The 57,222-nt window shown below is 71.9% G+C and carries 51 protein-coding genes and 1 pseudogene (1 of these 52 running past the window's edge); 29 read left to right on the top strand and 23 right to left on the bottom strand.

Going from position 1 to position 57,222, the window contains the following annotated elements:
• Nucleotides 1–161 precede the first annotated feature (161 nt).
• On the top strand, nt 162–2,306 hold the full coding sequence (locus tag ACIRQ9_RS09025; protein WP_404168765.1) for an MMPL family transporter: 2,145 nt from the start codon (nt 162–164) through the stop codon (nt 2,304–2,306).
• 120 nt (nt 2,307–2,426) lie between these two features.
• Here ACIRQ9_RS09025 and ACIRQ9_RS09020 read toward each other — a convergent pair whose 3' ends face one another.
• Nucleotides 2,427–2,963 carry a TetR/AcrR family transcriptional regulator gene (locus tag ACIRQ9_RS09020; protein WP_404168762.1) on the bottom strand — a complete coding sequence of 179 codons (537 nt, stop codon included), beginning with the start codon at nt 2,961–2,963 and terminating at the stop codon, nt 2,427–2,429.
• Between the two features lie 74 nt (nt 2,964–3,037).
• Here ACIRQ9_RS09020 and ACIRQ9_RS09015 point away from each other — a divergent pair, with 74 nt between their 5' ends.
• Entirely contained in the window at nt 3,038–4,087 is a 1,050-nt protein-coding gene (locus tag ACIRQ9_RS09015) for an aldo/keto reductase (RefSeq protein ID WP_404168759.1), read from the top strand.
• A 105-nt stretch (nt 4,088–4,192) separates the two neighbouring features.
• Nucleotides 4,193–5,215: an SDR family oxidoreductase gene (locus ACIRQ9_RS09010; protein ID WP_404168756.1), complete on the top strand. Its 1,023-nt coding sequence runs from the start codon at nt 4,193–4,195 to the stop codon at nt 5,213–5,215.
• Between the two features lie 182 nt (nt 5,216–5,397).
• Here the strand turns inward: ACIRQ9_RS09010 and ACIRQ9_RS09005 are convergent, their stop codons facing one another.
• Together ACIRQ9_RS09005 and ACIRQ9_RS09000 are read right to left on the bottom strand one after the other, a co-directional pair.
• A complete protein-coding gene (locus ACIRQ9_RS09005; RefSeq protein ID WP_404168753.1) occupies nt 5,398–5,553 on the bottom strand; it encodes a DUF6131 family protein in 156 nt (51 codons plus the stop codon).
• Nucleotides 5,554–5,658: 105 nt separating this feature from the next.
• Nucleotides 5,659–6,579, bottom strand: coding sequence for a LysR family transcriptional regulator (locus ACIRQ9_RS09000; RefSeq protein WP_404168750.1), 921 nt, complete (start codon nt 6,577–6,579; stop codon nt 5,659–5,661).
• Between the two features lie 120 nt (nt 6,580–6,699).
• Between ACIRQ9_RS09000 and ACIRQ9_RS08995 the strand changes: the two genes are divergently transcribed.
• From ACIRQ9_RS08995 to ACIRQ9_RS08975, 5 genes are all read left to right on the top strand, one after another.
• Nucleotides 6,700–7,536: an inositol monophosphatase family protein gene (locus tag ACIRQ9_RS08995; protein WP_404168747.1), complete on the top strand. Its 837-nt coding sequence runs from the start codon at nt 6,700–6,702 to the stop codon at nt 7,534–7,536.
• Nucleotides 7,537–7,589: 53 nt separating this feature from the next.
• Nucleotides 7,590–8,207 (top strand): NAD(P)-dependent oxidoreductase, encoded by a 618-nt coding sequence (locus tag ACIRQ9_RS08990; protein ID WP_404168744.1) that lies wholly within the window; start codon nt 7,590–7,592, stop codon nt 8,205–8,207.
• Between the two features lie 208 nt (nt 8,208–8,415).
• On the top strand, nt 8,416–8,760 hold the full coding sequence (locus ACIRQ9_RS08985; protein ID WP_404168741.1) for an ANTAR domain-containing protein: 345 nt from the start codon (nt 8,416–8,418) through the stop codon (nt 8,758–8,760).
• Nucleotides 8,761–8,981: 221 nt separating this feature from the next.
• On the top strand, nt 8,982–9,467 hold the full coding sequence (locus ACIRQ9_RS08980) for an HIT family protein (protein WP_404168738.1): 486 nt from the start codon (nt 8,982–8,984) through the stop codon (nt 9,465–9,467).
• Between the two features lie 208 nt (nt 9,468–9,675).
• Nucleotides 9,676–12,342, top strand: coding sequence for an ABC transporter substrate-binding protein (locus tag ACIRQ9_RS08975; RefSeq protein WP_404168736.1), 2,667 nt, complete (start codon nt 9,676–9,678; stop codon nt 12,340–12,342).
• A gap of 163 nt (nt 12,343–12,505) precedes the next feature.
• Here ACIRQ9_RS08975 and ACIRQ9_RS08970 read toward each other — a convergent pair whose 3' ends face one another.
• Entirely contained in the window at nt 12,506–13,453 is a 948-nt protein-coding gene (locus ACIRQ9_RS08970) for a LysR family transcriptional regulator (RefSeq protein WP_404168733.1), read from the bottom strand.
• 358 nt (nt 13,454–13,811) lie between these two features.
• Between ACIRQ9_RS08970 and ACIRQ9_RS08965 the strand changes: the two genes are divergently transcribed.
• Nucleotides 13,812–14,789, top strand: a complete 978-nt coding sequence (locus tag ACIRQ9_RS08965; RefSeq protein ID WP_404168730.1) for a helix-turn-helix domain-containing protein — start codon at nt 13,812–13,814, stop codon at nt 14,787–14,789.
• A 240-nt stretch (nt 14,790–15,029) separates the two neighbouring features.
• Here the strand turns inward: ACIRQ9_RS08965 and ACIRQ9_RS08960 are convergent, their stop codons facing one another.
• Both ACIRQ9_RS08960 and ACIRQ9_RS08955 read right to left on the bottom strand, forming a co-directional pair.
• The gene (locus ACIRQ9_RS08960; RefSeq protein ID WP_404168727.1) at nt 15,030–15,950 is read right to left on the bottom strand and encodes a CAP domain-containing protein; all 921 of its coding nucleotides are present in this window, start codon (nt 15,948–15,950) and stop codon (nt 15,030–15,032) included.
• A gap of 239 nt (nt 15,951–16,189) precedes the next feature.
• Entirely contained in the window at nt 16,190–17,011 is an 822-nt protein-coding gene (locus ACIRQ9_RS08955) for a hypothetical protein (protein ID WP_404168724.1), read from the bottom strand.
• A gap of 296 nt (nt 17,012–17,307) precedes the next feature.
• Between ACIRQ9_RS08955 and ACIRQ9_RS08950 the strand changes: the two genes are divergently transcribed.
• Nucleotides 17,308–18,159, top strand: coding sequence for a methyltransferase domain-containing protein (locus tag ACIRQ9_RS08950; protein ID WP_404168721.1), 852 nt, complete (start codon nt 17,308–17,310; stop codon nt 18,157–18,159).
• Between the two features lie 124 nt (nt 18,160–18,283).
• On the opposite strand, the gene ACIRQ9_RS08945 is transcribed toward ACIRQ9_RS08950, so the two are convergent.
• A complete protein-coding gene (locus ACIRQ9_RS08945; RefSeq protein ID WP_404168718.1) occupies nt 18,284–18,802 on the bottom strand; it encodes a CGNR zinc finger domain-containing protein in 519 nt (172 codons plus the stop codon).
• Between the two features lie 154 nt (nt 18,803–18,956).
• Between ACIRQ9_RS08945 and ACIRQ9_RS08940 the strand changes: the two genes are divergently transcribed.
• The 3 genes from ACIRQ9_RS08940 (at nt 18,957) to ACIRQ9_RS08930 (ending at nt 22,325) form a co-directional block, all read left to right on the top strand.
• Entirely contained in the window at nt 18,957–19,826 is an 870-nt protein-coding gene (locus ACIRQ9_RS08940; RefSeq protein WP_404168715.1) for an alpha/beta fold hydrolase, read from the top strand.
• 41 nt (nt 19,827–19,867) lie between these two features.
• Entirely contained in the window at nt 19,868–20,728 is an 861-nt protein-coding gene (locus ACIRQ9_RS08935; protein WP_404168712.1) for a DUF427 domain-containing protein, read from the top strand.
• A gap of 514 nt (nt 20,729–21,242) precedes the next feature.
• Complete coding sequence (locus ACIRQ9_RS08930) at nt 21,243–22,325, top strand: glycoside hydrolase family 25 protein (RefSeq protein ID WP_404168709.1); 1,083 nt, start codon at nt 21,243–21,245, stop codon at nt 22,323–22,325.
• 34 nt (nt 22,326–22,359) lie between these two features.
• Here the strand turns inward: ACIRQ9_RS08930 and ACIRQ9_RS08925 are convergent, their stop codons facing one another.
• From ACIRQ9_RS08925 to ACIRQ9_RS08915, 3 genes are all read right to left on the bottom strand, one after another.
• On the bottom strand, nt 22,360–23,175 hold the full coding sequence (locus ACIRQ9_RS08925) for an SAM-dependent methyltransferase (protein WP_404169003.1): 816 nt from the start codon (nt 23,173–23,175) through the stop codon (nt 22,360–22,362).
• Nucleotides 23,176–23,491: 316 nt separating this feature from the next.
• Complete coding sequence (locus tag ACIRQ9_RS08920) at nt 23,492–24,580, bottom strand: phosphatidylinositol-specific phospholipase C domain-containing protein (protein ID WP_404168707.1); 1,089 nt, start codon at nt 24,578–24,580, stop codon at nt 23,492–23,494.
• Between the two features lie 535 nt (nt 24,581–25,115).
• Entirely contained in the window at nt 25,116–25,574 is a 459-nt protein-coding gene (locus tag ACIRQ9_RS08915) for a MaoC family dehydratase (protein ID WP_404168704.1), read from the bottom strand.
• Between the two features lie 385 nt (nt 25,575–25,959).
• Here ACIRQ9_RS08915 and ACIRQ9_RS08910 point away from each other — a divergent pair.
• Nucleotides 25,960–26,058 (top strand): annotated as a pseudogene (locus ACIRQ9_RS08910) (sheath polysaccharide-degrading enzyme); the annotation flags it as partial.
• Between the two features lie 85 nt (nt 26,059–26,143).
• On the opposite strand, the gene murQ reads toward ACIRQ9_RS08910, so the two are convergent.
• Nucleotides 26,144–26,983, bottom strand: a complete 840-nt coding sequence (gene murQ / locus ACIRQ9_RS08905; RefSeq protein WP_404169000.1) for an N-acetylmuramic acid 6-phosphate etherase — start codon at nt 26,981–26,983, stop codon at nt 26,144–26,146.
• A 141-nt stretch (nt 26,984–27,124) separates the two neighbouring features.
• Complete coding sequence (locus ACIRQ9_RS08900) at nt 27,125–28,069, bottom strand: MurR/RpiR family transcriptional regulator (RefSeq protein ID WP_404168701.1); 945 nt, start codon at nt 28,067–28,069, stop codon at nt 27,125–27,127.
• 211 nt (nt 28,070–28,280) lie between these two features.
• Here ACIRQ9_RS08900 and ACIRQ9_RS08895 point away from each other — a divergent pair, with 211 nt between their 5' ends.
• From ACIRQ9_RS08895 to ACIRQ9_RS08880, 4 genes are all read left to right on the top strand, one after another.
• A complete protein-coding gene (locus ACIRQ9_RS08895; protein WP_404168698.1) occupies nt 28,281–29,282 on the top strand; it encodes an N-acetylglucosamine kinase in 1,002 nt (333 codons plus the stop codon).
• 8 nt (nt 29,283–29,290) lie between these two features.
• Nucleotides 29,291–30,856, top strand: a complete 1,566-nt coding sequence (locus ACIRQ9_RS08890) for a sodium:solute symporter (protein ID WP_404168695.1) — start codon at nt 29,291–29,293, stop codon at nt 30,854–30,856.
• 136 nt (nt 30,857–30,992) lie between these two features.
• Nucleotides 30,993–32,213 carry an anhydro-N-acetylmuramic acid kinase gene (locus tag ACIRQ9_RS08885; RefSeq protein WP_404168692.1) on the top strand — a complete coding sequence of 407 codons (1,221 nt, stop codon included), beginning with the start codon at nt 30,993–30,995 and terminating at the stop codon, nt 32,211–32,213.
• A 20-nt stretch (nt 32,214–32,233) separates the two neighbouring features.
• On the top strand, nt 32,234–35,086 hold the full coding sequence (locus ACIRQ9_RS08880) for an FAD-binding and (Fe-S)-binding domain-containing protein (RefSeq protein ID WP_404168689.1): 2,853 nt from the start codon (nt 32,234–32,236) through the stop codon (nt 35,084–35,086).
• A gap of 80 nt (nt 35,087–35,166) precedes the next feature.
• Here the strand turns inward: ACIRQ9_RS08880 and ACIRQ9_RS08875 are convergent, their stop codons facing one another.
• Nucleotides 35,167–35,307: a hypothetical protein gene (locus tag ACIRQ9_RS08875; RefSeq protein ID WP_404168686.1), complete on the bottom strand. Its 141-nt coding sequence runs from the start codon at nt 35,305–35,307 to the stop codon at nt 35,167–35,169.
• A 232-nt stretch (nt 35,308–35,539) separates the two neighbouring features.
• Between ACIRQ9_RS08875 and ACIRQ9_RS08870 the strand changes: the two genes are divergently transcribed.
• Complete coding sequence (locus ACIRQ9_RS08870; protein WP_404168683.1) at nt 35,540–36,139, top strand: dihydrofolate reductase family protein; 600 nt, start codon at nt 35,540–35,542, stop codon at nt 36,137–36,139.
• A 442-nt stretch (nt 36,140–36,581) separates the two neighbouring features.
• Here the strand turns inward: ACIRQ9_RS08870 and ACIRQ9_RS08865 are convergent, their stop codons facing one another.
• Both ACIRQ9_RS08865 and ACIRQ9_RS08860 read right to left on the bottom strand, forming a co-directional pair.
• Nucleotides 36,582–37,187, bottom strand: a complete 606-nt coding sequence (locus tag ACIRQ9_RS08865; protein WP_404168680.1) for a GNAT family N-acetyltransferase — start codon at nt 37,185–37,187, stop codon at nt 36,582–36,584.
• A complete protein-coding gene (locus ACIRQ9_RS08860; protein ID WP_404168677.1) occupies nt 37,184–38,350 on the bottom strand; it encodes a ThiF family adenylyltransferase in 1,167 nt (388 codons plus the stop codon). The genes ACIRQ9_RS08865 and ACIRQ9_RS08860 overlap by 4 nt, the downstream gene beginning before the upstream one ends.
• Before the next feature lie 397 nt (nt 38,351–38,747).
• On the opposite strand from ACIRQ9_RS08860, the gene ACIRQ9_RS08855 reads away from it, so the two are divergent.
• On the top strand, nt 38,748–38,969 hold the full coding sequence (locus tag ACIRQ9_RS08855; RefSeq protein ID WP_404168674.1) for a hypothetical protein: 222 nt from the start codon (nt 38,748–38,750) through the stop codon (nt 38,967–38,969).
• A gap of 55 nt (nt 38,970–39,024) precedes the next feature.
• Nucleotides 39,025–39,324, top strand: coding sequence for a hypothetical protein (locus tag ACIRQ9_RS08850; protein WP_404168671.1), 300 nt, complete (start codon nt 39,025–39,027; stop codon nt 39,322–39,324).
• A 186-nt stretch (nt 39,325–39,510) separates the two neighbouring features.
• On the opposite strand, the gene ACIRQ9_RS08845 is transcribed toward ACIRQ9_RS08850, so the two are convergent.
• Both ACIRQ9_RS08845 and ACIRQ9_RS08840 read right to left on the bottom strand, forming a co-directional pair.
• Nucleotides 39,511–39,864: a PRC-barrel domain-containing protein gene (locus ACIRQ9_RS08845; protein WP_404168668.1), complete on the bottom strand. Its 354-nt coding sequence runs from the start codon at nt 39,862–39,864 to the stop codon at nt 39,511–39,513.
• Nucleotides 39,865–40,109: 245 nt separating this feature from the next.
• Nucleotides 40,110–40,496: a hypothetical protein gene (locus ACIRQ9_RS08840; protein ID WP_404168665.1), complete on the bottom strand. Its 387-nt coding sequence runs from the start codon at nt 40,494–40,496 to the stop codon at nt 40,110–40,112.
• 428 nt (nt 40,497–40,924) lie between these two features.
• Here ACIRQ9_RS08840 and fdh point away from each other — a divergent pair, with 428 nt between their 5' ends.
• From fdh to ACIRQ9_RS08805, 7 genes are all read left to right on the top strand, one after another.
• Nucleotides 40,925–44,170 carry a formate dehydrogenase gene (fdh, locus tag ACIRQ9_RS08835; protein ID WP_404168662.1) on the top strand — a complete coding sequence of 1,082 codons (3,246 nt, stop codon included), beginning with the start codon at nt 40,925–40,927 and terminating at the stop codon, nt 44,168–44,170.
• The gene (locus ACIRQ9_RS08830; RefSeq protein ID WP_404168659.1) at nt 44,167–45,084 is read left to right on the top strand and encodes a 4Fe-4S dicluster domain-containing protein; all 918 of its coding nucleotides are present in this window, start codon (nt 44,167–44,169) and stop codon (nt 45,082–45,084) included. The genes fdh and ACIRQ9_RS08830 overlap by 4 nt, the downstream gene beginning before the upstream one ends.
• A gap of 68 nt (nt 45,085–45,152) precedes the next feature.
• Nucleotides 45,153–46,061, top strand: coding sequence for an NrfD/PsrC family molybdoenzyme membrane anchor subunit (gene nrfD, locus ACIRQ9_RS08825; RefSeq protein WP_404168997.1), 909 nt, complete (start codon nt 45,153–45,155; stop codon nt 46,059–46,061).
• Between the two features lie 416 nt (nt 46,062–46,477).
• Nucleotides 46,478–47,488, top strand: coding sequence for an AI-2E family transporter (locus tag ACIRQ9_RS08820; protein WP_404168657.1), 1,011 nt, complete (start codon nt 46,478–46,480; stop codon nt 47,486–47,488).
• Between the two features lie 254 nt (nt 47,489–47,742).
• Nucleotides 47,743–48,087, top strand: coding sequence for a hypothetical protein (locus ACIRQ9_RS08815; RefSeq protein WP_404168654.1), 345 nt, complete (start codon nt 47,743–47,745; stop codon nt 48,085–48,087).
• A 51-nt stretch (nt 48,088–48,138) separates the two neighbouring features.
• On the top strand, nt 48,139–49,104 hold the full coding sequence (locus ACIRQ9_RS08810; RefSeq protein ID WP_404168651.1) for an LLM class F420-dependent oxidoreductase: 966 nt from the start codon (nt 48,139–48,141) through the stop codon (nt 49,102–49,104).
• Between the two features lie 17 nt (nt 49,105–49,121).
• Entirely contained in the window at nt 49,122–49,793 is a 672-nt protein-coding gene (locus tag ACIRQ9_RS08805) for an HAD family hydrolase (RefSeq protein ID WP_404168648.1), read from the top strand.
• A 156-nt stretch (nt 49,794–49,949) separates the two neighbouring features.
• On the opposite strand, the gene ACIRQ9_RS08800 is transcribed toward ACIRQ9_RS08805, so the two are convergent.
• From ACIRQ9_RS08800 to ACIRQ9_RS08785, 4 genes are all read right to left on the bottom strand, one after another.
• Nucleotides 49,950–51,575, bottom strand: a complete 1,626-nt coding sequence (locus tag ACIRQ9_RS08800) for a CehA/McbA family metallohydrolase (RefSeq protein WP_404168645.1) — start codon at nt 51,573–51,575, stop codon at nt 49,950–49,952.
• 511 nt (nt 51,576–52,086) lie between these two features.
• Nucleotides 52,087–52,494 carry an XRE family transcriptional regulator gene (locus ACIRQ9_RS08795; protein ID WP_404168642.1) on the bottom strand — a complete coding sequence of 136 codons (408 nt, stop codon included), beginning with the start codon at nt 52,492–52,494 and terminating at the stop codon, nt 52,087–52,089.
• 362 nt (nt 52,495–52,856) lie between these two features.
• Nucleotides 52,857–53,525, bottom strand: coding sequence for a peptidase E (locus ACIRQ9_RS08790; RefSeq protein WP_404168639.1), 669 nt, complete (start codon nt 53,523–53,525; stop codon nt 52,857–52,859).
• A gap of 135 nt (nt 53,526–53,660) precedes the next feature.
• Entirely contained in the window at nt 53,661–54,872 is a 1,212-nt protein-coding gene (locus ACIRQ9_RS08785; protein ID WP_404168636.1) for a phosphatidylserine/phosphatidylglycerophosphate/cardiolipin synthase family protein, read from the bottom strand.
• A 650-nt stretch (nt 54,873–55,522) separates the two neighbouring features.
• Here ACIRQ9_RS08785 and ACIRQ9_RS08780 point away from each other — a divergent pair.
• On the top strand, nt 55,523–55,948 hold the full coding sequence (locus tag ACIRQ9_RS08780) for an ATP-binding protein (protein WP_404168633.1): 426 nt from the start codon (nt 55,523–55,525) through the stop codon (nt 55,946–55,948).
• Nucleotides 55,949–55,977: 29 nt separating this feature from the next.
• Here ACIRQ9_RS08780 and ACIRQ9_RS08775 read toward each other — a convergent pair whose 3' ends face one another.
• Together ACIRQ9_RS08775 and ACIRQ9_RS08770 are read right to left on the bottom strand one after the other, a co-directional pair.
• The gene (locus tag ACIRQ9_RS08775) at nt 55,978–56,628 is read right to left on the bottom strand and encodes a class I SAM-dependent methyltransferase (protein ID WP_404168630.1); all 651 of its coding nucleotides are present in this window, start codon (nt 56,626–56,628) and stop codon (nt 55,978–55,980) included.
• Nucleotides 56,629–56,774: 146 nt separating this feature from the next.
• On the bottom strand, nt 56,775–57,222 hold the 3' portion of the coding sequence (locus ACIRQ9_RS08770) for a DUF6233 domain-containing protein (RefSeq protein WP_404168627.1). It continues 50 nt past the right edge of the window; 448 of the gene's 498 nt are visible here — the last part of the coding sequence; its start codon lies beyond the right edge, outside the window — the gene reads right to left on this strand; the stop codon is at nt 56,775–56,777.

The raw sequence follows: 57,222 nt of genomic DNA, 5'->3' as shown, positions 1-57,222 counted from the left end.
CTTCGGCCGCATCCGGTTGCATCCGGCGGGCCCTCGTGGGCAGAAGGAGCGGCGTCACCTATGATCTACCGGCATCCATATATCTTGATGATTGAGATTGTTTCTTGTTGAGATATCTGCGATGTCCGCTGTCCGTTCTCGTCCGCGCCGCCAGGAGAGTCATGTCCCGCACCTCGCGCCGAGCCCGTTTCCTCGTGCCGCTGCTGTTGCTGATCGTCTGGCTGGGCGTCGGCGGAACCCTCGGCCCCTACGCCGGCCGGCTCGGCGAGGTCGCCACCAACGACCAGGCCGCCTTCCTGCCGCGCAGCGCCGAATCCACCCAGGTCGTCGCCGCTCAGAAGGAGTTGCGGCAGGACGAGACGCTGCCCGTCATCGTCGTCTGGACCGCCGACGCGGGCGGTTCCGTGCGGGACCGGCAGTCCGCCGCCACCCGCGCGCTCGCCTCCCTCGCCGGCACCTCCGGTGTCGTCGGCCGGGTGTCGCCGGCCCTGCCGTCCGAGGACGGCGCCGCCCTCGAAGGCGTGGTGCAACTGCGGCCGGACCTCGGCGACCGGCTGCCCGACACCCTCGACCGGGTCCGCTCGACCGCGCAGCGGGTCCCCGGCGCCACGGTCCGACTGGCCGGACCGGCCGCCGCCCAGGCCGACCTGTCCGACGCGTTCGCCGGCATCGACGGACTGCTGCTCGTCGTCGCCTTGGTGACCGTGCTGGTCATCCTGCTGCTCGTCTACCGCAGCGTCCTGCTCCCGCTCGTCATCATCCTCGGCGCCGTGTTCGCCCTGGGCCTCGCCTGCGCCATCGTGTACGTCCTCGCCGACCACGACCTGGTCCGGGTGGACGGGCAGGTGCAGGGCATCCTCTCGATCCTCGTCATCGGCGCCGCCACCGACTACGCCCTGCTGATCACCGCCCGGTTCCGGGAGGAACTCGTCGGCCACGCCGACCGGTTCGCCGCCGCGCGGGCCGCGCTGAGCCGGTCGTGGGGAGCGGTCGTCGCCAGTGCCGCGACCGTCGCGCTCGGTCTGCTGGCGCTGCTGCTCAGCGACCTCACCAACAACCGGGCGCTCGGACCCGTCGGCGCGATCGGCATCGTCTGCGCGGTCCTCTCCTCGCTCACGTTCCTGCCCGCCGTGCTCGTCCTGCTGGGCCGGGCCGCGTACTGGCCCGCCGCGCCCCGGCCCGCCGACGACGCGTCCGAGGCGCGCGGAACGGGGCGGCGCGGCGGGCACGGCGTGTGGCGGCGCGTCGCCGCGCTCGTCGACCGGGCGCCCCGCAAGGTCTGGGCGGTGTCGCTGGCCGGACTGCTGCTGTGCGCCGCGTTCGCCCCGACCCTCGCCTCCAAGGGCATCGCCCTCGACGAGACCTTCGTCGACGACGCTCCGTCGGTGGCCGCCCAGCAGACCCTGGCCCGGCACTTCCCCGGCGGCTCGGGCAACCCGGCCGTGGTCATCGCCAGGGCGGACCGGCTCGACCGGGTGCTCTCGGCCGCCCGTGCCACCGACGGCGTCGCCTCGGCGTCCGCGGTCACCGCGTCGGGACGGCCCGGCGGAGACCCGCAGGTCGTCGACGGGCGCGCGCGGGTGGACGTCACCCTCGACTCCGCCGCCGACAGCGACGCCGCCGAGAAGACCGTCGCCCGGCTGCGCACCGCCCTGCACGCACTGCCGGGCGCGGACGCGAAGGTCGGCGGCTACACCGCCCAGCGCTACGACACCCAGCGCACCGCCGTGCACGACCGCACCCTGATCGTGCCGGTCGTCCTCGCGATCATCTTCGTGATCCTCACCGTGCTGCTGCGCTCACTGCTCACCCCGGCGCTGCTGGTGGCCACCGTGGGCCTCAACTTCCTGGCCACGCTGGGGGTGTCGTCGCTCGTCTTCCGTCACGTCTTCGGGTTCACCGGCACCGATCCCTCGGTTCCGCTGTACGGGTTCGTGTTCCTGGTGGCGCTCGGCGTCGACTACAACATCTTCCTGATGTCGCGGGTCCGCGAGGAATCGTTGCGGCACGGGGCGCGCGAAGGCGTGCTGCGCGGGCTGGTGGGCACCGGCGGCGTGATCACGTCGGCGGGCGTGGTGCTGGCGGCCACCTTCGCCGCGCTCGCGGTGATCCCGCTGACCTTCCTCGTGCAGATCGCGTTCATCGTGGCCTTCGGTGTCCTGCTCGACACCCTGGTGGTGCGGTCCCTGCTGGTGCCCGCGCTGGTCCGGGACCTCGGAGAGTCGGCGTGGTGGCCGGGCCGGCTCGGCACCGGCCGCACGCAGCGGTCGCGCACCCCTGAACCGGAGGGGTCGCAGGTCGCCTGACGGTTCCACGAACCGGCCCGCTCGCCATGTCGCTCCCGTGTCGCGACGCGGCCGTGGGCCGGTTCCGTGCTGCCGGTCCTCCGCGGGCCCCGCGGACCGGCGCACGCCGACGGTCGCCGCCTACCGGTGTGTGCGCAGTCCGTCGAGGATCAGCGCGAGCATGTGGGGTGCCCGGTCCACCGGGCTGGACGCGGCGCGCCACAGCGCTCCCGTGAGCTGGAGGAAGTCGCCCGGGTCCGCGTCCGCGCGGATGCTCCCGTCCTTCTTGCCGGCGTCGAGGAGTTCGGTGATCGCGGTGACGACCGGGCCGTAGCTCTGCTCGGTGATGGTCTGGTGCGCGCCCGGGCTGAGGGCGTCACCGAGGCCGTGCTTCCGGCGCATGGCCTCGACGAGGTCGGTCGTCCAGAGGCGGAGCGCCTCCAGCGGCGGTACGCGATCCAGCAGGTCGGCCACGGTGCCGACGATCCGCGTCACCTCGTCCTGGTAGACGGCCAGGACCAGCGCCTCGCGGGTGGGGAAGTTGCGGTACAGCGTGCCCGCGCCGACCCCGGCGCGCTGGGCGACCTGATTCATCGAGGCGCCGCCGTCCTCGGCGAACGCCTCGCGGGCGGCGGCGAGGATGCGTGCCCGGTTCTCTCGGGCGTCTGAACGGACCACAGGACCTCACTTGCTAAGCGGAGAACTCTCCACTACGTTATCCGGAGAGTTCTCCGCTTACTTTAAGGGGCATCGTGCGGTTCATCAAGCTCGGCACCACCGGCATGGACGTGTCACCCATCGCGATCGGCGCCATGACCTACGGCGAACCCGACCGCGGCCACCCCGTCTGGTCGATGGGCGAGGCCGATGCGCGTCCGCTCGTCAAGCACGCGCTGGACGCGGGGATCAACTTCTTCGACACCGCGAACATGTACTCCAACGGCTCCAGCGAGGAGATCCTGGGCCGCGCGCTCAAGGACTTCGCCGACCGCGACGCCGTGGTCGTCGCCACGAAGCTGCGCCACCCGATGCGCCTCGGACCGAACGGCCGCGGCCTGTCGCGCAAGGCGGTCATGACCGAGGTCGACCACTCCCTGCGCCGCCTCGGCACCGACTACATCGACCTGTACCAGATCCACCGCAACGACCACGGCACCCCGTGGGAGGAGACGCTCGAGGCGCTCAGTGACCTCGTGAAGGCGGGCAAGGTCCGCTACCTCGGCGCCTCGTCCATGCACGCCTGGGAGTTCGCGAAGGCGCTGCACCTGCAGAAGCAGAACGGCTGGGCGCGGTTCGTGACGATGCAGGACCACTACAACCTGCTCGCCCGCGAGGAGGAACGGGAGATGATCCCGCTCTGCCTGGACGAGGGCGTCGGCACGGTCGTCTGGTCGCCGCTGGCCCGCGGCCGCCTCGCCCGCGCCTGGGACGACGCCCGCTCGACGGCACGCTCCCAGAGCGACGGAGCCTACGCGGACATCCTCTACTCACCCGAGCAGGAGGCGTCCAACCGCGCGATCATCGACGCCGTCGGGCAGGTCGCCGACGCCCACCGGGTCAGCCGCGCGCAGGTCGCGCTGGCCTGGCTGCGCCACCAGCCGGTCGTCACCGCACCGCTGGTCGGCGCCGGTTCCGTCCGGCAGATCGACGAGGCCGTGGCCTCCCTCGACCTCGAACTCACCGAGGACGAAGTGCGCGCCCTCCAGGCCCCGTACACCCCGCGTCACGACTGGCAGGGCGTCTCGGACGAGGCGGAGATGGAAGCCGTCCGCAACCGCGTCCCGGGCATGGCACTCGCCTGACCGTCCCACCGGACGCGGAGGCCCGCCGAGGTCTCCGGAGCCTTCCGACGCGCCACCCGAGAGCCGAAGAGACGCCGACGAGGCGCCGAAGAGAAAGAGATGACGATGACACGAGTACTGATCACCGGAGGGACGGGCTTCCTGGGAAGCTGGGGCGTCCTGACCCTCCTGGAGGCCGGGTACACGGTACGCACCACCGTCCGCGACCCGCGGCGGGAGCCGGCACTGCGCTCCTGGCTGCACGCCGCCGCCCCGTTCGACGACGGCCGTCTGACGGTCGTACGGGCGGACCTGGAAGACCCCGACGGCTGGGACGACGCGGTCGCCGGCTGCGACTACGTCCTCCACGTCGCCTCGCCGACCCTGCGTCACACGCCCGCGCACGACGACGAACTGGTGACGCCCGCACGGGAGGGGGTCCTGCGGGTGCTGCGCGCGGCGCGTACCGCCGGAGTGCGCCGGGTCGTCCTCACGAGTGCCTTCGGCGCCGTCGGGATGGGGCACCCGCCGCGCTCGACCCCGTTCACCGAGGAGGACTGGACCGACGTCGACGGAGATGTCCCGCCCTACCAGCGTTCCAAGACGCTCGCCGAGCGGGCCGCCTGGCGGTTCGTCGAGGCCGAGGGTGCCGGAACGGAGCTGACGGCCATCCATCCCGTGGGAGTCCTCGGACCTCTCCTCGGCCCCGACGACCCGCCGTCCCTGCGGGTGGTGCGCAGGATGCTCGAAGGACGGGTGCCGGCCTGCCCGCCTTTCGGCATGGGCTTCGTGGACGTCCGCGACGTCGCGGACCTGCATCTGCGCGCCATGACCGACCCGGCGGCGGCCGGCGAGCGGTTCCTCGCGACCGCCGTGCCGAGCATGCGGGTCGTCGAGATCGCGCGCGTCCTGCGGGAGCGCCTCGGCGAGCGCGCGGCCAAGGTCCCGAGCCGTGAACTGCCCCTGTGGCTCGCCCGCGCACTGGGGGTCGTGAACCCGGAGATGCGCCTGCTCAGGCATCAGCTCGGCCGGGATCTCCGCGCCACGAGCGCCAAGGCCGAACGGCTCCTCGGCTGGCGGCCGCGGCCCATCGAGGACACCGTCGCGGAGACCGCGGAGAGCCTGCTGGCTCTCGGCGTCGGAGGATGACCTCGGCACGATCCACCGTTCCGGGACAACGGTGCCGTGACAGACGACGGGCCGAACCCGTGGGGGTTCGGCCCTGTGCGACCTCGTCGGCTCTGGCGTTCGGTGCGCCGGGGGACGGGTCCCGGGAGCGCGGGTCCTACGGCGCGGGGCCGTCGTGGCGAGCGCTGAAGGAAGTGCGAGCGTCACCAGTAGTGGCGGCGACCACCCACCGCGTGGCCCACGGATCCCAGGACCCACAGGATCAGGCCTATGACCAGCAGGACGATGCCGATCGTCCAGAGGATACCGATTCCAGTGAGGAATCCGACGATTAGCAGGATGACACCGAGTGCGATCATGATTCCTCCAGCGGGCAATCTTCCGGAACCTCCGAGTACCCGCCTTCCCGGGGACTACGCCGACGATTTCGGCGGGACTGCGCCGACGATCTCGGCGGGCCCGGTTCAGGTGTCGTACGGCGGTGACGCGGGCTCGGTGAGGATGGTGCGGAGCGCGGTGCCGAGTTCGGCGCGGAGCCACGTGTGGGCGGGGTCGGTGTCGTACCGGTGATGCCAGGCGACGATCACCGGTACGGGCGGCAGGTCGAAGGGCAGGGCGCGGGCGCGCAGCCCCAGCCTGGTCCAGGCCGGCCTGCACACCTGTTCGGCGACCGCGGTCACCAGGGTGCTGCGGGCGGCGAGTTCGAGGGCCGCGCCGCTGGTGGGCAGGGCGGCGCGGACACGCCTGCGGAGGCCGAGTCCGGCCAGCGCGTCGTCGACCGGGCCGGTGAGCCGGCCGCGGCGGGAGACGGTGACGTGCTCGGCCTCGGCGAAGCGCTCGGGGGTGAGCGGGCCCGTGGCCAGCGGATGGTCCGCGCGCATCACCGCCACCATCCGGTCCGTGCCGACGGCCCTGCTGGCGATCTCGGGCCGCTCCGGCGCGGCGGCCCCCACCTCCAGATCGGTCTGTCCGCGCGCCAGGTCCGCGACGTCGCCGGAGGGTTCGGCGAGGAATCTGATCGACACGTGCGGCGCGCTGTCGGCGACGGCCGCGGTCAGCAGCGGGGCGAGGGCGGAGACGAGCGCGTCGTGGCAGCGCAGCGTGAAGTCACGTTCCAGCGTCGCCAGGTCGAGCGCGGTCACCGGGGTGAGCACCGCGGTGGCCCGCATGACCAGGAGCCGGGTCTCCTCGCGCAGCGCGAGCGCCCGCGGGGTCGGGGTCATGGTGCGCCCGGTGCGGACGAGGATGTCGTCGCCGGTGGCCTTGCGGATGCGGGCGAGCGTGCGGCTCATGGCGGGCGGCGACAGGTGCAGTCGTTCGGCCGCCGCCGCGACGCTGTTCTCCTCCAGCAGGGCGTCCAGGGCGACCAGCAGATTCAGATCCACATGCACCACGGTAACTGATGGCCTTACAAGAGTGCACTGGCAATCATGTCACCGCGCTCGTAGCGTTTGAGGCGTCCGGGGCCGACAGGGTCCGGGCTCCTTCTCCGAAAGGGCCGCATCATGACCGTTCCCGCCGCCACCGGCACCCCCGCGCTCCCGGCCGCCTCCGCCGAGGACCGGGCGCTGCTCGCCGCCGTGGTCGAGATCGCCGCCGAGGCGGGCCGCGCTCTGAAGGCGAGGTACTCGACCGCTTCCCGCCCGGCCGGCCGCCAGGACATGGTCCGGACCAGTACGGCCGACGGACAGGTGTCGCTCGACATCCTCCGGCCGGCCCTCACCGCGCTGCGGCCCGAGGCGCGCTGGCTGACCGACGCCTACGAGACCACCGAACTGCCCCCGGGCGAATGGTGGGTGGTCGACGAGGTCGAGGGGAACGTCAACCACATGCACGGACTGCCCGAGTGGGCGGTGACCGTGGCACTGGTCCGCGACGGGCAGACGGTGCTCGCGGTGGTACGCCGGCCCGTCGACGACCTGACCTACACCGCGCTGCGTGGCGGGGGCGCCCGCCTCAACGGCGAGGTGCTGAAGGTCTCGGCGAAGACCGACCTGGACGCCGCGATCGTGGTGACGGGACAGGCCGAGGCCGGCCAGGAGGCCACCTACCGCCGCATCGGCCAGTCGATCACGGCGATGCTCGGCAGCGCCCTGCTGGTCCGCGCCAGCGTGCCCTCCACCTTCCCGATGCTCCTGGTGGCCGCCGGTCATCACGACGTGTTCTGGCAGTACGAACCGGTCCTGCCCGGCGTCGCGGCCGGGGCCCTCATGGTCACCGAGGCCGGCGGCGTGGTCACCCGGATCGACGGCACGCCGTGGACGCCGGGCGCGGACACCGTCCTGGCCGCCGCTCCGGCACTGCACGACCCGGCCGTACGGGTCCTGACGACGATCGCCTGACCGGACACGCGGTCACCGGACACCCACCCTCTCGGGAAAGAGCGGAACCTGCCATGAACGTCACCATCCTGGCCGCCTCCGGCGCCGTCGGCCTCGCGCTGACCCGCCAGGCCGTCGAGCGCGGACACACCGTCACCGCGGTCGCCCGTGACCCGGCGCGCATCACCGTGCCGGACTCGCCGCGGCTGATCCGCGTGGCCGCGGACGTCCGCGACCCCGCCGGGATGGCGCGGGCCCTGGACGGCAGCGAGGTCGTCCTGTCGGGGCTGGGCGTGGCCAAGGGGGACAGGCCCGGCGCGCTCACGGCCGGCTCCCGCGCGGCGCTGGACGCGCGGCCGGGCCGGATCATCTGGCTCGGCGCTTACGGCACGGGTCCGTCCGCACGGGCCGCGGGCCTCGCCACCCGCACCCTGCTGAAGGCGATGGGCGCGGAACTGACCGACAAGGTCACCGCCGACGCGGCCGTGCTGGAGGCCGGTGGCACCGTCTTCCACTCGGGTCCCTTCATGAACGGCCCGGCGAGCCCGGAGCGTCGCACCGTGGGGCTGGACGAGACCCCCAAGCGGTTCTTCCCCGCGCGCGTCAGCAGGGAGACGGTCGCCGCCGCCATGCTCGACGAGGCCCGGTCCCCGCGCTTCACCGGCCGGGTCGCCGTACCTCTGGAACGCTGACATACCTCCGACGCTCCAGCCTTTCGGGGGACCAGGTGGGGGCGAGAACGCCCTCCGGAGCGGCCGGCGGAGTGGCGAGGGTCACTAAATGCCTCCGGGTCGGCCTTGATGACCTCCGCGTCGGCGGGTAAATGCTTGTCGTCCTGCAAGCATTTGCCCGGCGGCGACGGCCGTTCGGGCAGGGGAGAACCGCGGAGTTGTGATCACGATGGAGTACTCGGGAAACGGGCGTCCCGTGCCCAGGGAGATGCCGGGCCTGGTCCGGCAGGCGGAAGTCGCCAGGCAGATCGCTCAGCTGAAGCAGGAGATCGACCAGCTGCAGGAAGCGATCGCCTCGCACGCCGTCATCGACCAGGCCATCGGCGTGGTCGTCTCCCTGGGCAAACTCTCCCCGGAACAGGGGTTCGAGGTACTGCGGACGGTCTCCCAGCACACCAACACCAAGCTGCGGAAGGTGGCCGCGCTGATCGTGGACTGGCCGGGTGGCGGGGCGTTGCCCGACGCCGTCCACCAGGCCCTGAAGCAGGCCCTGACGGAGGTGGACCCCTCCTGACGGGCCCCGGCCCCGCACCCCGCCGGGTCCCGGGATCACAGCCTCGGCGGTCCCGCCTCGACGCGCCGCAGCCCGCGTGCGAGGAGAACGGCGGCCGGCCGAGGCCGCCTGCCGGCTCGTGTCCGTCGGCCACCGACGGCATCCGGCCGCCGAGCGGTGCGGACCAGGCAGGCGGACGGCGAAGGCTCCCGCCCGCGGCCCTTGATCGGTAGGCTCGGTCCATGGGCGAGGACTGGCGGGCGGACCGGATCGGCGCCGCGCTGCGCGGGGAGAACCCGACCGTGATGCGGCGGCTCCCGTCCGGCTTCGCGGTGATCGGCGATGTCCAGTTCCTGCCCGGCTATTCGGTGCTCCTCACGGACCGGCCGGGCGTCCGGAGGCTGTCCGACCTACCGAGGGCCGAGCGCCTGTCGTTCCTTACCGGTATGGAACGGCTGGGCGAGGCGGTCGAGCGGGCGTGCGGCCGGCTCGACACCGGCTTCCGGCGGGTCAATCTGGAGATCCTGGGAAACACGGACCCGTTCCTGCACGCCCACGTCTGGCCGAGGTACGACTGGGAACCCGCCGACCTGGTGACCAAGCCCGTATGGCTGTATCCCCCCGACCGCTGGAGCCACGAACGCTTCGGACTCGGCTCCGAGCACGACGCGCTGCGTGCTGCCATCGGCGGCGAACTGGACCGGTTGGGTTCGGTGGAGCGGCCGTAGCGAGCACGCCCCCGGAGCGCCTCCGCGCTCGCGCGGGATCCGTGACGTAGCTCCGTCAAGGCGCGGGCGTGCGATGGCGTGATGCTGCCGGCCGTCGACGTCGAAACGATCCGAAGCGGGCAGAAAGGGCCACTGACGGAGAGAGCGTGCGGGTGAGCCAGGTGCTCATGGCATGTTGACCTCCCTGCTGTCACCCAGGGAGGTCCGCTTGACCAACTCTCCCGCCCCCAGGGGCTCCACACCGGCCTATCCCAGGTGGTCGGACCGTCTCATACGCCAGCTCGACACCTTCGCGGCCAGGAGATCCGGAGCCGAGCGCGTGCCCGCTCTGGTGCTCGGCAGACAGGACGGCGGCGACCAGAGATGGCCCGCCTACGTCATCCGCGAGTACGAGCACCGGCTGGCCCGAGGGCACGGCAGCGCACGCGGCCAGGTCCCGCACGCGGTGGTCGACGACGCCGAACTGCACGGCGGCTTCGTCCCGGCGATCGACCGGGTGGCCCTGCGGTTCCAGCTCACCATGCCGTCCGGGCGACTGCGGCTGCGGGCCTTCCACACCTGCCGGGCCGTCCTCGAGTCCGAGCGCGGCACCGGAGACCTGCACTCCCAGCAGCAGCCCATCGTCGACAGCCTGTACACGGAACTCCTGAAGCGGCGAAGGACGTTACGCGCCGGAGCGCACGCTGCGGACTTCCTGGGCGGGCACGTGCTCACCGGCTGGCTGCAGTGGCTCGTCGCCGGCATGGCCGTCGGGGTGCCCAAGCTGTTCTACCGCTGGTACCTGCGACACCGGGGCCTGCGGTGGGTGGCGGGCGAATTCCGTACCGCCAACTTCCTGGACGCCGCGCTCTCCTTCTGCCGGGACGGCGAGCTGGAGCGCGAGGACCCACGCGTGCGGCGCATTCTGCTGCGCGCCCTCCTCACCGACCTGCGCACAGCGACCCGGCGCAGGTCCCCGCTGAGCCACCTGCGGTCGCGTCGGCCGTGGTCGTTCGTCCTCCTCGTCCCGCAGATCGACGGCGCGGACGGACCCGGCCGGGCGCTGCTCGGCACGTTCGCGGAACTCGCCGGCGACCATCCGACCCGGCCGCTGCTCGTCCTGGCCGGCTGCGCGGGTCCGGCGCCGGACTACGCGGTACCGCTCGACACGGACCTCGACCGGCCGAACGGCGTCGCCGACAAGGTGTTCGCCCTGCTCAGCGGGGACAGCCATGAGCCCGTACGGCTCGTCCTGCTGCCCGCCGACGACGACAGCGAGGGCACGGCCAAGAACAAGATCGAGACGGGCGCGGGCGTCACGGCCCGGGCGGACCGTCCCTCCGACTGGGTGCGTCCCTCGGTCGTGCCCGTCCTGGCGCTCGCGACCGCCGTGTTCCTGCTGGCACCCTCGTCCCTCTGGCCGGGCACCGCACACCACGCGCCTCCGTCGTGCGTCACGGTCCGCACCGGTGAGCGAGTGGGTGTCACCGACGGCGAGGAGTGCGACCTGGCCGTCCCGGGAGACCCCGGCAGGGAACTGCGCGACCTGGAAAGCCAGGTCGCCCAGGAGAACGCCCGGATCCCCGACGGGCGCTACCGCACCCTCGTCTTCCTCGCTCCCCTGAGCCTGCAGAAGGGCGTCTACGACGATCCGCCGCTCGGCCTGCAGATCCTGCGCGGCGCGATCGCCCAGCAGCACAAACTGAACGCCGGCGTCCGCCAGAACAAGATGCCCGTCCGCCTGCTCATCGCCAACACCGGCCAGTACTTCCAGTACGGCGCGCGCGACCGCGCGGCACCGAAGGACCCGGACATCGCACAGATGATCATCAGCCGGCAGCGGACCGACCACATCGCCGCGGTCATCGGCATCACCCAGAGCCGTTCCGAATCCCTGAAGGCGGTCCGGGAACTCGACCAGGCCGGCATCCCCGTCGTCGCCAACGGCGTGTCCGGCAGCACCATGGTCGGACCCGGCTCCCCCCAGCGCTACTTCCAGATCTCGGCACCCAACACACGCCTGGGACCCGTGTTCGCCGACTTCATCCGGCACTCGCCGCGGATCCACCGCCTCACCAGCGACACCCCGCACGCAGTCGTCGTCTACGACCCGACCGACACCTCCTTCAGCACGGACCTCAGGAACATCTTCCTGCGCGCCTACCGCGGGTACGGCGGCATCGACGAGGTCACCTACAGCGAGAAACCCGGCGCCACCACACCGGACAGCATCGCCACCGACGTGTGCAACAAGGTCTCCGCCACGCACGGCGTCGTCGTCTACCTGGCACGGTCGGGCGTCCTGCCCAGCCTCCTCAACGCCATGCAGAGCGCCGGCGGCCACTGCCAGCCACCCGAGGGCACGACGATTCCCCTGATCGCAGAAAGCGCCCCGATCGACTTCCAGCTCCGCCCCGCGCGCACGGCACAGGCCTACCCGTACATGACGCTCTTCTACGAGACGTCCAACGCCCCCACGTCGGACCCCCGGGATCCCTACGCCCAGTTCACGCAGGACTTCGCGGACGTCTTCGGACAGCTGAGCGCCGACGCCGACGCGGCGGGCGGGTTCGACACCGTCGGCATCGTCTCCAAGGTCATCGAGAACCTGCTGCCTGCCTCCCGGGACGTCCAGCCCAACGACATCTACCTGTGGCTCACCGCCCACGGCGTGTCCGAATACCCGGGCGCCTCGGGTGTGCTGCAACTGGACGGCAAGAACAAGTACCCGCCGGACAAGGCCGTCTACATCCGCGAGATCACACAGCCGACCGGTGCCACCACCACCCTGCTCAGCTGCGGGATCCTGCCCGACCGGCAGAACCGCCTGACGTGGGGCACCGCACCGGACACCTTCCCGTGCCCCCGCGGAGGCACCGGGTCACCGCCCGGCTGATCACGCCACCGGCGACCGGCGCGCTCTCTTACCTGAAGCACGCGGTGCGACCGAGGTGAGGGCCGAGGACGAGAACACCGTCGGCGCTACCGTTGAACCGGGGTGGGTAGGGGACACGGGTGGAGGCCCATCCGCTGGACCGGTCGGGGGTGTCGGGGCCGCGTCAGCGGGTGGCGGGTTGCTCTCCCTGCTGCCGTGACGAGCGGGCCGCCGTCCGCAAGGCGCGTACGGCGGGCACGTCCCGGTTGGCCGGGAGCCACGCGAGGTAGGAGACGGAGTCGCCCAGGTCGGGGACGTCCACGTAGACGAGTCCCGGCCGCGGGTAGAGGCGGCGAGCCGAGGCCGGCAGGAAGGTGATGGCCCGCTTCTGCAGGACCGCCAGCACCATGGCCTCGGTGTCCCGCACAACGGGACCGAACCGCACCGGAGTTCCGTCGGGACGGGGGTTGACGGTCAGATGGTCCCACCACACGCGGGGCACCTCCCGTGGCATGTCGACGACCAGGCGGTCCGCGAGCTGAGTGAGCGTCAGAGTCTGCTCGGCCGCCAGCGGATCGTCGGCCGCGAGGCACACCACACGTGATTCCGTGCCCAGTTGAAGGCTCTGGAATCCCGCGGGCAGCGGACCGCGCAGGAAGGCCGCGTCGACCTCGCCGTTGGACAGCGAGTCGAACTGCTGGATGAAGCCGACGGTGCGCACCTCCACCTCCAGGTGCGGGTGGTGGTCACGCAGCAGGGCGAGCACGGCAGCGGCGTGCGGCATGGCGGCCTCGGCGCCGAGCGACCCGATCCGCAGCCTTCCGGTGAGCGCCCCGGCATGCGAGTCGGCCACCTGCAACAGCCGCTCCAGTTCGTTGACGACGGCCCGGGACTGCTCGGCGACCGCACTGCCCGCCGACGTCAGCCGTACGCCGCCGCCCAGGCGTTCGATCAAGGGGACGCCCAACCGCTCCTCCAGGACGCGGATCTGCTGGCTGAGCGCGGGCTGCGAGATGAAGTGACGTGCGGCCGCCCGCCCGAAGTGCAGTTCCTCCGCCACGGCGAGCAGCAGGCGCAGTTGGTGAATGCTCGGCTCACGTCGTCTTCGGCGCCGACCGTCCCCGGGAACCATAGAGAGGACATTATCGAACCATCGACTTCTCCTTGTTGACGCCCGTCTGGCGCGGCCGTCCTGTTCCGGGTGAGCATGGAGGAGCGACACGAGCGCTGATTCGCGGTCTGACCCGCCGCGAAATTCCAGGGGGAATGTCCTTGCGCGCCATTCACATGTCCTGCGGCGGAGAAGTCCGCTCACGGTACGGCACGGGTGTGTGTCCGGACCGCTCCTTCACCTGCGTACGCGATGACCCGAGACGGGCATGGTGCCGCGACCTGCCGCCCGCCGGCGGCGGCACCGGCAGACGACCAGGCGCTTGACGTACGCGTCGAGCCGAAGTCCCCCCACACTGCCCATTGCGAGAGAGGCATCCGTGCTGCGCCTGCACTTCGCCACCGACGACCTGAAGAAGATCCGGATCCTGCGCAACCCCGACCCCACCTGGGAGATGATCTGCAGCGTCTGCCGGTTGAAGACGGACGAGGGACCGACGGCGTTCGGCGCGTGGCGCGCCGCGACGCGCAACCGGCTGCGGCGCGACGAGAGACTGCGCGCCGCGCTGCTTCCCCTGCGCGGGCTGATACCCAACGCCGGCTACATACCCGACTTCCTCACGCCCGCCGCCAGCGACGAACTGCCCGCGGCGCTGGACGCGATCAGCGGCACGCCACGCCGTGAGGTCATGAGCCAGCTCACCCGCCTGGACGCGTCGCAGCGTCGGATCGGCAGACCGGGCACGACACCACGCCCGGCGGACACCGATCCGGCCATGATCGCCGGTTCCCTGGGAACCTACTTCGAGACGCTGTTACGGCCCCACTGGCCGCGCATCCGGGCCCTGGTGGGAGCCGATGTCGACGTGCGCACGGCGGCGTTGCTGGACGGCGGTGTCCAGGAACTCTTCGCCGGTCTCGCCCCTCTCGCCCGTTGGCGCGACCCGGTCCTGGAGGTGGACTACCCGGTCGACCGTGATGTGTCCCTGGACGGCCGAGGACTCCTTCTCGTCCCCTCCTTCTTCTGCTGGCGGCGCCCGACCGCGCTGGCCGACCCCGACCTCCCGCCGGTGCTCGTCTATCCGGTGGCCAAGCGGCCCTGGGACCTCGCCCAGACCTGGGGAACGGGGGCCACCCGCCTGCTCGGACGCACCCGCGCCGCCATCCTGTCCACGGTCGCCCGCCGCGACGGCCGGACCTCCTCGGACGTCGCCCACGCCGTGGGGGTGGCGCAGTCCAGCATCTCCTACCAGATCGCCGTCCTGCGCGAGAGCGGCCTGGTCAGCAGCCACCGCACGGGAAAGTACGTCGTCCACACCGCGACCCCGCTCGGCCTGCGGATACTCGACGCGGGCTGACGCGACCGCCTTCCCCGGCGCTGCCCTTGGTTTCCGTGGCGCTGCCCTTGGTCCGTTCCGTGAACCGGACGTCGCCGAAGTCAACTCGCGGCAGGACGCCGACAGGTGGGCCAGCCCGACCCCGCCGCCTTGTCGGTCGGCTTCGGCGGGAGCGGCGACGGGCCGCGCCGCCCGCGGCGGCCGGTGCCGCGCCGGGGTGACGGCGGGGCACCGGCGTACCGTCACGGACTGCGGATCGATTCAGCGAGGAGTGCCGAAGTCCTGGGTCCAGTAGCTGCCGGGCCCCGCGAGGCCCACGCCGATCTCCTTGAACGAGCAGTTGAGGATGTTCGCCTTGTGGCCGGGACTGGCCATCCAGCCCGCCATGACCTGGTCGGCGGAGGCGTACCCGTAGGCCACGTTCTCGCCGTACGAGCTCCAGGTGTAGCCGGCACCGGTGATCCGGTCGCCGGGGGAGGAGCCGTCGGAACCGTCGTGCGACATGGTCTGGTGACGCGCCATGTCCTCGCTGTGCGCCTGCGCGACCTTGGACAGGGTCGTGTTCAGCGTCAGCGCGGAGCAGCCGACCTTGCCGCGTTCGGCGTTGACGAGGTCCACGAGGCGCGCGACGACTCCGGACGCCGTGCCGGCGGCCTTCGGGGTGCTCGACGGCTTCGGTGCCGCCGAAGCGGTGGCGGTGGCGGTGATCCGGGGGCCGGGTGACGGGGTGGCGGTGGTCCGAGGAGCCGTGCTCCGTACGGTGTGCCAGGGTGCCGCGGCCTTCGGCCGGTGCGCGCTGGTCTTCCCGGGGCCGCCGTGCGTGTGCGGAGCCTTCCTGGCGCCGTCGTGCGTGCGCGCGGGCTTCGCCGTGCTCTTGCCGCTACGGGGTGCCTTCGTGGGGCCGGCGGAAGCGCTCGGGGTCCCCGTGTCGCTCGATGCCGTCCGCGCGGGTGCGCCGCCCTGGTCGGAGTTCCAGGGACGGCCCCAGCTCGCGTCGTTCCACCAGTTCTTGTGGTCGAGCAGGTCCTGCGTGGCACCGCTCGCGGCGCTGTCGGAGCGCTGTCCGCCACCGTTCGGCCAGTCCGTGCAGGCCAGGGCGACGGACGGTACGCCCACGGTGCCCATGGCGACCGCCGCGACGACTATCCGCCGGAAATGCGCGTTCTTGCGATGTTTACCCATGTCTGAATCCGCTCCCGAGCTGCGGCGGTGTCCTGCGGGTCGTCATTCTTGGGATGCCTTCACAGTGAGCGCAAAGGGCCTGACTACTAAGACGCTTCGTAGCCTTGGTCGGCCCTTGCCTGCGGGGTGGGGTGCGCTGATCGGGCCTCCCTGGCCTCGTGGGGATCGCTGTCGGTCCGTCAGAACCGTTACCCGTGGGCGGAACGGCCGAAGGGGGCTCGCGGGCGCAGAAGCGTGGATCAAGGCGTGAGGCGTGCGCGTACCAAGACGGACAAATCCCATATGTCGTCGCGGTGATCGCTACTATCCGACACGGCTAGATCACGGACCGCTGTGACGGATGTCACGGAACCGGTGCATTCCGGCTCAGGATCGGGCGGCTGCCGGGGGTCAGGGAGCGGAGCGGCGGCTGTCGCGTCGGCCGGGCGCGACAGCTCACCGACCCGCGCCAGCGCGTGCCCGCCGTCGCCGGCGCACCACCACACGGCCGCGCCCTCCCACTCCGAGCCGTGCACACCGAGGCGGTGGCGGTCGCACACCGGCCAGACCCGCCAGGTCCGTTCCAGCAGGCTCTCCTGGATCAGCACCGCAAGGCCGGTCAGCGCCGTGGTCGGGTCGTCGCACAGGTACGGCGGGACGGGTCCGCCCCGGTCGAGCCGCTCGCCGTCCGCGAGGCGGACGCCGGCTCCCACCGGGTGGCAGTCCTCCAGGACCTCGATCTCCGGCTCGCCCCGGATGCCCCGCGTCGCCAGGTCGCGGGCGACGATCCTCAGCGCGGCACGCAAGGTGTCCAGGCGCTCGGGAGCGAGGTCGAAACCGGGGTCGAAGCCGATGTCGTCCAGGATCCGCCGGGCCAGGACCGTCATCTCCGCCGGAGGCACCTCGGCCGGATTCCGTTCGACGACCTCGACGACGGCCTCAGTGCGCAGGGACCAGTCGAACAGTTCACAGGCGAGGGCGACGACGTCCCGCGGATCGGGCCCGCCCGCGCGCAGGCCGAGGTGCACCCGCCGCGTCAACGGTTCGGTGGCCGCCTCGTAGTCGGCCGTGGCATCGCTCACCGGCCCAGTATCCCGGTGTGCGGCGAGCTTCCCGCCAGTGGTTTTTCCTGACGTACGGGCGGCGTCCGCACTGCTCCTGCCCACCCCTAGACTCACGACGTGGCATTCACGAGCACCCCGCACCACTGCTTCCTGTGACCGGAAGGCGCTGAGGGCGAGGCCGGACGGCGTCGCCCTCCCCGGTGTGCCCGCGTCCGTCACGCCCCCCCTCGCCGTGTGGTCCTTCCGGCGGCGGGCGACGTTCGAGCGCGCGCGGGCACGGCTCCTTTTCCCTCCGCCGTTGCCAGGAGTGCCTCGTGCCCGTGCCGTTTCCCCCTGCCCTCGAACTCTCCCTCGACCTGCTGCGCTGTCCGACGTGCCGCACCGGCCGTCTGTGCCCCGACCGCGGGGCACTGCGCTGCCCGCTGGGCCACACCTTCGACATCGCCCGCCACGGCTACGCCGGCCTGAGCACCGGTGCCCGCGCCACCAGCGGCGACGACACGGCCATGGTCCAGGCCCGGGACCGCTTCCTGTCCACCGGCGCCTACGCGCCGATCCGTACGGCCGGAGCCCGCCTGGCGGCCGACGCCGCCTCCGGGGCGGCCACGGTCGTGGACGTCGGGTGCGGCACGGGCTACTACCTGGCCGGGGTGCTCGACCGCCTGCCCGGCGCCCGTGGCCTCGGTCTGGACACGTCGGTGCCCGCCCTGCGCGCGGCGGCCCGGGCCCACGACCGAGCGGCCGCCGTGGCCTGGGACGTCTACCGTCCCTTCCCGCTGGCGGACAGGGTGGCCGATGTCGTCCTGGACGTGTTCGCGCCGCGCAACCCCGCCGAGTTCCACCGGGTACTGCGCCCGACGGGACGGCTGATCGTGGTCCGTCCCACCGGCCGGCACCTCGCCGAACTGCGCGATCGGCTGCCCGCGGCGGTCACGGTCGACCCGGCCAAGGAGCTGCGCCTGCACCGGGTGCTGGACCCCTTCTTCGAGGGCGCCGTCACCGAGGGAGTGGAGTACACCGCGCCGTTGACCGCCGCGGACGCCCTGGATCTGGTGGCGATGACGCCCAGCGCACGGCACGTGAGCCGCGCGGACCTGGACGGCGGCGGTCTCCTGCCCGACGAGATCACCGTGTCCGTGCTGGCCACCGCCTATCGGCCCCGGTGACAGCGGCGTGCGTGCGCGTCCGCCGCCCGGCGAATCCGACGGCCACCCTCGCTCATCGGTGGCATCCTCCGCTGGCTCCGCGCCGGGATCCCCACGGGATCCGCCCGAGCGGACGATGCCGCGGTCACCCGGCGGCGGCCTCGCGCGTGCGCTGGTGGTGACGGCGAGCCTTCATCCGGTTGCCGCAGACGGCCATCGAGCACCAGCGGGCCCGGTTGGTCTTGCTGCGGTCGATGAGGTACAGCCGGCACTCCGGGTTGTCGCACGCCCGCAGCCGCCCCGGCATGGACTCCTGCAACGCGCTCCAGGCGAGGACCGCCGTCACCGCCAGCCGGCGCGGCGCGGGCACGTCGAGGCGCCATGTCACGCCGGCGGCGGTCACCTCGGGGTGCGAGGTGACGTCCGCGAGCAGCGGCGCCAGTGCCGTGGCGGGCCGGCTGCCGGCCGCCACGTCCTGGAGGAGATCGCGTGCCTGGAGGAGGTACCGACGCTCTTCCTTGCCGCCGCTGCCCCCGTGTGCGCGCTGCCAGGAGCTGGCCGCCTCCGGGTCGGCCAGCAGGTCCTGGACCGCGCCGTCGACGACGGGAGTGCTGTTGAGCAGTTCCAGCAGCGTGACCTGCTGGTCGTCCGGGCCGCTTGCCATCGCCACCTCTTCCTAACCTGACCGATCCACTTGAAAGGTTACACCTGACCGCTCGTGCGCCGTGAAGTCTAACCCGTCAGATCGGCTTGACTGGTTAGGTCGGGCGTGCTCGACTGAGTGGGTAACCAGTCAACCGCGAGAGAAGGGTTAGGGCATGGTCTCCGCAGTCCATCACCGCACCGCCGTCGTCGACGGCCTCGACGTCTTCTACCGGGAGGCCGGGGATCCGCAGGCACCCGTCGTGGTCCTCCTGCACGGCTTCCCGACCAGCTCGCACATGTTCCGCGACCTGATCCCCGCCCTCGCCGACCGCTACCGCGTGATCGCACCCGACCACATCGGATTCGGCCAGTCCGCCATGCCGGGCCTCGACCGGTTCCCGTACACCTTCGACGCCCTCACCGACATCACCGCAGGTCTGCTCGCGCAGCTGGGCGTCGACCGGTTCGCCATGTACGTACAGGACTACGGCGCCCCCATCGGCTGGCGTCTGGCCCTGCGGAACCCCGAACGCGTCACGGCGATCGTCACGCAGAACGGCAACGCCTACGAAGAGGGCTTCGTCAAGCCGTTCTGGGACGGCGTCTTCGCCTACACCGAGGCCCCGGGGCCCGAGACCGAAGCAGCCATGCGCGGCGCGCTCACCCTGGAGAGCACCCGCTGGCAGTACCTGAACGGAGTCGCCGACCCGAGCCTGGTCAGCCCGGACAACTGGGTGCACGACCAGGCCCTGCTGGACCGGCCCGGCAACGACGAGATCCAGCTCAAGCTCTTCCGCGACTATCCCACCAACGTGGACCTCTACCCGCAGGTCCACCGGTACTTCGCCGACTCGCAGGTCCCGCTGCTCGCGGTCTGGGGCGCGAACGACGAGATCTTCGGCCCCGACGGCGCCCGGGCCTTCGCCCAGGACCTGCCCGACGCCGAGATCCACCTCGTCGACTCGGGACACTTCGCCCTGGAGAGCCACCTGGAGGCCCTCACCGAGCGCATGCGTGACTTCCTGGCCCGCGTCCTCGCCTGACGGCCGCGCCCGCCCCACCCCGTACCCGGAAGGAAAGCCCCATGGGACTGTCCTGGCAACAAGGCCCCCTCTCCACCGGCGCGATCGGACATTTCCTCACCCCCGAACCGCTGCCCGAGCGCCTGCTGTTCGCCGAACGGCTGCGCCGCCGTATGCGCGTGAGGTTCAACGGCGCCTGGATCGCCGACAGCGAGGACGTCGTCCTGCTGCACGAACCCGGCCGCTACCCGGTCGCCTACTTCCCCCGCGAGGACGTCCAGGAGACGGCCCTCGCCGGCGACGGCAGGGTCACCCACCACCAGGACCTGGGCGACACCGCCTGGTACGCGGTGAGCGCGGGCGGCCGCACCACCGAACGCGCCGCCTGGGCATTCACCGCGCTGCCCCCGCACGCCCGCGACCTCGACGGCCGGGTTGCTTTCGCCTGGCGCGCCATGGACGCCTTCCACGAGGAGGACGAACGCATCCTCGGGCACGCCGCCGACGCCTACCACCGCATCGACATCCGCACGACCTCGCGCACGCTGGAGGTCCGCGCCGCCGGCGCCGTGATCGCCCGCTGCGCACATCCCGTCGTGCTCTACGAATCCGGGTTCGCCCCGCGTTGGTACGTCCCCCGCGCGGACATCGACGAGACCCGGCTCAGGCCCGTCGAGGGCCGGACCTTCTGCCCCTACAAGGGCCTGTGCGACTACTACGACATCGGCGACGCGCACCGCGCCGCCTGGACGTACCCCGACGCCTACCGCGAAGTGGACCGGATCGGCGGCCTGGTGTCCTTCGAGGCCGACAAGGTCGAGGTGCGTCTGGACGGCGAACTCCTGCGCCCCGAACCCGGACAGCGCGTCGTCCCGCACGGCGCCGACCGCGGACTGGACGCCGAAGAGGCCAAGGCCCGCTGAGACACGACCCGTTGACGCCGAACAAGGGGTTCCCGCGGCCACGAACCCGAGGGACAAGTCATGCTCGCCAGGCACTTCGCGTCCGCCATGCCGGCCGACGGCTCCTTCGTCCTGCTCTCCGGAGTGGCCGCGCTCGAACCCGACCCCCGAGGACGTCGCCCACGCCGTACTCTTCGCCCTAGCGAACGCCTTCCTGGCCGGCACCTGCCTGCCCGTCGACGGCGGCCAGCCCCTCCGGACCGCCACGGGTGGGTGACGCGGGACCGCGGCGGCGCCAGCGCCGCTCGAACGGCCCGATCAGTTGTGGGTGAGCTACGAAAAACAAGATCCAAATGCTGAACAAAAGCGGTCTTATGGGCGTGTTCCCGTCCTGACGGTGCAATGGTGGTCAATCCACGGCTGAGCCCAGGGAGTCGACCATGCCCCAGCTCGAACCCGCCGACATCGGCGGCCCGTCGCCCGACCGGGACACCCTCGCGCCCGAGTCCGTCCGCACGACGGAAGGCGGTGCGTGATGGCCCTGTCCACGTGCCGGGGCATCGACGTCTCCGAGCATCAGGGACCGCAGAACTGGGCGACCCACAGACGGGACGGCGTGGCCTTCGGATTCGCCAAGGCGAGCGAGGGCGAGCGCAGTCACGACAGCCGCTTCGCGCAGCACATCTCCGGCATCATCGCCGCCCAACTCCTGCCCGGCAGCTATCACTTCGCCTGGCCCAACCAGGACGCCAAGGCCGAGGCGGCGAACTACGTCGGCGCCGTCAGGTCCTACGCCGCCGCACACCCGGCGTACACGCACTGGCTCGACCTGGAGGCCTACCCCGACCGGCGCAACTACGCGGGCCGGTCGGCCGCGCAGATCCGGGCCTGGGTGACGACCTGGATCGCGGCCGTCCAGGCGGCGTTCCCGAAGCAGCGGATCGGGATCTACACCTCGGGCGACGACCTCGCCGCGGGTCACGTCCCGGGCGGTCTGCCCCTGTGGTACCCGGCCTATCCGTGGGGAGCCGCCGACTACTCGCGCGCCGAGGCCGCGCCGCAGCCCGAACCGTCCGGCTGGAAGCCGCTGCTGTGGCAGTTCACCAGCACCCCGCTGGACCGATCCATCGCCTACCGTTCCGAGGCCGCCCTGCGGGCCTGGGCCGCCGGTACGACGGCGAGCACCGACGAGGAGGACCCCGTGCCCGACGAAGTGAACCTCGGCATCGCCCAGGCCTACGAACTCGCCCCCGGTGCCTGGGACTCGATCGAGTTCACCACCGAGTGGAACGACACGGCCGACGAGCACGCCACCGGCGGGAGCGTGTTCGTGCGCGGCGCCTGTCGGTTCACCGGCTCGGTCAGTCTGCGCATCGCCGGCCTGCCGGTGGGCGAGACCGTCCAGGTGCGCATGTCCGAGTACGAGGGTGACCGGCACATCGCCGACCACCCGATCGACGAGGCCGTCGGCACCCGCGGTGACACCTTCCACGTCACTCCGCTCACCAAGCACCTGGCGGCCGGCCGTGGCATGCGCGTACGTCTCTTCAACAACGGCGGCACGCCGGTCACGGTGCAGTCCGCGGTCCTCACCGCACTCTCCTGGCCGACGAACTGACCCGCACCCGACCGGCGGGAGACCGTGGGGCGCGCTACCGGCGGACCGCCGAGATCAGTCCGCCGGGTCCCTCGTCGTGCTGCGGCGGAGTTGCGACCGGGCGGCCGTAGGCCGCGGCACGCTCGCGCAAGGTGTGGGTCGCGGCCTCCCAGCCGTGCCCGGCCAGCCAGGCCACCGGGTCGTCGGGCATCTCCGAAACCCACAGGGACGCGGCCGACCCCGGCACCGCGTCCGCGCCGAAGCGCTCGATCACGCCACGCGACCCCAGCGTCAGCCCCATCCGGCTGCCCGGCGCCGACCGCGCGCCGACCCGGGACAGCAGCGACTCCACCGCGTCCTCGGGCAGGTAGATCAGCAGTCCTTCGGCGATCCACACGGTCGGCTCGGCCGCATCGTGCCCCGCCGCGGCCAGCGCGCCCGGCCAGTCGTCCCGCAGATCCACCGCGACGGTGATCCGCTCGCACCGCGGGACGGCCCGCTCCCGACGCAGCACCGCGGCCTTGAAGTCCAGTGGTGCGTCGGTGTCGACCTCGAAGAGCCGGGTGCCCTCCGGCCAGTCCATCCGGAAGGCCCTGCTGTCCATGCCGGCCCCGAGCAGCACGACCTGGCGGACCCCGGCCGCGGAGGCCCGCTCCAGCAGGTCGTCGAGGAACTTCGTCCTGACGACGATGGAGAACGCCACGCCCAGCCGACGGCGTCGCGCGGCCTCGTCACCGGGCGGCGGCACAGCCGAGGGCCCACGCCCGCCGGCGGCGGCGAAGGCGTGCGCCAACGGGTCACGGAACAACGCGTCCCGCCGCTCGGTCTCCACCGCCCGCACCCGGGCGACCCCCACCGCCGTGGCCCACACGCCCGACGGCCCCTCCCGCTCCTCAGTCACCGCGCCAGCCTAGTGACCGGTCCCGTACGGCCCGACGGGCGGGCCCGGACCGAGGCGCGGGCGGGGACGCCCTTGCGAGGGCGGCTTGCGCACCAGTCGGGTAAGTCGACGATCTTCGGAGGGCGGAATCTCCGGAGTCCGTGAGGGCGAACGGCAAGGCGGCCAAGAGCGTCGAGCTGACCACGTGGGAGAGGCGCCCGCGGGCCGCCCGGACCAAGGCTCCGGCCCGGCGAGCAGGTCGGAGCCCCAGGCATGGGCCGGGGCGGACCCGCGGGTGCTTCCCGGTTCAGCCTCGGGGGGTCACCATCGACTGGACGTCGGACAGTCCGCGCCAGTCGTTGGACGCGACGGTCGCGTGGGCCTTGGCGAGCAGGGCGACACGGGCCTTGGCGTCGGCGACCGGGGGGTTCGTGGCGTCCAGGGCGGGCTGGACGTTCTGCGAGTCGGTCATGAACAGCAGGTAGTGGTGGGTGTCGTACCAGCTCGTGTCGATCGAGCCGTTGAGGTACGTCGACGCGTCACCGTCGAACACCACGAACCACGGCCGCAGCGAGGTGTCGGAGTAGCGGGTGCGGGGGTCGCCGGCCTGGGCGTTGTGGACCGCCGGGAAGATGTTCGCCTGGGCGGTCTTGCCCTGGGTGTGCAGGTCGCGCAGGTAGCTCGCGTACTCCTTGTCCGTCCACAGGGTGTCGGTCGGGTTGTTCTCCTCGACCGTGCCCGGGATGATCTCGAAGACGACCTTGCCGGCGAGTGCCTGTCTGGTGGGCCAGTTGTTCGCGTTCGCCGCGTCGTCGAGCGTGGCGTACTGGCCGCCACCGGGCTTGTTGAGCAGGTCGTTCGGCTTGTAGACCAGGTTGCCGAGGTGGGCGCTGATCGACTGGTCGAGCTTGGCCGCGCTCATCCCGAAGGTGGACTGGAAGCCGGCCTTCATCTCCAGCTTGATGATGAGCGGCGCGTGGCCGGGGTGGGCGCCGAGCCAGACCCGCACGTCGTCGAGGCAGCTCTCCAGGTCCTTGTTGGCGCTGCCGGTGTAGAGGTCGGCGGGGGTGGACGCGTTGACGCAGTTGTTCTTGTTGCTCGTCAGGCTGTCGTGGCTGACCTTCCACTCCTGCGTGAAGAAGTCGTCCCACACGTCCAGCTCGATCATCGAGGTGCCCGTGTCCAGACTCTGCGCGAGGTAGGTGAAGGCGGCAGGGTCGTACGTGTTGTGCAGACCGGACGTGGTGGCTCCCGAAAACGGAAGCGCCTCCGGCCCGGTGGTGTCGGCGGCTGCCGTACCGCCCGCGCTGCCCGCGAGCGCCAGGCACGTGGTGAGTGTGCCCATCAACGCCGTGCGCAGCCCGATGGAGCGCCGACGGTTCTGCTGACCGGTCACGTGTCCTCCTGTGGGTGATGTCCCGGAGGAACTCTGGCCGCCACTCATGAATCGACAGAGACATGACATGTAACGCGGGCCGGATTCCCTCTGTCACATCCATTCACTCCAGCGGCGTTCCGCACCCGTCATCACCCGATCCCGGGCCCGCCGCGGGCAAGAGTGGCCAAGTAGCGCCGCAGTGGCCGGATTTGATGCGGTGGCCCGAGGGGCGCTGCCGTTCGGCTCCTCTGGTCGTGTCCCACCGGCCGGTCGGGTTCAGCCTGTCGGGCCCGCGCCCTGCCGGTGCGTCAGGCGGACGTGATGCGGCACCTGATCGAGTGGTTCCCGTCCGCGTCGCTTGGGGCAACCGGAAGACACTGCCTTCCCTGACAGGGGCCGCCGCCGAAAGACTTCCACATGCTGGACACCTGGAGGGTGAGATGCGACGGCTGGCCCACTTCCTCGGGATCACCGTGGACGAGCGCGCCTGGCCGGACCGGATGCACGCCCGCACCTTCGCCGAGATGAAGGGGAACGGGGTTCCCGGAGTGCGTCAGCCGGGCGGCCGGGTGGGCACGACGAGGTCCCGGCGCAGGGTCATCACCAGCGTGCCGTCCTGGTTGCGGCCGCGGGTCTCCACGCCCACCTGTCCCCGGCCCTCCCGGTCGGGGATGTCGTGCTTCGCGTACACCTCGCTCTCCGCGTACAGGGTGTCGCCGTGCAGCAGGGGCGCGTGGTGCTCGATCTTCTCGAAGCCGCGGTGGGTGATGGCACGCCCGGCGACGTCCGCTTCGGACAGGCCCAGGAGCAGGGAGAAGACGTAGCTCCCGATGACCAGCGGCTGCCCGTACCGGGTCGCGGTCTTCGCGTAGTGGGCGTCGAGGTGCAACGGGTGCCGCACCATGGTCAGGAGGGAGAACAGGTGATGGTCGTACTCGGTGACGGTCTTGCCCGGCCAGTGGCTGAAGACCTGGCCGATCTCGAAGTCCTCGAAATATCTGCCGAAGGTCACTGAGCACCTCTTCAGGAGCGCGGGCATCGACGCGTGGCACGGTCGCGGACCGGCCAGGGCACGGAGATCCCTTCCACGCCGGTGCGGTCTCGAAGCCTGGGCCGCCCCGCGACGGGGCGCGGCGGCGCGTCATCGGCGCGAGTGGGCTGCTCAGAGACGGCGCGCCAGTGCAGTCACCGGCACCGTGCGGGTGACGGGACTACGCCGCTCGCGCTGCCGCAGGCCGCCCGGCCGTCTCCGCCTCGTGCTGTGCGCGCTGCCTCGACGACGGATGTGGGCGCTCCTGCTGTCGTTGGTGCCGCCCGAAGCGACCGTGGACAGCGCCGAGGCGTCCACTTCCGCAACTCCAGCCCGGACGGCCTCATCCAGAACTCGACGATCTACCGACGTCACGAACGCCGCCTCGTCCTGCAGGACGACGGTGTACGCCGGGAACACGGTGACCGGCGGCAAGGGGCTGACGAACACAGCCGTCACGCCGTAACCGATCGCGCGGACCGCCGGCCTGTCCACCGCCGGGCGGGCCGGCGGTCCCGCGACCGCCGCCGAGGCGGACTGGCCGGCCGGCCTCAGCCGGCCAGCCCGATGGCCGTCCGCGTGTCGCCGCGGGCCGCGTCCAGGCGCCGGGTGGCCTCCGGCGCGGAGATGCCGGCCAGGAGCATGACGATGGCGGTCTTGGCGTGGCCGCCCGCCGCCCGCAGGGCCTCGGCGGCGCTGTCGTGGTCGGCGCCGGTGGCCTCGACGACCATGCGGCGGGCGCGGTCGACGAGCTTGTCGTTGCTGGCCTTCACGTCGACCATGAGGTTTCCGTACACCTTGCCGATGCGGACCATCGACGCGGTCGAGAGCATGTTGCAGACCATCTTCTCGGCGGTGCCGCCCTTGAGGCGGGTCGACCCCGTGAGGATCTCGGGTCCGGTGGGGACCTCGATCGGGATGTCGGCGTACCGGCTGACGACCGCGTCGCGGTTGCAGGCGATCGACACCGTGACCGCGCCCTTGGCCGCCGCGTGCCGCAGGCCTCCGACGACGTACGGGGTACGCCCGCTCGCTGCGAGCCCGACGACGGTGTCCCGGTCGTTCACGCCGATCTCGTCCAGGTCGGCGACCGCCCGCGCGGGCTCGTCCTCGGCCCCCTCGACCGCCACCACGAACGCGCCGGGGCCGCCCGAGAGCAGGCCGACGACCTGCTCGGGGGAGGTGCCGAAGGTGGGCGGGCACTCGACGGCGTCGAGCAGGCCGATCCGGCCGCTGGTGCCGGCGCCTATGTAGATGAGCCGTCCGCCCCGGCGCAGGGACTCGGTGACCGCCTCCACGGCGGCACCGATCTCCTGGAGCGCGTCGCGCACCACGAGGGCGACGGTCTGGTCCTCCGCGTTCATCACTGAGAGCAGTTCGGTCACCGGCATGCGGTCCAGGTCGGCGGTCCGCTCGTTGCGGGTCTCGGTGCCGAGTGCGGCGAGTGAGCCGAGCGTGCTGAGGTCCACGGCGCGGTCGTCCTTTCAGGGGTGGTGCTCTGGGGGGTACGAGAGGGGGATGGGGGCCGGTGGTCAGGTGCCGGACGGTGTCCGGCGCGGCGGCTGCCGGCGCTTGCGGCGCTGCACGGCCCCGTAGGTCTTCTGGAGAGCCACGGTCGTGGCGTCGAAGGAACGCTGGGCGACGCCCACGAACAGGCAGTCGACGACGGCGAGTTGCGCGATGCGGCTGACGGTCGCCCCGGAACGGAACGGGGTCTCCCGGGCGCAGGTCGTCAGGACGAGGTCCGCGCTCTCGGCGAGGGTGGAACGCGGGACGTTGGTGAGGGCGATCGTGGTGGCGCCGCGCTCGGCGGCGGCCTGGAGCGGCTCGACGGTGTCCTCGGTCTCCCCGGAGTGGGAGACGGCCAGGGCGACGTCGCCCGGACCGAGGAGCGCGGCCGCGGTGAGGGCCGCGTGCCGGTCCGTCCATATGAAAGCGATGTGGCCTATGCGGTGCAGCTTCTGGTGGAGGTCCTGGCCGACGAACGCGCTGGCGCCCACGCCGAAGATGTCGATGCGCCGGGCCCCCGCGAGGGCGTCCACCGCGCGGCCGAGCACCTCGATGTCCAGTTCCGCGCCAGAGTCCTCCAGCGCCCGCACCTCGTTGTAGATGATCTTGCCGACGATGTCGGCGAGGCTGTCGGTGGCGCTGATGTCGGTGCCGGGAGCCGGACGCTCCCCGCCCACGGCGTGTTCATGGGCGGCGGCGGCCGCAAGTGCCAGGCGCAGTTGGGGGTAGTTGCCGACGCCTATCGCACGGCAGAAGCGCATCACCGTGGCCACCGAGGTGTCGGCCTGTTTGCCGAGGGCGCTGATGGAGAGCTCCGACGCCTGCCCGGGATCGGCCAGGACGGCTTCGGCCACTCGCCGCTCCGACGGGGCCAGGGACGGCAGGGCCGCGCGGATCCGTGCCAGGGTCGCGGCAGGCGAGGTGTCCTCTGCGGACTGGGCGGTTCGGGGTGGTTCCTGGCGGGCCATGGGCCGTCCCTCCTGAGTGGGTGGCGACACAGTAACCATGCCGTTCGCGGTGCGTCAAAAATTTACGTACTCAATTGCACGACGTTACTTATTGACATACGGATGTCGGCCTTCCGATACTCGCTGCACCGCGATCCGCGCCGGTCATCGTGCCTGTGGCCGTTCCATGACCGTCAGACGCGACGGATCCGTACCGACACGAAGGTGTGCCGTGAAGACAGCAGCAGTGGCGGTGGACCTGGGCAAGACCGGCTGCCGTGCCGTGCTGTGGCACGACGGCACCGATCCCGCCCCGGCCGTCCACGAAGTGCCCGGAGCCCCCGGCCTCGCCGCCGACCGGGGAGTGGAACTGGCCCGTGCCGCCGTACGGGCCGCCGTTCTTCCGCTCCTCCACGGCCCGCTGCGGCTCGCGTCGGTCTGCGTCGGCGCCGCGGGAGCGGCCGCCGCTCCGGAGGCCGCGCGGGAACTGGCCGGCCGGCTCCTCGACGACCTGCCCGCGGACGAGGTCGTCGTCACCAGCGACGCCGTCACCGCGCACGCCGGCGCCCTCGGCGGCCGCCCCGGAGTGGTCCTCGCGATCGGCACCGGCTCCGTCGCCGTCGGCATCGGCGACGACGGTTCGTACGCCCGCGTCGACGGCTGGGGTCCCTGGCTCGGCGACGAGGGCAGCGGTGCCTGGATCGGCTCCGCCGGACTGCGCGCGGCACTGCGCGCCCACGACGGCCGGGGCCCGTTCACCGCACTGCTGGCCGCCGCCCGGGCACGCTTCGGCGACCCCGACCGGCTGCCCTCGGCCCTCGGCCGGGAGGGCAACCCCGCACGCACCGCCGCCACCTTCGCCCCGGACGTGGCCCGCGCCGCAGCGGCGGGCGACCCGGCGGCCTGCGCGATCGTGAAGGAGGCGGCCACCGCACTCGGCGAGGCCGTGCTCGCCGCCGCTCACCGAGTCGGCGGCGACGGCGTCCTGCCCGTCACGATCACCGGCGGCCTCACCGGCCTGGGCGACCCGCTCCTCGGTCCGCTCGCGTCGGCACTCGCCGGTTCGCCGCGCCCCCTGAAGACGGTGCCCCCGCTCGGGGACCCGCTGGACGGCGCGCGCCTGCTGGCGCTGGACGCGTCGGCACCGCACGAACCCCACGTCGTCCGCGTCCGGCGGACGACCTCCCCTACCCCTGTCCTCTCCGCGCCGGTCTCCCCGCCGGCCGATGCTTAGGAGTGAGCGTGCGCCAACTCGACCTCGTGGTGATCGTCGTCTACCTCGTGGCGATCGCCTGGATCGGACTGCGCCTGGCCGGCCGGCAGAAGACGGCGAAGGACTACTTCGTCGGTGAAGGCCACATGCCGTGGTGGACCGTCTCGTTCTCCGTGGTGGCCACCGAGACCAGCGTGCTCACCGTCATCAGCGTGCCCGGCGGGGCGTACAGCGGGCAGGGCTTCGGCAACGTCGAACTCGCCCTCGGCTACGTGATCGGCCGCGTCGTCGTGGCCACCGTGCTGATCCCGCTGTACAAGCGCGGCGGCTTCGTCAGCGCCTACCAGTACCTCGGCAGCAGATTCGGGCTGAAACTCCAGGGCCTGGCCTCCGTGACGTTCGTCTTCACCCGGCTGCTCGCCGAGGGCGTCCGGCTCTTCGCCTCCGCCATCCCGATCAAGCTGCTGCTCGACGAGTTCGGCGTGCACGCCGGATACCGCGTCATCATCATCGTGCTCACGGTGATCACCGTGGTCTACACCTACCTCGGCGGCATCAAGGCGGTCATCTGGACCGACGCCATCCAGATGGGCCTGTACCTGGGCGGCGCGATCCTCGCCATCGCGGTGCTCTCCGGCCACGTCGGCGGCGACGGCTACTCCAGCGCCCTGCACTCGGGCCACTTCAAGCTCTTCGACACCAACTTCGACCTGGCGCACGTCCTCACCAGCCCGTTCGCCCTGCCCACGGCGATCATCGGCGGTGCGATCTTCGCGATGGCCAGCCACGGCTCCGACCAGCTGATCGTCCAGCGCGTCCTGGCCACCCGCTCGCTGCGCGACGGCCAGAAGGCCATGATCGCCTCCGGTGTCTTCGTCACCCTCCAGTTCGCCGCGTTCTCCCTGGTCGGCGCCCTGCTCTGGTCGTACAACAACGGCAAGGACTTCAAGCAGCTCGGCCTGGCCAGCTCGGACAACCTCTACCCGAACTTCATCCTGCACGGCCTGCCCGTGGTGATCTCGGGCCTGCTCGTGGCCGGCATACTCGGCGCCGCGATGGGCTCGCTGTCCTCGGCCCTGAACTCCATGTCCAACTCGACGGTCGCCGACATCATCCACAGCTTCTTCCGCAGCACCCCCTCCGAGGAGTCGCTGCTGAAGCTCGCCCGGGTGATGACCCTGGTGTGGGCGGTCCTGATGGCCGTCTTCGCCTGCGCCTTCAGCGCCAGCACCGGCAACGTCTACCTCACCGGCCTGACCATCGCGGGCTACACCTACGGCGCCCTGCTCGGCGCGTTCCTGCTCGGCAGGCTCGTCCGGCGGGCCAACGAGGTCGACTCCGTGGTCGCCTTCCTGGTGACGGTCGGTGTCATGACCTACATCGTGCGCGGCGTGAAGATCGACGTGACGGTGGCCGGTGCCACCGTCCCGACGGCGATCGCCGCCCAGTGGCTCGTGCCGATCGGCGTGGTCATCACCCTGGTCGTCGGCGGCGTGATGAGTCTCTTCCACCGCGCCCCCGAACCGGCCGAGCTTCCCGCCGACGACGGCGATCCCGGCCCCGAGCGGATCGCCGTCGCCGCCGGCCAGGAGTGACGGGGCGCCGCCCCCACCCGGTGGGGGGCCGCCGTCGCGGCCCCGCACCCGCCCCGTTCCGACCATCTCAGGGAGAAGCCATGCCGCAGCAGCAGCCGACCCCGCCCGTGCGGCGGACCGCGCCCGGGGAGGCGCCGTGCGTGTGATCGGCCTGATGTCGGGCACCTCCTACGACGCCATCGAGGCCGCCGCCGCGGACCTCACCCTGGACGGCGACACCCTGCGCCTGCGTCCCCTCGGACACCTCTCCGTCCCCTACCCGGACGACCTGCGCCACCTGATCGCGGCGACCCTCCCGCCGGCCGCGACGACCCTGCGGTCCGTCTGCGAGCTGGACACCGGCGTCGGCCAGGCGTTCGCCGACGCCGCCGGCCGCGCGCTGCGCGAACTCTGCGACGGCACGGCCGATCTCGTCGTCTCCCACGGCCAGACCATGTACCACTGGGTGGAGGACGGCGCCGTCCTCGGCACGCTCCAACTCGGCCAGCCCGCCTGGATCGCCGAGTCCACCGGCCTCCCGGTCGTCTCCGACCTGCGCAGCAGGGACGTCGCCGCGGGCGGGCAGGGCGCTCCGCTGGTCGGCATGACCGACACCCTGCTGCTGCGCGGCCTGCCCGGCACACCGGCCGCGCTGAACCTCGGCGGCATCGCCAACGTCACCGTCCTCGCACCGGACGCCGAACCGCTCGCCTTCGACACCGGTCCCGCCAACGCCCTCCTGGACGCGGCCGTACGGCACTTCACGGCCGGGGCCGCCGCCTACGACGAGGACGGCCGCCGGGCCGCCGCCGGCCGCACCAGCCCCGAACTCCTCCAGGTCCTGCTCGACGACCCCTACTACCGCAGGCCCGCCCCGAAGAGCACCGGCAAGGAACACTTCCACCTGCCCTATCTCCTACGGGCGCTGGAGAGCGTACCCACACCCGATCCCGACGACGTGCTCGCCACCCTCACCCGGCTCACCGCCGTCACCGTGGCCGACGCCTGCCGCGCCCACGGAGTCACCGAACTCGTCGTCTCCGGCGGCGGCGCCCGCAACCCGGAACTCCTGCGCGTGATCGCCGAGGAACTTCCCGGCGTGACCCTGCGCGCCAGCGACGAACTGGGCCTGCCGTCCGACGCGAAGGAGGCGCTCGCCTTCGCGGTGCTCGGCTTCCTCACCGTCCACGGCCTGCCCGGCGCCCTTGCGTCGGGCACCGGCGCGCGCCGCGCCACGGTGCTGGGCACCCTCACCCCCGGCCTGACACCGCTGCGGCTGCCCGAACCCGCGTCACGTCCGCCGCGCCGGATGCGCATCACCGCCGACGCCGACCCCACCGCCCCCACCCCCGCCGTCTCCGCCCCGTCCGCCCGCTGACACCGCAGGAGCGAGGACCCATGAGCCCCACCGCCGTCACCCCTCCCGCCGCGGACCGCACCGCGGGACTCGCCGAACTGCTGGCCTCGTGCGTCAGCGACCCGGCCCGCGTGAACACCGAACTGCCACGCCGGATCGCCGCCGCCCACGACGCGTCGCCGTACCTGTTCACGCCGCAGGCGGTCGTGCGCGCCGCGTCCGCCGCCGAGGTCGGCGCCCTCATGGCCGGGGCCCGCCGAGCAGGGCTGCCGTTGACGCTGCGCTCGGGCGGCACCAGCCTGGCGGGACAGGCCGGCGGCGACGGCATCCTCGTGGACGTCCGCAGCCACTGGCGCACCGCCACCGTCCTCGACGACGGCCGGCGCATCCGGCTGCAACCCGGACTGACGGTACGTCAGGCCAACGCCAGGCTCGCCCGGTTCGGGCGCCGGCTCGGACCCGACCCGGCGAGCGAGTCCGCCTGCACCATCGGCGGCCTGGTCGCCAACAACTCCAGCGGCATGAACTGCGGCACCCAGGACAACGCCTACCGCACCATGGAGTCCCTGCAGTTCGTGCTGCCCTCGGGCACCGTCGTCGACACCGCGGCACCCGACGCCGACGCCGCGCTGCGCGCCCGCGAACCCGAACTCCACGCCGGGCTGCTCCGGTTGCGCGACCGCGTCCGTGACTCGGCCGCCTCACGGGCCACCGTCGAGCGGCTGTTCGCGATGAAGAACACCATGGGCTACGGCCTCAACTCCCTCCTGGACCACAGCGATCCGGCCGACATGCTCGCCCATCTGATGATCGGCAGCGAGGGCACCCTCGGCTTCGTCGGCGAGGCCGTCTTCCGTACCGTCCCGCTCCTCCCGCACACCGCGACCGGACTGCTGGTGCTGCCCGGCCTCGCCGAGGCCACCGACGCGCTGCCCGCGCTGCTGGCCGCGGGCGCCCGCACCGCCGAACTCCTCGACGCCGCCTCGCTGCGGGTGGCCCAGCAGTCCCCGGACCCGGTGGACGAGGTGCGCGGGCTGCGCGTCGAGCGACACGCCGCCCTCCTGGTCGAGTTCGCCGAGGACAGCGCCGAGGCGCTAGAGGAACGGGTGGCCGCCGCCCAGCCGGTCCTGGACCGCCTGCCCGCGGCGACCGGCACCTCGCTGGTGCGCGACGCACGCGTCCGGGCCCGGCTCTGGCATCTGCGCAAGGGCCTCTACACGGCCGTCGCCGGAGCCCGCCGTCCCGGCACGACCGCGCTGCTGGAGGACATCGCCGTACCGATGGAACGCCTGACCCGGACCTGCGAGGGCCTCATCGGCCTCTTCGACCGGCACGGCTACCAGGACGCGGTGATCTTCGGCCACGCCCGCGACGGCAACCTGCACTTCATGCTCACCCAGGACTTCGACTCCGCCCCGGAGATCGACCGCTACGCCCGGTTCACCGACGCCATGGTCGACCTCGTCCTGGACGCCGGCGGCACACTGAAGGCCGAGCACGGCACCGGCCGCGCCATGGCCCCCTTCGTCCGCCGCCAGTACGGCGACGAACTCTACGACGTCATGCGGGAGGTGAAGCGGCTGTGTGACCCGCACGGCGTCCTCAACCCCGGCGTCCTCCTGGAGGACGACCCGGCCGCGCACCTCAGCAGCCTCAAGAGCGTCCCCGAGGTCGACCCCGCCGTCGACGCATGCGTGGAATGCGGCTACTGCGAACCCGTCTGCCCCACCGCCGACGCCACCACGACACCCCGCCAGCGCATCGCCCTCCAGCGCGAGATCGCCCTCGCCACCGCCGCCGGTGACGACGACCGCCGCCGGGCCCTGGAAGCCGACTACGCCTACGCGGCCGTCGACAGCTGCGCCGCCGACAGTCTGTGCGTCACCGCCTGCCCGGTCACCATCGACACCGGCGCCGTCATGAAACGGCTCCGCGCCGAACGGCACACCGCGACCGCACAGCGCGCCGGGAACGCGACGGCCCGGCACTGGGGGACCGCGGTCAAGGGCGTCCGCGCGGCGCTCAACACCGCCCACGTACTGCCCGCCCCGGCCCTGCGCGCAGCGACCGGAGCCGTCCGCCGGCTGGGCGCCGGAGAACTCGTGCCCACCTGGGCCGACGACATCCCGCGCGGCGGCCCGGCGCGCCCCGCGCCCCGGCACCCGGCACAGCCGCGGGCGGTGTTCTTCGCCGCCTGCATCGGCAGCGTCTTCGCCGCCGAAGGCACCACCGGCGGCGCCTCCGCCGCGTTCCTGCGCCTGTGCGAACGGGCCGGCGTCCAGGTCACCGTGCCCGACGAACTGCCCGGACTGTGCTGCGGCACGCCCTGGCAGTCCAAGGGCTACACCTACGGCCACCGCACCATGGCGGCCCGCACGCTGGAGGCGCTGTGGCGGGCCAGCGACCACGGCCGGCTGCCCGTGGTCTGCGACGCCTCGTCCTGCACGCACGGCCTGGAACAGCTGCCGGACGTCCTCGCGGAGTCCGACCGCGACCGGTTCGCCGCCCTGCGCTTCGTCGACAGCGTCGTCTTCACCGCCGAGCATCTGCTGCCCGCGCTGCCCGAACCCCGCCGCCTGACCAGCCTCGCCCTGCACCCCACCTGCTCCACCGTGCACCTGGGCATCGACGGCGCCCTGCGCGCCGTGGCCGCGGCGGTGAGCGACGATGTCACCGTGCCCGACAACTGGGGCTGCTGCGCCTTCGCCGGGGACCGCGGGCTGCTGCACCCGGAGATCACCGCGAGCGCCACGGCCGCGCAGGCCGCCGAGATCAACAGCGGAACGTACGACGCGTACGCTTCGTGCAATCGCACCTGCGAGATGGGCATGAGCCGCGCCACCGGCCGTCCGTACCGGCACGTACTGGAACTGCTGGACGAGGCCACCGCCTGAGGCGGCCCCGTCACGACGAAGCGGGACCGGCCCGTACGGACCGGTCCCGCGTGCATCGAAGTGGCCCCAGGGACGGAGCGTCAGTCGCCCTCGGCCTGTTCCGCAGGCTCCGTCGCCTCTTGGAGCGGCGGTGACGGCGGGAACAGACGGTCCTCCAGAATCGGCAGTCCGAAGAGGAGGAAGAGCGGAACCAAGGGGGCGAGCAGGGCTATCACGATCACGAGGCCTCCACGAGAAGCTGGCGATCATGGCTGTTCCTTGGTGGCAGGCCGGCCTCTTCCACCATGCGGCCGAACGAGCAATGCCGCGACTTGGGCCGGGGGCCGGGGCGTCAGCCCCCCCGGCCCGGGAACGCCCCGCGAAGGCCCAGCTCACGCCGCCCGCCTCGATCGGTGCGATGAGTTTCGGGCCGTTGCCCGGTCTGTTCTGTCGACACACGACGGAGGAGGAAGCATGGGCAAGGTCATCGCATCCATCACCACATCGGTCGACGGTTTCGTCACCGGACCCGATGACGGGCCCGAACACGGCTTGGGCAAGGGCGGGGAGCGTCTGCACTACTGGGTGATGGGCGGCCCGTGGACCTACGACGGCGGCCACGACTTCGCGATGCACGGTCCCGACAAGGAGTTCTTCGACGAACTCGTCGCGGCCTTCGGCGCCGGCGTCTGCGGTCGCGGCATGTACGACGCCGCGGGCGCCTGGGGCGGCACGAACCCGTTCCCCGGCCCGCTGGTCGTTCTCACCCACCGCACCGAGGACCAGCCCGGGCCGGAGGCGGGGTTCACCTTCGTGTCCGGGCTCGACGAGGCGCTGGCGCAGGCGACCGAGTTGGCCGGTGGCAAGGACGTGGGCATCGGTGGGGGTGCGGAGGTGATCCGGCAGGCCCTGGCCGCCGGCCGGGTGGACGAACTGGTTCTCTCGACGGCACCGGTCGTCCTCGGCGCCGGTAAGCGGCTGTTCGACGGGTTCGACCACGACATCGACCTGGAGGTGGTCAAGGTGGTCGGCTCGCCGTACGCCACGCATGTGCGGTACGCGGTCACGAAATAGACGGGCGTGCGAGGCGGTCACATCGACAGGGGGTGCCGAGGGCCCCGCCCGCGGGCCCGGCATGCCTGCCTCGTAGCCTCCCCGCATGGCCGATGCTTCGTTCCGGTGCCGTTGTCTCCTCTGCCATGACTACGGCGACCCGGACGAGGCGGGTGAGATGGATCTGCGGATCATCGAGAACGTGCAGCCGCACGGATGGCACGTCATCATGGTTCCCGAGGACGAGACCGGGCCGGGATTCGCCTGCACGATCGGTCTGCGCACTCCCACGGCACCCCGGAACTCGCCCTGTTCGGACTCGATGTGTACGTCATGCACCAGATCCTCAACCTCCTTGGAGACAAGGCTGCAGGTGGCGGGCTTCGTGGCGTCCCGCAGACCCCGGGCCGGGTGTGCCCGGGATCTGCGGGTGCTCCTGCGGGCCGGTCGGCGGGTAGATCTGTCAGCTGGAGTGGAGGCTGTGGGTCGCCGCGAGGACGGCCTGCTCGGCGTGGGTGGCCGAGCGTCGCCATTCCGGAGCCACCGCGGAGTACGTGGTGACGTCGTGCCAGCGGCCCTGGGTGTGGAACAACTCGCGCAGGGTGGCCTCGGGGCGGAGGCCGGCGGCGAGCATGACCTCACGCATGCGTGTGTGATCGGCCCGATGGCCGGCCCAGATGCGGTGCAGCCCCAGCGGCCCGAAGCCGTACGCCATCAACAGCCGTCCCGCCTCGTGCCCGTGGCCGCGCACCGAGGCGTCGGGCAGCAGGACGAGCCCGGTGAGCATCGCGTTGCGGCCGTAGTCCTCGACCAGCAGTCCCATCGTGCCGACCATCACGTCGTCGCCCGGCGCGCAGATGGCGAGGGTGTGCCGGCGCCGCGGATGGGTGTAGGGCTGGGCGAGGCACTGCGCGAAGGCGTCCTGCGCCTGACGGGCGTCCATGCGGTCGATGCCGAGGTAACGCGTCAGGACCCGATGGGTGTGGATGCGTTCGAAGGCGATGAGGTCCGTGGCGCGCAGTTCGCGCAACCACAGGTGCTCGCCGTGCAGTTCGGGGAGGTGGGTCACGGCGCGGCCCCGACCGGCGCGGAGTGGTCGGCGGAGACGAGGTCTTCGAGGTCCACGTAATAGCGTCCCGAGGGCACCGGGCCGCCCAGCAGGATCCGTCGCGCGGTGTCGGTGACCAGGGCGCCGCCGAGCATGACGCCGCTGGCCAGTTGCGGCCAGCTCGACAGGGTGTCGCCGATCCGGCCCAGCGCGTCGACCATGGCCGGGCTGAGCCGGTCGGCGTCCACGATCCGCAGCAGGACATCGAGCGCGCCGGCGGAGTCGAGACCGCGGACCTCGTCAGCGGTGAGTCCGTCCACGCGGCCGTGGAAGAGCGGCCGGTCCGGCTCCTGGTCGAAGCGTTCCACGTCCAGCATGCCGCGGTCGTTCATGTCCATGAGGACCGGAACACCCCGGGCGCGGGCGCGCTCCCGGGCGGCGACCTTCGCCCACAGGGTGTCGCACTCCTCGACGAGGAGGTCCAGCCTGCTGCCGGGGGAGGTGCCGAAGAACTCCTCGACGGTCTGCTCCGTCAGGCCCTCGCGGTAGATCTCGATGTCCAGGTAGGGGTCGATCTCGACCATCTGGCGCGCGCACAGGACGGTCTTCTCCACACCCAAGTCGTGGACCCCGGCGCGCAGTCGGTTCATGTTGGTCAGGCCGAACCGGTCGAAGTCCGCCAAGCGGAACGATCCTCCAACACCCTCCATGGCACACGTGAGCGCCGCGCTGTTGCCGACGGACAGCCCCAGGACGCCGATCCGGCGACCGAGCAGCGCCTGCTGCTGCGCCCGTGTGATCCGGTCCCGGTTGCGGTCGGTCCGGACCAGGCGGAACTCGTCGGCCGGCAGCAGGTGCACCAGCCGCCCCGACCACGGATACCAGACCCAGGTCCCGTAGGTCCGGCGGCGATGCTCCGGACACACGGCGGCTGCGGCGGCCGCCACGCCGCGGGCGTCCGCCAGTGCCCCGGGCCGCAGACAGCGGACCAGTTCCTCCAGTTGATCGGCGATGCGGTCATGAACCTCGCGCACCGCGCCCGATCGCAGCAGAGCGGCCAGAGCCGCGTCACCCGCCGCGTCCGAGGCGTCGAACAGAACGGGCAGATAGGCCTCTTGGCCGTCCCGGAGCGCTGCCGGGTCGGGCCACGTGGTTCTGAGAGCGGTCGTATCCGAATGAGTCACGAGGCGCGAAGCTAGCAGCCGAACGATCTTGGAAACCTCTCGTCACTCCGCGAGCGCACCCTCGAATTCATGCGCGATCCCTGCACGTCCGCCCACGGCGGCCCCGCGTGCCCGTGCCCTGCGACGAGGAAGGTTGTCCCGGCCCGCGCGCACCTTCCCGCGATCCGTCGCCGATCGGGCAGCCGCCTCGGGTGCCGTCCCGGGATCATCGCCGCGGACGCCCCGCGCCCACGGACTATGGAGAATTCGTGGCTTTGGTGTTCGGTCGGGACGCCGTGCCGGAGCAGGCGTGGGGATCGCTCGTCGGGGGCGATCCGGTACTCCTCACAGGGCCGGCCGGGATCGGCAAGAGCGCCATCTGCCGTGCGCTGGCCGACAGGGCGCACCAGGCGGGCTGGTGCCGGCGTGCGCACCCGCCGAGTCCGAGACCGCGCCGGCCCTCGCCGCCCTGGCGGATCTGCTGCGGCCGCTCGAACCTGAGGTGACCGGCCTCCCCCCTCCGCAACGCGCAGCCGTGGAGGCCGCGTTGCTCACCTCCACCGTGAACGCCACCGTCGACGAACGGGCGTTGGCTGCCGCCACACGCTCCCTGCTCGCCACCGCCGGCGAAGGCCTGTGAACTCCTGCCGAAGAAGGACGCCGAGACGCCGGCGACGGTCCCGCTCGACGACGGCGTGGAAAGCCCGCCGAGCGGCCCGGGATGCCGCTACACCGCACCGACCAGCGGCCCGGTGGCCCAGGTCGAGATCCACCTGGGCGACGGAGCTAAGAAGGTCTACGACATCGACCGCACGCTGGACCACCCGTTCACGCCCGTCACCGGGGCCGCTGCGGAGGCGTACCAGGAGGAGGACGCGGTCTTCTTCCGCAAGGCCACGACCTGGGTGGCCATCCGCCTGGTCCGGCTCAACGATCCCGAGGCCAACCGCGAGCCTCTCTCGGACCTGGCCCGCAAGGTCGCGGCCCGGCTGTGAACCGTCCCGTGGACTGCAACAACCGCCCGCACCAACGGTGTTCGAGATGCGTCGCATCGACGGTGGACGGTTCGACGCCGCGTGCGGGCACGGGTGACGCCGGGCTGTGGACGGCACGGCACGACGACGGGGGCCGACCATGGTGTTCGACGGTCGGCCCCCGATGCGCGGGTGCGCTTCTCCGGGTCAGAGGGCGCGGCGGTCCGTGTAGTAGCCGCCCACCTGCTCGTGGTAGCCCGCGTCGCCCACGTGCTTGTCCTTGTCGAACTCCGGCGAGTCCTTGATCTCGTCCTTGGTGAGGTCGACGAAGACCTTCCGCTCGGTCTGGTCGATGGCCCGCACCGTGCCGGCCGGCAGCAGGACGTGCTTGCCGAAGATCCAGACACCGGTGTCGACCACCAGATAGGAGGAGTTGACGTCGTCCGAGTGCTTGTCGACCTTGCCGATGCTGCCGTCCGTGGCCTCGACCTTGTATCCGATCAGGTCGGTGCCGGGAATGTGGCCGGAAGCCGGCTGGTAGCCCCAGATGCTGTCAGTCATAAATCTGCTCCCTCACGAGAACGCATTGCACGCTGAACCATGTCGATGACAAAGCGGCTTGACGTTCTTTCGGAATTCGGATGCTTTTCCTCGAAGCGGCGAGTGCCCATGGTCCGTGACCCCATGCATCCGCACGCGCAGAAAATTCGAAGACCGTGAAGAACGGTGACAGGGGCCGTGGTGGCGGTGGCCGGTCGTGGGGCGGGAGAGGCGTCGGACGCCGTACGAGGTGGTAGAGGAGTTGGTCAGAGCTCTTCCTCCATCCGGATGGCGTCGCGCAGATCGTCCCCCGTCTTCTGAGGGCGCCCTTCCTTCAGTTCGAGCAACGCGGCCGCGATGCTGTCGAGTTTGCGCTGGAGGGCGTGTTCCGCTCGCCGCTCGGAGTTCTTCAGCAGGGCCAGCAACAGCAGATTCACCGACGTCATGATGTCGCCCACGAGGATTTGCCAGCTCAACGGCAGGCCGGCGATGTGGACCGCGACGAACAGCATTACCAGCAGAAGGCAGAAACCGTAGAACGGCGCGGAACTCGTGATGTTGGAGGCCGCCTCGGCGAGATTTTCGAACCAGCCTCGCCCGTTCCGGCTGCGCTCCGCCGGATGCGGCACGCTCACGCTCTTTCGCTGCGCCATCACGACTCACCCCGATCGGCTCGCGGAAGGTGCCGCCGGCGCTCCGGCTCACCCCGCCCGTCCGGCCGTCGTCTCCGGCCCCGTACATGCCGTTCCATGGTCGTCACCCTCCGTATGTCTGCGCATTCGTCCGCGGTACCCCTCCGTATGGCACGTGATGGCGCACGGAAAACCCGCACACCGACTCGATCGTTCCGTCGCAGGGCCGGGTACCCGGCACCCGATACCGCAGACGTCCGCCCACGTGGGGCGACCGTGCGTGAGGCGACGGCGCGGCCAGGCCGTCCCTGCCGGGCCCGCGCCGGGACACCGCGGAGCCGACGCCGCCGCCCTGCGTAGACGGCGCCTGCCACGGGTACTCGGCGCGCGAGTCCGGGCCCGGCCGCGAATCCAAGGGCACCGGCCACTCTGGGAAGGCAGGACACACCATGGGTGTGCGCACGTGGATCAGTGGCTGGCCCGCCTACCGTCAGCTCACCGGGGACGACCCGCTCGGACGGGGCCGGGCCGCGATGTCGGCCCGTACCGAACGTCTCCGGCCGCGAACCGAGACCGCCGACCGGGTGGTGCCGTCCGTGTGCCCGTACTGCGCGGTGGGGTGCGGTCAGCAGATCTACGTCAAGGACGACGAGGTCGTGCAGATCGAGGGGGACCCTGACTCGCCCGTCAGCCGAGGCCGCCTGTGCCCCAAGGGCTCGGCCACGCTCCAGCTCACCACCGGCCCGGCCCGCCGCCACCAGGTGCTGTACCGGCGGCCGTACGGCACCGACTGGGAGCCGCTCGACCTGGAGACCGCCATGGACATGGTGGCCGAGCGGGTGATCGAGACCCGGCGCCGGACCTGGGAATGGGAGTCCGAGGGACTGCGCACGGCGCGCACCCTCGGCATCGCCAGCCTCGGCGGCGCGACCCTCGACAACGAGGAGAACTACCTGATCAAGAAGCTGCTGACCGGCCTCGGCGTCGTACAGGTGGAGAACCAGGCGCGGGTCTGCCACAGCTCCACGGTCGCGGGGCTCGGCACCTCCTTCGGGCGAGGCGGCGCCACCACCTTCATGCAGGACCTCCAGCATGCCGACTGCATCGTCATCCAGGGCTCGAACTTCGCCGAGGCGCACCCGGTGGGCTTCCAGTGGGTGATGGAGGCGAAGGCCCGCGGCGCCCGGGTCATCCACGTCGACCCGCGGTTCACCCGCACCAGCGCCCTCGCGGACCTGCACGTCCCGATCCGGGCCGGCAGCGACATCGCGTTCCTCGGGGCGATCATCAACCACGTCCTGACCGAGGAGAAGGACTTCCGCGAGTACGTCCTCGCCTACACCAACGCCGCCACCCTGGTGAGCGAGGACTTCCGCGACACCGAGGACCTCGGCGGCGTCTTCTCGGGCCTGGACGAGGACGAGCACCACTACGACCCGAGGAGCTGGCAGTACGAGGGCGTCGACGTGCAGCAGCCCACCGGCGACGTCGACGAGCAGTACGAGGAACGCGTGCGCGGTTCCGGCGGGCCCGAGGCACACGGTTCGGGCGGCGCCCAGACCGCCGGCCGGCCGCCCCGCGACGAAACGCTGCGCGATCCCCGCTGCGTCTATCAGATCCTCAGACGCCACTACGCCCGCTACACCCCGGAGCTGGTCGAAGAGGTCTGCGGAGTACCGCCCGCCATGTTCCGCCAGGTGTGCGACGCCCTGACCGCCAACTCGGGCCGCGAACGGACCAGCGCGTTCGTGTACGCGGTCGGCTGGACCCAGCACTCGGTCGGTGCCCAGTACATCCGGGCCGCGAGCGTGCTCCAACTGCTGCTCGGCAACATCGGCCGCCCCGGTGGCGGCATCCAGGCCCTGCGCGGGCACGCCTCCATCCAGGGCTCCAGCGACATCCCGACCCTCTTCAACCTGCTGCCCGGCTACCTCCCCATGCCCCACGCCCACGCCCACGAGGACCTGGACGCCTTCATCGCGGCCGGCCGCACCGACAAGGGCTTCTGGGGCGACATGCGGGCCTACTTCGTCAGCCTCCTCAAGGCGTACTACGGCGACGCCGCCACCCCCGGCAACGACTTCTGCTTCGACCACCTGCCACGGCTGACCGGCTCCCACTCCACCTACGACACGGTGCTGGCCCAGCTGGACGGCGTGTGCAAGGGCTACTTCCTGATGGGCGAGAATCCCGCGGTCGGCTCCGCCAACACCCGGCTGCAACGGCTCGGCATGGCCAACCTGGAGTGGCTGGTCGTGCGCGACTTCTCCCTCATCGAGTCGGCGACCTGGTGGCAGGACGGCCCGGAGACCGAGACCGGCGAGCTGCGCACCGAGGAGATCGGTACCGAGGTGTTCTTCTTCCCCGCCGCCGCACACACCGAGAAGAACGGTTCCTTCACCAACACCAACCGGTGGCTGCAGTGGCACCAGGCGGCCGTCGAGCCCGACGGCGACGCCCGCAGCGACCTGTGGTTCATGTACCACCTGGGCCGACGCATCAAGGAGCGCCTGGCCGCCTCCACCGACCCGATGGACCGACCCGTACAGGACCTCACCTGGGACTATCCCGTCGAGGGCCCGCTGGCCGAACCGGACGCCGCCGCCGTGCTCGCCGAGATCAACGGCCACGACCCGGACGGCGCGCCTCTCTCGGCGTACACCGAACTCAAGGACGACGGCTCGACGCGCTGCGGCTGCTGGATCTACTGCGGCGTGTACGCGGACGGTGTCAACCAGGCCGCCCGCCGCAGGCCCGGAAGCGAACAGGACTGGGTGGCCGCCGAATGGGCCTGGGCCTGGCCCGCCAACCGCCGCATCCTCTACAACCGGGCCTCGGCCGCCCCCGACGGCACCCCGTGGAGCGCGCGCAAGGCGTACGTGTGGTGGGACGAGGCGGCGGGGGAGTGGACCGGGTACGACGTCCCCGACTTCGTGCCCGGCCGCGCCCCCGGCTTCGTACCGGACGAGGAGGCCACCGGTCCCGACGCGCTGCGCGGCGACGACCCGTTCATCATGCAGGCCGACGGCAAGGGCTGGCTGTACGCGCCCGCCGGCCTGGAGGACGGCCCACTGCCGACCCACTACGAACCGCAGGACTCGCCCTTCGGCAACACGCTGTACCCGGCGGTGCCCCGCTCCCCGGTACGCCGGCTGCTGCCCAGGGAGGGCAACCGCTACCACCCGAGCGGCGACGAGAAGGGGGCCGAGGTCTTCCCCTACGTCATCACCACCCACCGTCTCACCGAGCACTTCACGGCGGGCGGCATGAGCCGCTGGTCGCCCTATCTCTCCGAACTCCAGCCGGAGTTCTTCTGCGAGGTCTCCCCGCAACTGGCGGCCGAGCGCGGCCTCGAGCACCTGGGATGGGCCACCATCGTCACCGCCCGCAACGCCGTCGAGGCCCGCGTCATGGTCACCGCCCGCATCACACCCCTCACCGTGCACGGTAGGACGGTCCACCAGATCGGACTTCCGTTCCACTGGGGACCCAACGGCGTGGCGACCGGTGACGCGGCCAACGAACTCGTGGCGATCGCCCTCGATCCCAACGCCCACATCCAGGAGGACAAGGCGCTGACCGCCGACATCCGCCCGGGCCGCCGACCCCGCGGCCCCGACCTTCCGAAACTGGTCGCCGCCTACCGCAGGCGGGCGGGCATCACGGCCGACACGGGCACGGGGAGCGTGAAATGACAGACCGTCACCTGCTCAGCGGCAGCGAACCCGACCCCGCCCGCGACTCCGGCCACCCGGAACCACCGCCCCGCGTCGGCTTCTTCACCGACACCTCCGTCTGCATCGGCTGCAAGGCCTGCGAGGTCGCCTGCAAGGAGTGGAACGCCATCCCGGAGGACGGCCTCTCCCTCACCGGGATGAGCTACGACAACACGCAGGGCCTCGGTGCCTCCACGTGGCGCCACGTCGCCTTCATAGAACAGCAGGTCCCGGCGCCGGACGGACGGACCCGACTCCCGCTCGTCGAGGCGGAGTCCGGCCCCGGCCCCGGCGCCGAGCCCGGTGAGATGCGCTGGCTGATGTCGTCCGACGTGTGCAAGCACTGCACCCACGCCGCCTGCCTCGACGTCTGTCCCACGGGCTCACTGTTCCGCACCGAGTTCGGCACCGTCGTGGTCCAGGAGGACATCTGCAACGGCTGCGGCTACTGCGTCCCCGCCTGCCCCTACGGTGTCATCGAACAACGCCCCGACGACGGGCGGGCGTTCAAGTGCACCATGTGCTACGACCGGCTCGGCGCCGGACAGGAACCGGCCTGCGCCAAGGCCTGCCCGACCGAGTCCATCCAGTTCGGCCCCCTGGACGAACTGCGCGAACGCGCCGCGCTGCGCGTCGACGAGCTGCACACGGCGGGCGTGGACGGCGCCCGGCTGTACGGACACGAGCCCGATGACGGGGTCGGCGGCGACGGCGCGTTCTTCCTGCTCCTCGACCAACCGGAGGTCTACGGCCTGCCCCCGGACCCGGTCGTCACCACCCGCGACCTCCCCACCATGTGGAAGCACGCCGGTGCCGCCGCCCTCTCGCTGGCCGGCGCCTTCACCGTCTCGTTCGCGCTGCCCCGTCTGCTGCGCGGGAAGGACACACGATGAGCGACTCCACCGGCCGGCCAGGACCGGACGCGCGGCAGCGGCGCCGCGGGCGCCGCGGCGAGCAGCTCATGGTGCCCCGGGCCGAGTTCCGCTCCTACTACGGACGTCCGGTCATCAAGGCACCGTCCTGGAGCGCCCAGGACATCGCCGGGTACTTCTTCCTCGGCGGACTCGCCGGCGCGGGTTCCGTCCTGGCGGCGGGCGCCCAGCTCACGGGCCGTACGACGACCGCCACCGCGATGAAGGTGTCCTCCCTCGCGGCGGTCTCCCTCTCCGCGGCCGCACTCGTGCACGACCTCGGGGTGCCGAGCCGGTTCCCCCACATGCTCCGCGTACTGAAGCCCACCTCGCCCATGAGCGTCGGCTCGTGGCTCCTCGCCGGCTACGGACCCGCGGCCGGCGCCGCCGCCGCCCTCGCCGTCACCGGTCGGCTGCCCAGGGCCGGCGCCACGGCGACCGGTGCGGCCGCGCTGTTCGGACCCGCCGTCGCCTCGTACACCGCCGTCCTGGCCGCGGACACCGCGGTGCCCGCCTGGCACGGAGCCCACCGCGAACTGCCCTACCTGTTCGTGGCCTCCGCGACGGCCGCCGCCTCCGGCATGGCCCTCCTGCTCGGGCCGGTCCACGAGTCGGCACCGGCCCGCTGCGCCGCGGTGATCGCCGCCGGCGCCGAGGAGGTCGCGACCCACGCGGCCGAACGACGGCTCGGCATGGTCGCGGAGACCTACCACCGGGGACGTGCCGGAACGCTGTTGCGCACCGCCCGGCTGCTCACCGCGGCGGGTGCCGCCACCGGCCTGCTGCTCGGTCACCGCAGCCGGCCGGCGGCCGCCCTCGCGGGCCTCGCGCTTCTGGCGGGCTCGGCCTGCACCCGGTTCGGCGTCTTCGCCGCCGGAGTCGCCTCGGCCGAGGACCCGAAGTACTCGGTCGTGCCCCAACGGGCCGCCGCCGACGCGTCCGGCGAGCCCGGCACCTGACCGCACCCGGCCCCGGGACGTTCCCGGTCGTCCCCCTCCTCACCGTGTTCTCCCGGCCGCGGAGGGATTCGGACGCTGCGTCCGGGTAACCCGGGGGCGGCCCCGTCCGGGTCGGCGCGGCCGATCCGTTCGCGGGCGGGGGCACACGGTGCGGGCCGACGCCTCCGCCGAGCACGGCGCACGGCGGCACGGGGCGCCGTTCGCAGACACCGGCGCCTGTCCGAGGCGGTCGAGAAGAGGGGGGCGCCATGTCCACGCAGTCCGAGTCCGGAGCCGCTCGTGAGGAGCACGGCCCTGTCGGCGGGAGCGTGCCGCGCGACGGCGGTACGAGCCCCGGGGAGGGCTCGCCGACGTCCTGGTCCGTGCTCGATGAAACCTCCCCACGGGATCCGCGCGCGCGACGCCGGCGGTCGTGGGTGACCGTGGGATTCGCCGTGGGCCTCGGGGCGAGCCTGGCGTGGCTGGCCGTCCAGACGGTTCTGCGGGTCGGTTCGATGCTGACCTTGCTGCTGCTGGCCGTGTTCGTCGCGATCAGCCTGGAGCCGATCGTCGTGTGGTTCACCCGCCGGGGCCTGCGGCGGGGCTGGGCCGTCGCGATCGTCCTGACGGGGTTCCTCGTGGTCCTCGGCGGTTTCCTGGCCCTGGTGATCCCGCCGGTGGCCAAGGAGGTCTCCGCTCTGATCGACGCCGTACCGGGCTGGCTGCAGCAGGTCCACGACCACGATTCGGCGATCGGGCGCCTGGAGGACCGCTATCACGTGGTCGAGAAGGCGCAGCAGCAGATGGGCTCGGGAGGCGGCGCGAGCGGCCTGGCCGGGGGAGTCCTGGGCGCCGGGCAGCTGGTCCTGAGCACCCTCACCTCCACGGCGATCGTGATCACGGTGACCCTGTACTGCATGGCAGCGCTGCCGGCCATCAAGGAGTTCGGCTTCCGTTTCGTGGCGGCCAGCCACCGCGAGCGCGTCGAGGGCCTGGCCGAGGAGATCATGAACCGGATAGGCAAGTTCATGCTCGGCAACCTCGTCACCTCAGGGATCGCCGGAGCGGCGACCTTCGGCTGGTGCGCGGCCACCGGCGTGCCGTACGCCGCCGCGCTGGGCATCTTCACGGCCCTCATGGACATGATCCCGATCGTCGGGTCCACCCTGGCCGGCATCGCGGTCAGTCTCGTCGCGCTCTCCGTGTCGCTGCCCGTCGCCATCGCGACGGCCGTCTTCTACATCGTCTTCCGGGTCGCCGAGGACTACCTCATCGTGCCGCGGGCCATGAAGTTCGCCGTCGACGTCCATCCGCTGGTCACCGTGGTGGCCGTGCTGGTCGGCGGTGCGCTCCTCGGCATCATCGGCGCCCTGGTCGCCATCCCGGCGGCCGTCGCCGTCGGCCTGGTCCTGGACGAGTACGTGTTCCCGAAGAAGGAGCGGACCTGACACGGGCCCGCCGCACGGTGCCGGCGGTCCGCCGCCCGAAGGGTCCGGGACCGGCGTCCGGGTCCGGAGCGTCTGAAAGGGCTCGGCAGGGGTACGCGTACCGGGTCGGCGACCGGTCCGTCCGTCGAGGACGACGGCGGACGCGCCCGAAGAGGCCCCGGCCCCGGCGTGGCCGCGCGAGGCCCGTGCCGCCGACCGACACATCCGCCGCCCTCCGTGAAGAGGGCGTTCCCACGCAGAGGAGAGTGCCACCGATGGCCACCGTGTCCCTGACCGGAGCGTCCGCCGAGGACGCCGCCACCGTCTTCGCCCTGCTGCGGTCCGTGTTCCCCACGGACCGTCCCGCGGACGACGCGCCCGAGGAACAGCCGGGCGGCCGCGCGGCCGTGTGGAGCGCGGAGTTCGAGCCGACACAGGAGTGGGCCAAGCCCGGTCCCGTCACCTTGGAGGGCCCGGTCTCCGCCACGCTCCAGGGCGACTACGTCGCCGTCGGCCGGCTGGTCGAAGCCCTGAGCGCGGCGTTCGCCGTGGACCGGCAGGGCGGGGCGTCCGGAGACCAGGAGAAGGAGGTCGACCTCAGGCTCGGGACGAGGCGGTGAGGGCGGCGGGAGCCCGTCCGGGGGTGGTCGAACCACGAGGAGATGAGTGGCATGGTGCAGGTCGGATACACGATGATGACGGAACAGGCCGGTCCGCGCGAGCTGGTCGGTCACGTGGTGGGGGCCGAGCGGGCCGGGTTCGACTTCTCGGTCACGTCCGACCACTACTCTCCCTGGCTGTCGGCCCAGGGCCACGCACCCTACGCGTGGAGTGTGCTGGGTGCCGCCGCCCAGGCGACCGAACGCATTCCCCTCATGACGTACGTGACGTGCCCGACGACCCGCTACCACCCGGCGGTCGTCGCCCAGAAGGCCGCCACCGTCCAGCTGCTCTCCGAGGGACGGTTCCGGCTGGGCCTGGGGTCCGGTGAGAACCTCAACGAGCATGTGACCGGGCAGGGCTGGCCCGCCGCGCACGTGCGGCTGGAGAAACTGGAGGAGGCCGTCGAGATCATCCGCGCGCTCCTCGCGGGCGACAACGTCAACCACCACGGCGCCCACTTCGACGTCGAGAACGCCAGGCTCTGGGATCTGCCCGGCACGCCTCCGCCGATCGGCGTCGCCGTCTCGGGGGACCGCTCGTGCGAGGTCGCCGGCCACCTGGCCGACCTGCTGATCGCCACGGAACCCCGGCCGGAGCTGATCTCCGCGTTCGAACGCCACGGCGGCACCGGCAAGCCCAAGGTAGGCCAACTGCCGATCTGTTACGACACCGACCGCGACGCGGCGATCGCCCGCGCCCACGACCAGTTCCGCTGGTTCGCCGGAGGCTGGCCGGTCAACTCCGAACTGCCGGGCCCCGCTTCCTTCGAAGGCGCCACACAGTTCGTGCGGCCCGAGGACGTGGCCGAGTCCATTCCCTGCGGGGACGACGTGCAGGCGGTCGTCGAGGCCGTACGCGAGTACGTCGACGCGGGATTCAGCGAGGTCGCGCTCGTCCAGATCGGCGGCGACCACCAGGAGCCCTACCTGGAATGGGCCGAGCACAAGCTGCTGCCCGCCCTGCGTGAACTGTGAGACGACGAGGACACCGGATGACCACGAAACGCGCCGCGATCTTCGACATCGACGGCACGCTCGTCGACACCAACCCCCTGCACGTCGTCACGTGGTGGGAGGCGTTCCGGCAGGCGGGCCACCACGTCCCCATGCGTGAGATCCATCGCGCGGTGGGTCTCAGCGGCGGCGACCTGCTGGACCATCTGCTCGGCGACGACCGCGACCCCGCCGAGGACGATCAGCTCTCCGCGGCCCACCACACCCTCTACGCCACGTACTTCGAGCGCATCCCGGCGCTGGACGGGGCCGGCGACCTGCTGCGCGCCCTGGCCGGGCAGGGCTGGGAGATCGTCCTGGCCACCTCGGCGGGCGGCGCGGAACTCTCCGCGCTGCGGCGCGCCATCGACGCGGACGACGTCATCCTCGGGGTCACCAGCGCGGACGACGTCGACGACGGCAAGCCCGCGCCCGACCCCGTCCGGCAGGCCAGGGCCATCGCCGGGGTCCCGAGCGATCGTGCCGTGTTCGTCGGCGACAGCGTCTGGGACATGCGGGCCGCCGTACGCGACGAGGTGACCGCGGTGGCCGTGCTGTCCGGCGGAATCCCGCGCGCGGACCTCGAAGAGGCCGGCGCCCGCGCGGTGTACAAGGACCCCGCGGCCCTCTTGGCGAACCTGGCGACCAGCGCCTTCGCCGACGTGCGGTGACCCTGCCGGGCACGCCCTCGGCGGCGTCCCGGCCGGGGTCGGTCAAGCCGCACGGCCGGGGGCACCGGACACGACGTCCGGTGCCCCCTGCCGCAACGCCCGCACGAGGAGGAGCTGTTCTACGGCGGCGAACCCCGCCCGCCTGCCCCCGAGCCGTCAGTGGCCGTCCGGCGTGAGGAAGATGGGGTTGGTCAGGGCCGCCATCGGACCGAACATCAGGGCGTCGCCCATCGTGTTGCCCTGGCCCGGCGATCCGTTCGCCATCGGGTGACGCACCTCGGCGCGGACGTAGGCGGCCAGGGAAGCCGTCGTACGCCACACCACCGTGCCCTCGCCCGCGGCGTTCACCGACTCCTGGTGCATCTGGCCCTCGTCGGTGATGAAGCGGACGGTGCCGTTGGGCACGCCCCTCACGTCCAGCCGGATGTCCACCGGCGCCTCGGCGGGCACCTTCAGCGTCTCGCCGATGCCGGCCTGACGCGCGTTCCCGCTGGCGGTGAAGGTGAGCTGGACGGCCGAGGACTCGGCGATCCAGCTGCGCCCCGCGCGGATGCCGTCCATGACGGCGTCGGTGCTCAGGTCCTCGGCGAGGACGACGTTGTGCGGCAGGCCGATCACCTGCGGCTCGCTGTGCGCGTCGCTGTTGCCCATCGCGGGGATCCACCGCCCGCCCGAACGGACGGCCTCGCCGATCTTCTGGTCCCAGGTGCTGATGGCGTGCTCGTCGTCGTACGTCCACGGGCCCGTCCACACCTCCGTGGCGTCCGCGTCGTCGAAGCCGAACTTCCACTGGCTCGCGACGTAGGCGCAGTACATGTGCGCCGGCACCACGAGCCCTCCGCCGCGCCGGACCTTGCGCGCGAAGCGCGGGAACGCGTCGTCACGGTTGCGGTAGCGCCAGTCGATCCAGTCGCCGGGAGGCAGGCCGAGGGCCAGCCAGTGACCGTTGCGGGTGGTGACCTCCTCGCCCGTGATGATCAGCAGGTCCGAGTCCGCGTACTCGCCCCAGACGGCGTGCGCGGAGGAGGTGTTGTGGTCGGTGGACACCATGAAGTCCAGGCCGGCCGCACGCGCTCCGGTCGCCACCTCCGCGGGCTGCCGCTTGCCGTCGGAGTGGACCGTGTGCAGGTGGCAGTCCCCGCGGTACCAGGCACGGCCGCGGCCCTCGGCGCGCCGCGGCGGGTAGGCGCGCGGTGCTGCGGGACCGTCCGGGCCGTACGTCAGCGTGATCCGGACCTGGTAGTTCAGTCCCTGCGGTGCCACCTGGTAGGGGCCCAGCACCACGTGCCAGGTGCCCTGCTTGACGGGCCCGGGAAGGTATCCCGGCGTGGCCTCGCTGTTGCTGATCTCGAACGAGGTCCGGGCGCCACCGGACCAGCCGCGGAAGCCGCGGCCGCCGAGCGCGATGCCGCGCTCGTCGAAGATGCCGACGTCACAGGAGTTGCCCGGGGTACCGGAGGGAACGGCCGGCTTGTCGTAGGAGTACGACACGGCGATCTTCTGCACGCCCTTCGGCACCTCGACCGGCAGGTGGACGAAGTCGGCGACACCGGTCTCCAGATGCCCGCTGATGGTGCGGGTCACTTCGCCCGACTGCGGCGGGGTGCCCTGCACCGCGGCTCCCGCGCTCGGCGCGAAGGAGACCGGCTCGAGGGTCAGCGCCGCGGCACCGGCGGCGGCCGCGGTCAGGAAACGGCGCCGTCCGGGCGCACTTGCCGCGTCGTCGGTCCGGTCGACGTGGAGAACGTCCACCTCGTGTTCGCAATGTCCGTCAAGACACATGGGCCCTCATCGTGGTGCGTGGTCGCTACATGGATGCGCGCCGACTGTCCAGGGACGTGGTGAACGCAGGGTGAGCGATGAGCGGCCGATCGGGCAATTGACGTGAGAACATGTGGGTTTTCTCGTACCGACGCTGGATCTGCCGGTGCGGTCGGCCGCCTGGGCGCGATGATCGGTGTGTGCTCCCGTACGCGGCGCGCGCCTGGCGGCCGTGCAGACCGGGCCCATGCGCGCGGCGGTCGAGGAGCGGTTCCGCCGGGTCCTGTCCTTCCACAGCGTGTCGCAGAGGCGCGGGCGATGGCCGCCGCGGTCCCGGCCACGGCGACCGTTCGGCCGTCAGACTCGGCGCCTGGCTCGACACCACCCGCCGTCGCGCCGCGAAACCCAGCGACGAGCGACGCGACGCCCTCGACGCCCTCGGCATGCGCTGGTGAGCCGAGGCGGACCGTCCCGGCCGCACCCGACCGATCCCGGCGCGCCACCGGAGCCCACACGGGCCGCCGGTCACGTCTCAACGCGCGTGCACACGGCGTGACACCGGTTCCGGGGCGCCGGACCGCTCGGTGGCCCTGGTGAGCTGGAGAGGCGTGAGATTCAGCAGCCGCAGCAGTGCGGCGGTCTGCTGTGCGTCACCGGTCCACTCGTTGCGTGCCTCCGCCCGCTCGTACTGGGCGGTGTCCATGGCGATGGAGCCGGCCAGCTTGGCCGTGGTGAACTGCCGTGCCAGACGGTGTTCCGTCAGCGTGCGGGGCTCCCTGATCCCCATCAGGTCCGCGGTACGGCACCAGAGCACGTCCGCGAGAGCGAACAACTCCTGCTCCGTCGGGCTGTTCTCGCCGGACTCCCACGCGTGGAACCGTGCGATGTCGACGCGGACCCCACACGCCGTCAACTGCTCCACCACCTGCCGAGGTGACATCCCCAGACCCTGTCTGGCCGACTGCACGGCGGCGGGCGAGAACGGGGGTCGATTCACGGGGCGGCCTCTCTTGGTGCCAAGCGGTGCGGACCTGCGCCGGTGAATTCCTGCAGCTGCGGTGCCGGTCCGGAAGTGCGCGAGGGTGGGGGACCCCGTGCGGGCGCCTCGCGTGATCATGCTGCCGGACAGAGTGTGTCTGCCACGTACCTCCACTGGCGACACATGCACCACACCTGTGCACGGCCGACCCTCACGCCTGCCCTGCCGACCGCCACAACCCACGGTGCCGTGGGTGCGGCGGGGCACACTCTCCATGATCAACAGGGCACCGTCGAGGACCGCTCCCGCACGGCGCGTCCGGGTCACGGATGGAACCGCCACCGGCCTTCGGTGACCACGTCCACCTCGCCGTCCCGGACGCGAACGGCCGTCTCGTCGTCGATGAAGTAGAGGGGGAAGTCCGCCCGCGCCGTGATGCGATCGGCCCAGGCGTCGTCCCGTTCGGGGAAGTCGGCCGAGTACAGGTGGGGCTTGAGGTACCAGTCGAAGAGCCCGAACGGCGGCTCCACCGAGGTCGCGCCGAGCACGTGGAGGTCCTGGGCGTCCCCGATGACGTCGGCGGAGTGTGCGGTGAGATGACGGCTGAAGATCATCGAACCGGCGCTGACGCCCACGTACACCCGGCTCCGTAGGGCCTCCAGGAAACCGTCGGCCAGGCCGTTGCCGGTGATGCTGCGCGCGAGGTGGTAGTGGTTGCCGCCCTCGACGTAGACGACGTCGGCGTGGAGCAGCCGGTCGATCACCATCTGCCGGGGCAGGCCGTTCAGTTCCAGGACGTCGAACTCCCGCCAGCCGAGACCGTGCAGCCGGTTCATGTCCGCGACGACCCACCCGTGATCCCCCGGCTCGGCGACCGACGCCGTCGGAACGAACACGACGTTCGCCGACCCGAACGGCTTGCCCAGCATGTCCCGCAGGGCATCCCGCAGCGTCTCGTTGCGCAGGCCACTCGCCGTCAGCAGAAGGTTCATCGCACGAGCCAAGCACGACCGGCGAGCCCGTGCAACGAACTCGCGATCACCGCGGCGCCGACCGCCGGCCGGCGCTCGCCGAAGATCACGGAGCAGGCCCCGGCCGCCGGCGGACGACTCACCCTCCGGCCCCGCTCACAGGAAGCGCCGGAACGGGGTGACCGAGGCCTCCTTGACGCGCTGCCACACCGCCCGGCGCCGCCAGCGCGAGAGGTCGATCTCCGTGCTGCGCTGGAGGTCCGCGTCGTAGTCGCGGTCGAGCGTGGCGGTGAACTCCTCGTCCAGGACGGCGAGCATGACCTCTTCGTCGTGGTCCATCGACCTGCGGTTGAAGTTGGTGGACCCGATGAGGGAGGCGACCGAGTCCACGGTGATGATCTTGGCGTGCATCATGGTCGGCTGGTACTGGCGGATGTGCACACCCGCCCGCAGCAGCCGCGTGTAGTGATGCTGACCGGCCAGCTGGCAGGCGCGCTGGTCGGTGTGCGGCCCCGGCAGCAGGATCTCGACCCGCACACCGCGGCGCGCGGTCTCGCACAGCAGGTCGATGAAGTAGGTGTCGGGGGCGAAGTAGGCGGTCGCCAGCCGGAAGCGTTCCTCCGCGGAGGTCAGCATGACCCGGATGAGGGTCTGCATGTCCTGCCAGCCGATGCTCGCGGAGCCGCGGACGACCTGGACCACGGACGAACCGGTCTGCTCGTGTTCCGTGAAGAGGTCACGGTCGTCGAAGAGTTCGTCGTGGCACTCGGCCCAGTTCTGCGCGAAGGCCGCCGCGACACCGTCCACGGCCGGACCGCGCACCTGGACGTGGGTGTCGCGCCATTCACCGGGGTTGCGGGCGTCGCCGCACCACTCCTCCGCGATGCCGACACCGCCGGTGTACGCGGTGTGCTCGTCGACGATGAGGGCCTTGCGGTGGCAGCGGTGGTTCTGCTTGAACGGCGACAGCCACACGGGCTTGCGGAACCAGGCCACCTGCACGCCCGCGTCACTCATGAGGTCGAGCAGGTGCCCCTCGATCTCCTTGGCGCCGAAACCGTCCAGCAGCAGGCGCACCCGTACCCCCGAGCGGGCGCGTTCGGCCAGGGCGGCGGCGAAGTCGTGGGCGATGCGGCCCCGCCAGTACACGAACGTCATCAAGTCGATGGTGTGCTGAGCGGACCGGATCGCCCCGAGCATCGCCGGGAAGATCTCGTCGCCGTTGCGCAGGGGGACCAGCTCGTTTCCTTCGGTGGCGGCCACCCCGATCAGCCGCTCCAGGCGGCGGCGCAGGCGTTGCTTGCGCGCCTCGGTGTCGCCGGGCGCCCCCTCGTGAACCGGAGACGCCTGTGCATCGTCGACTATCACGCCGAATCCCCCCACTGAGCCATGAATAGGAACCTCGTGGGCTCCGGTACGAGCCCGAACAACCGGATGCCCCGTCGGCACCGCCCCACTCCAGCGCTGGTCGCCGCGCCGCCCGTGGGAGACCGCACCGGAGAGCCGGGTGCCGGTGGTCGGCTCAGGGGGCCCACCGTTCCGTGCAGGCCAGGCAGATCCGCGTGTTATCCCACTCGGACCGTGCCCGCTGTGCCCGTTCGGAGAGCCGGTGCGCCACGAACCCCCAGACGGCGCCCGCACCGAGCAGGCCGACGCGGTCCAGAACCTGGCCCTCATCAGCCAGCTCAGGCGCACCGTCCGACGCGCGCCGGTGAGCGTGCCGACACCCACCGCAGCGGTCATCCGGCAGCCGGGCGGGGCTCGTTCGACCAGGGGTCAGGGCCGGCCGTCCGTCCACCGAGCGCCCAGTCGTCCTGAACGGCAGGGCTGAGCGGACGTATCGGGGGTATCCGGATCAGGTCCGGGCGCGGAGCCTCGCAACGGGAGTGCCGCGCCCGGCACGACGGAACGCATCAAGCACCCGGTCGGCGGCCCTCCATGGGCGCAGGACCGGCGCCGGCTCAGGAAGCCGGGTGGCCGTCGCTGACCACACTCGTCCCCAACGAAGAAGGATCGCCGTGGAAGGTTCGTCGCTCCGGGCAGTGGGCTGGGCCTGCTCGCTGCCCCTGGACAGCGAAGTGAAGACGGCTCGCGACTGGGCACGTGAGCACCTGGAGGCCCGAGGCTGGACCAGCGCCGCGCCGGACACGGTGGACTCGGTGCTCCTCACCATCTCCGAGCTGGTGACCAACGCGTACCGGCACGCGCACAGCAGTGCCCAGCTGGTGATGGCCTGTGACGACCATTGCCTGCATGTCTCCGTGCACGACAAGTCCGCCGTCCTGCCGGTCCGTCGGGAGGCGGGCGAGGAGAGCCTCGGCGGCCGGGGCATGTTCCTCGTCGACGCCGTGGCGGACACCTGGGAGGCTCATCCCTGCCGGCACGGCAAGTCGGTCAGCGCGTGCTTCCGCGTGCCGGACAGGGAGGCGGACGCCCGGCACTGACGTGGCACCGGCGCGCACGCCCTGCGTGGTCACCCCGTGCGGCGGGCCAGCAGCGTCGAGTCCTCGACGGTGACATCCGCGCCCTCCCGGACCAGCGTCCGGGGCCGCTGCTGTGCCGCGAGCACCTCGAACCCGTCCGGCAGCCCCGGTACCAGGTCCTCGGCCAGGAACATGGCCCGCAGGTGCAGCTCGGTGAGCTGAGTGTGGTGTGCCGTGGGGGAGTGGCCGACCACGAGGAGATGGCCGCCGGGAGCGACGGCTTCGGCGAGCTGCCCCACCACGTCCACCATCGCGCCGTTCGGCGGGTGCAGGTAGTGCGTGGTCACCAGGTCGTAGGTCCGTCCGCCCGCCGCGAAGGCCCGCGCGTCGGTGCGCCACCAGTCGGTGCGCTCGGTCACACCGGCCTCCTCGGCGTGCCGGGCGGCCCGCGCCAGACCCGCCGCCGAGAAGTCCGCGCCGGTGACCGTCCATCCTTGACGCGCCAGCCAGATCATGTCACCGCCCTCACCGCAGCCGACGTCGAGAGCGCGTCCGGGGCGCAGCCCCTCGGCCACGGCGACGAGCTGCGGGTTCGGCGTTCCGCGCCAGATGGACTCCTTGCCGGCGTACCGTGCGTCCCAGCCCGCCGGTTCGAACATCGCGGCCTGCTGATCGGCCGCTGTGGTCTTCTCCGTGCCCACGAGACGTCGTCCTTCCTGCTTCCTGGGGAACTGGTGCGCCGGTCGATTCCGTTCCGGGCGCCCAGACCGGATCCTGCCCAGCGACATCGGGAACGGCCACAAACGTTGCCGAGTCGGCAAAAGCTCGGCTCCGCCGGCCGCCCCGGTCATGCGAGGTCGATGCCCAGCTCGGTGTCCGGTCGGCAGGAGCGGCAGGCGGCGAAGCCCCGGGGATCGTTGACGAGCACATGGCGGGCGAGGTCGGCGTCGATGGGCTTGCTGCCCGTGAATCCCCTGTCGCACCTGCTGGTGTGGATGGGCGCGGGCTTCGTGGCACTGGTGGGCCGTTCGACGATGAAGCGGGTCGGTCGTCGACCACCGGCCTCACGACGAACGGGGGCCGGAGGCCGCTTGGGTGCGGAGGGCGCGGACGGCGTGGATGCCGGAGATGCCGGAGTTGTTGGAGATGCTGGAGATGCTGGAGATGTCACTCTCGGCCCGGAGGGCGCGGTGCGGCGGGTGCCGTCGGCGTGGGTGATCGCGGCCAGGACGGCGCTGCGTTGCAGGCGCAGATAGGTGGCGACGGTGTCGGTGTCGGCGATCTGCCGGTCGAGG

The sequence above is a fragment of the Streptomyces sp. NPDC101237 genome (assembly GCF_044767465.1).
In the GTDB taxonomy this organism is placed as follows: Bacteria; Actinomycetota; Actinomycetes; order Streptomycetales; family Streptomycetaceae; genus Streptomyces; species Streptomyces gramineus.
The sequence above is the reverse complement of the archived record's forward strand: the minus strand, read 5'-3'. Positions and strand labels throughout refer to the sequence as shown.

Coding starts and splice junctions, on each gene's coding strand:
- ACIRQ9_RS09025 (WP_404168765.1), top strand. CDS start 162: ATGTCCCGCACCTCGCGCCGAGCCCGTTTCCTCGTGCCGCTGCTGTTG.
- ACIRQ9_RS09010 (WP_404168756.1), top strand. CDS start 4,193: ATGACACGAGTACTGATCACCGGAGGGACGGGCTTCCTGGGAAGCTGG.
- ACIRQ9_RS09005 (WP_404168753.1), bottom strand. CDS start 5,553: ATGATCGCACTCGGTGTCATCCTGCTAATCGTCGGATTCCTCACTGGA.
- ACIRQ9_RS08995 (WP_404168747.1), top strand. CDS start 6,700: ATGACCGTTCCCGCCGCCACCGGCACCCCCGCGCTCCCGGCCGCCTCC.
- ACIRQ9_RS08990 (WP_404168744.1), top strand. CDS start 7,590: ATGAACGTCACCATCCTGGCCGCCTCCGGCGCCGTCGGCCTCGCGCTG.
- ACIRQ9_RS08985 (WP_404168741.1), top strand. CDS start 8,416: ATGGAGTACTCGGGAAACGGGCGTCCCGTGCCCAGGGAGATGCCGGGC.
- ACIRQ9_RS08980 (WP_404168738.1), top strand. CDS start 8,982: ATGGGCGAGGACTGGCGGGCGGACCGGATCGGCGCCGCGCTGCGCGGG.
- ACIRQ9_RS08970 (WP_404168733.1), bottom strand. CDS start 13,453: ATGGTTCCCGGGGACGGTCGGCGCCGAAGACGACGTGAGCCGAGCATT.
- ACIRQ9_RS08960 (WP_404168727.1), bottom strand. CDS start 15,950: ATGGGTAAACATCGCAAGAACGCGCATTTCCGGCGGATAGTCGTCGCG.
- ACIRQ9_RS08945 (WP_404168718.1), bottom strand. CDS start 18,802: ATGGCAAGCGGCCCGGACGACCAGCAGGTCACGCTGCTGGAACTGCTC.
- ACIRQ9_RS08940 (WP_404168715.1), top strand. CDS start 18,957: ATGGTCTCCGCAGTCCATCACCGCACCGCCGTCGTCGACGGCCTCGAC.
- ACIRQ9_RS08935 (WP_404168712.1), top strand. CDS start 19,868: ATGGGACTGTCCTGGCAACAAGGCCCCCTCTCCACCGGCGCGATCGGA.
- ACIRQ9_RS08930 (WP_404168709.1), top strand. CDS start 21,243: ATGGCCCTGTCCACGTGCCGGGGCATCGACGTCTCCGAGCATCAGGGA.
- murQ (WP_404169000.1), bottom strand. CDS start 26,983: ATGCCGGTGACCGAACTGCTCTCAGTGATGAACGCGGAGGACCAGACC.
- ACIRQ9_RS08900 (WP_404168701.1), bottom strand. CDS start 28,069: ATGGCCCGCCAGGAACCACCCCGAACCGCCCAGTCCGCAGAGGACACC.
- ACIRQ9_RS08880 (WP_404168689.1), top strand. CDS start 32,234: ATGAGCCCCACCGCCGTCACCCCTCCCGCCGCGGACCGCACCGCGGGA.
- ACIRQ9_RS08870 (WP_404168683.1), top strand. CDS start 35,540: ATGGGCAAGGTCATCGCATCCATCACCACATCGGTCGACGGTTTCGTC.
- ACIRQ9_RS08845 (WP_404168668.1), bottom strand. CDS start 39,864: ATGACTGACAGCATCTGGGGCTACCAGCCGGCTTCCGGCCACATTCCC.
- ACIRQ9_RS08840 (WP_404168665.1), bottom strand. CDS start 40,496: ATGGCGCAGCGAAAGAGCGTGAGCGTGCCGCATCCGGCGGAGCGCAGC.
- fdh (WP_404168662.1), top strand. CDS start 40,925: ATGGGTGTGCGCACGTGGATCAGTGGCTGGCCCGCCTACCGTCAGCTC.
- ACIRQ9_RS08830 (WP_404168659.1), top strand. CDS start 44,167: ATGACAGACCGTCACCTGCTCAGCGGCAGCGAACCCGACCCCGCCCGC.
- nrfD (WP_404168997.1), top strand. CDS start 45,153: ATGGTGCCCCGGGCCGAGTTCCGCTCCTACTACGGACGTCCGGTCATC.
- ACIRQ9_RS08815 (WP_404168654.1), top strand. CDS start 47,743: ATGGCCACCGTGTCCCTGACCGGAGCGTCCGCCGAGGACGCCGCCACC.
- ACIRQ9_RS08810 (WP_404168651.1), top strand. CDS start 48,139: ATGGTGCAGGTCGGATACACGATGATGACGGAACAGGCCGGTCCGCGC.
- ACIRQ9_RS08805 (WP_404168648.1), top strand. CDS start 49,122: ATGACCACGAAACGCGCCGCGATCTTCGACATCGACGGCACGCTCGTC.
- ACIRQ9_RS08800 (WP_404168645.1), bottom strand. CDS start 51,575: ATGTGTCTTGACGGACATTGCGAACACGAGGTGGACGTTCTCCACGTC.
- ACIRQ9_RS08795 (WP_404168642.1), bottom strand. CDS start 52,494: ATGTCACCTCGGCAGGTGGTGGAGCAGTTGACGGCGTGTGGGGTCCGC.
- ACIRQ9_RS08790 (WP_404168639.1), bottom strand. CDS start 53,525: ATGAACCTTCTGCTGACGGCGAGTGGCCTGCGCAACGAGACGCTGCGG.